Raw genomic sequence first — 56,444 nt, 5'->3', positions numbered from 1 at the left:
GACGGTTCGTTTCGGCGATGCCGGACACGAAGTAGACGACGAACGCCGGCAGCAGCGGCAGCCAGTTCCACGACAGGAAATTCACGCCGTGGCCGGCGAAGAAGCCGTGCTGTTGCGAGCCGACGATTTCCGACAGGTTCAGGCTGCCGGCCGTCATCAGCACGAGCACCAGCGCGAAGCCCATCGAGATTTCATACGACACCATCTGCGCAGCCGCGCGCATCGCGCCGAGGAACGCGTACTTCGAGTTCGACGCCCAGCCGGCGAGAATCACCGCGTACACGCCGATCGACGAGATCGCCATCGCATACAGCAGGCCGGCGTTCACGTTCGCGAGCACGGCTTCCGCCTGGAACGGAATCACCGCCCAGACGGCGAACGCCGGCACGACGGTCATGACCGGCGCGATCAGGTACAGCCAGCGGCTGGCGGCGCTCGGCTGAATGACTTCCTTCAGCAGCAGCTTCAGCACGTCGGCGATCGGCTGCAGCAGGCCGGCGGGGCCCACGCGGTTCGGGCCGAGACGCACGTGCATCCAGCCGATCAGCTTGCGTTCCCACAGAATCAGGTACGCGACGCACAGCAGGATCACGACGGCGACGACGAGGATGCGCACGATGGCCCACACCGTCGGCCATGCGATGCCGAGAAGCTGGGCTCCGCCCGCGTTGATCGTATCGAACAAGCTCATTTACGCCTTCTCCACCACCAGTTCACCGGACAGGCTGCCGAGCGCTGCGCCGGCAGGCGTCGCCGCCGACACGCGAACGACCGTCTCCGCAAGATTCGCGTCGCGCACGGCCGGCAACTGCACCGCGCGCTCGCCCTGGCGCACGCGCACCGCGTCGCCTTCCTTCAAGCCCAGCTTGTCGAACAGCGCGGCCGGCAGGGCTGCGGCGTTCGCCACCTTCGCGGCGGCCGTCAGGTGCAGCGCACCTGCGCGGCGCACGAGTGCGTCGGCGTGATAGATCGGCACATCGGCGAGACGCTCGAAACCGCCGTTCGCGGCAGTCGCCGCGACGCGTGCCGGCGCAACCGACGCCTGGTTCGACAGACGGCTCGCGACACCTGCGTCGCCGAGCGCCGCGACACGCACTTCTTCAGCGGTCTCGTATTCGAAGTTCGGCAGGCCGAGCAGGCTGCCGAGCACGCGCAGCACCTTCCACGCCGGACGCGTGTCGCCGAGCGGGCGCACGACGCCGTTGAAGCTCTGCACCGAGCCTTCCGCGTTCACGTACGTACCGGCCGTTTCCGTGAACGGCGCGATCGGCAGCAACACGTCGGCGTAATCGAGGCCGTGCTTGAACGGCGACATCACGACGACCATTTCGGCCTCGTTCAGCGCGGCAAGCGCCTGCGCCGGATCGGCGGTGTCGAATTCCGGTTCGACGTTCAGCAGCACGTAGCCCTTGCGCGGCTGCGCGAACGCTTCACGCGCGTTCAGGCCGCCTTCGCCCGGCAGCGCACCGACGACGTGCGCGCCGACCGTGTTCGCCGCTTCCGTCAGGAAGCCGAACGTGGCGCCGGTGTTGTCGGCGATCCACTGTGCGACGGCGTGCAACTGCGCGAATTGCGGATGACGGACGGCCACGTTGCCGAGCAGCACCGCACGGCGCTCGCCGTTCGCGAGCGACTGGGCGACCGCTTGAGCGGCCGGCGACGCAGTGACGCCCGCGAGCGTGTCCGGCAGCGCGACGCCGCGCAGTTGCGCGACGGCCGCGGCGACGCCGGCCAGTTCGTCGAGCCATGCCGACGGCGCGGCGACGATGCGCTTCGCGGTCGGGATCAGCGAGTCGTCGGCGGTTGCGTGCAGGAAGTGCAGCTTCGCGCCGTTCTTCGCGGCCTGACGCAGGCGTGCGGCGAACAGCGGGTGGTCGCGGCGCAGGAACGAACCGACGACGAACGCGGCATCCACGTTCGACAGGTCGGCGATCGGCATGCCGAGCCACGGTGCGCCCTGGACCGGCGCCGAGAAATCCTGCTGACGCAGACGGAAGTCGACGTTCGGCGTCTTCAGTTCGTTGGCGAGCTGCTTCACGAGGAACAGCTCTTCAGCGGTGCTGTGCGCGCTCGCGAGCATCGCCAGCGCGTTCGCGCCGTGATCCGCGGCGATGCCCTTCAGGCCCTTCGCGACATACTCGAGCGCGGTCTGCCAGTCGGTTTCGATCCACTGGCCGCCCTGCTTCAGCATCGGCTTCGTCAGGCGCTCTTCGCTGTTCAGGCCTTCGTACGAGAAACGATCCTTGTCCGAGATCCAGCATTCGTTGATCGCTTCGTTCTCGAACGGCAGCACGCGCATCACGCGGTTGTTCTTCACCTGCACGACGAGGTTCGCGCCGACGGAATCGTGCGGGCTCACCGACTTGCGGCGCGACAGTTCCCACGTACGGGCGCTGTAGCGGAACGGCTTGCTGGTCAGCGCGCCGACCGGGCACAGGTCGATCATGTTGCCCGACAGCTCGGAGTCGACCGTCTTGCCGACGAACGTCGTGATTTCCGAGTGCTCGCCGCGACCCAGCATGCCGAGTTCCATCACGCCGGCGATTTCCTGGCCGAAGCGGACGCAGCGCGTGCAGTGGATGCAGCGCGACATCTCTTCCATCGAGATCAGCGGGCCCACGTTCTTGTGGAACACCACGCGCTTTTCTTCCGAGTAGCGCGACGACGACTTGCCGTAGCCGACCGCCAGATCCTGCAGCTGGCATTCGCCGCCCTGATCGCAGATCGGGCAGTCGAGCGGGTGATTGATGAGGAGGAATTCCATCACCGACTGCTGCGCCTTCACAGCCTTGTCGGACTGCGTGCGCACGATCATGCCGGCCGACACGGGCGTCGCGCAGGCGGGCACGGCCTTCGGCATCTTCTCGACTTCGACGAGACACATCCGGCAGTTGGCCGCAACCGACAGTTTCTTGTGATAGCAGAAGTGAGGAATGTACGTATCCGCCTTGTGCGCAGCCTGGATCACCATGCTGCCTTCGGGCACCTCGACCTTCTTGCCGTCTATTTCAAGTTCAACCATGATGGTGAATGGTCCTTAACCTATTTCCGCCCGTTCGCGCCTTCGCCCGACCGTGCGCTCAAATTCCGCAACCGGTGCTTCGCTTCAGGCTGCCGCCGCGTGCGCGTGGCCGCCGACCATGCAGTGCTTGTGCTCGACGTGGTACGCGAATTCGTCCCAGTAATGCTTGAGCATCCCGCGCACCGGCATCGCCGCCGCATCGCCGAGCGCGCAGATCGTGCGGCCCATGATGTTCTCGGCAACCGAGTTCAGCAGGTCCAGATCTTCCTGGCGGCCTTCGCCGTGCTCGATACGATTCACGACGCGATACAGCCAGCCGGTGCCCTCACGGCACGGCGTGCACTGGCCGCACGATTCCTCGTAGTAGAAGTACGACAGGCGCAGCAGCGAACGCACCATGCAGCGCGTCTCGTCCATCACGATCACCGCGCCGGAGCCGAGCATCGAGCCCGCCTTCGCGATCGAGTCGTAATCGAGATCGGTCTGCATCATGATGTCGCCCGGGATCACCGGCGCCGACGAACCGCCCGGAATCACCGCCTTGATCTTGCGACCGCCGCGCATCCCGCCTGCGAGCTCCATCAGCGTCGCGAACGGCGTGCCGAGCGGCACTTCGTAGTTGCCCGGACGCTCGACGTCACCCGACACCGAGAAGATCTTCGTGCCGCCGTTGTTCGGCTTGCCAATCTCGAGGTAATTCTGCGGCCCGATCGACAGCAGGAACGGCACCGCGGCGAACGTCTCGGTGTTGTTGATCGTGGTCGGCTTGCCGTACACGCCGAAGCTCGCCGGGAACGGCGGCTTGAAGCGCGGCTGGCCCTTCTTGCCTTCGAGCGACTCGAGCAGCGCCGTTTCCTCGCCGCAGATGTACGCGCCGTAACCGTGGTGCGCGTGCAGCTGGAACGAGAATTCCGAGCCCATGATGTTGTCGCCGAGGAAACCCGCGGCACGCGCTTCATCGAGCGCGGCCTCGAAGCGTCGATACACTTCGAAGATTTCGCCGTGGATGTAGTTGTAGCCGACGGTGATGCCCATCGCGTACGCGCCGATGGCCATGCCTTCGATCAGCGCATGCGGGTTCCAGCGCAGGATGTCGCGATCCTTGAACGTGCCCGGCTCGCCTTCGTCCGAGTTGCAGACGAGGTACTTCTGCCCCGGGAACTGGCGCGGCATGAAGCTCCACTTCAGGCCGGTCGGGAAGCCCGCACCGCCACGGCCACGCAGGCCCGACGCCTTCACGTCGGCAATCACCTGCTCCGGCGGAATCTTTTCTTCGAGAATGCGGCGCAGCTGCTTGTAGCCGCCGCGCGCAACGTAATCTTCGAGATGCCAGTTCTCGCCGTTCAGACCAGCGAGGATCAGCGGTTTGATGTGACGGTCGTGAAGGGACGTCATTTCGAAAGCTCCTCAAGCAGCTGGTCGATCTTCTCGCGGCTCATGAAGCTGCACATTCTGTGATTGTTCACCAGCAGCACCGGCGCATCGCCGCACGAGCCCATGCATTCGCCTTCCTTCAGCGTGAACTTGCCGTCGGGCGTGGTCTCGCCGAAGCCGATGCCCAGCTTCTGTTTCAGGTAGTCGGCCGTCGCCTCGGCACCGCCGTGCGGACCAAGCTGGCACGGGAGGTTCGTGCAGAGCGTGATCTTGTGCTTGCCGACCGGGTTGAGCTCGTACATCGTGTAGAACGTCGCGACTTCCTGCACGGCGACGGCCGGCATGCCGAGATAGTCCGCGACGAACTGCATCAGTTCGGGCGACAGCCAGCCGTGCTCTTCCTGAGCAACGGCCAACGCCGACATCACGGCGGACTGTTTCTGATCGGCGGGATACTTCGTCAACGCTCGATCGATTTCCTTCAGGCCTTCAGCTGAGATCATTTTCAGACACGACTCTTTCAATTCCTACCGAACGAACAACCTGCCGCACTGCTGTGCATGGACGGCAGACCTGGCGCTCACTGTTGACAGCTTGCGAAGCCGCGCCGGCTCAGCGCGCATCATCGCGTGTGACTTACTGCTCGCCGCCCGCACGCGCAGGCGGCGCAACCATTAGCGATCGATTTCGCCGAACACGATGTCCTGCGTACCGATGATCGTGACGGCATCGGCAATCATGTGGCCGCGCGCCATTTCGTCGAGCGACGCGAGATGCGCGAAGCCCGGGGCGCGAATCTTGAGGCGATACGGCTTGTTGGCACCGTCCGACACGAGGTAGATGCCGAATTCGCCCTTCGGATGCTCGACTGCTGCGTACGCTTCGCCTTCCGGCACGTGAAAACCTTCGGTGAAGAGCTTGAAGTGGTGAATCAAGTCTTCCATGTTGGTCTTCATGCCGACGCGCGACGGCGGTGCAACCTTGTGATTGTCCGTCATCACCGGGCCCGGATTCTTGCGGAGCCACTCAATACACTGTTTCGCGATGCGGATCGATTGGCGCATTTCTTCGACGCGCACCAGATAGCGGTCGTAGCAATCGCCGTTCACGCCGACCGGCACGTCGAAATCCATGCGGTCGTACACTTCGTACGGCTGCTTCTTGCGCAGATCCCATGCGATACCGGAACCGCGCAGCATCGGGCCCGTGAGGCCCATCTGCAGCGCGCGTTCCGGGCTGACGACACCAATCCCGACCAGGCGCTGTTTCCAGATCCGGTTGTCGGTCAGCAGCGTTTCGTATTCGTCGACGCACTTCGGGAAGCGCGTGAAGAAGTCGTCGATGAAGTCGAGCACCGAGCCGCTGCGCGCTTCGTTCATCTTCGCGAGCGCCTTCTCGTTGCGGATCTTCGACGCCTTGTATTGCGGCATTGCGTCGGGCAGGTCGCGGTAGACACCGCCCGGACGGTAGTACGCCGCGTGCATCCGTGCGCCGGACACCGCTTCGTACACGTCCATCAGGTCTTCGCGCTCGCGGAATGCGTACAGGAACACCGCCATCGCGCCGACGTCGAGTGCGTGCGCGCCGATCCACATCAGGTGGTTCAGCACGCGCGTGATTTCGTCGAACAGCACGCGGATGTACTGCGCGCGCTCCGGCACGTCGATGCCGAGCAGACGCTCGATCGCGAGCACGTACCCGTGCTCGTTGACCATCATCGACACGTAGTCGAGACGGTCCATGTAAGGCACGGACTGGATGAAGGTCTTGCTTTCCGCGAGCTTTTCAGTCGCGCGATGCAGCAGGCCGATGTGCGGATCGGCGCGCTGGATGACTTCGCCGTCGAGCTCGAGCACCAGGCGCAGCACGCCGTGCGCTGCCGGGTGCTGCGGGCCGAAGTTGAGGGTGTAGTTCTTGATTTCTGCCATGACGCCCCCTTAATGTTTCAGACCGCCATAGCGATCCTCGCGGATCACGCGCGGCGTGATTTCGCGCGGCTCGATCGTCACCGGCTGGTAGACGACCCGCTTTTCTTCCGGGTCGTAACGCATTTCGACGTAGCCCGACACCGGGAAGTCCTTGCGGAACGGGTGGCCGATGAAGCCGTAGTCGGTGAGGATGCGGCGCAGGTCGGGGTGCCCCTCGAACACGAGGCCGTACAGATCGAACGCTTCGCGCTCGTACCAGTTTGCGGAGGCCCAGATGTCGACGAGCGACGCCACGATCGGCAGATCGTCGTCCGGCGCGAACACGCGCAGGCGCAGGCGCCAGTTGTTCGTGACCGACAGCAGCTGCGATACGGCCGCGAAACGCGGGCCGTCGTACGCACCGTCGCCGTAAGTCTGGTAGTCGACGCCGCAGAGGTCGATCAATTGCTCGAAACGGAGCTTCGGATCGTCGCGCAGCGTCTTTGCGACTTCGAGGTAATCGCTCGCCTTCACGACGAGCGTCAGTTCACCGATCGCTTCGGTGAGGCTCACCACGCGCGCGCCGAGCGCGGCTTCGAGGTTTGCCTTCAGGATCTCGATTTTGCTTGCCATATTGAGGGGACGCTCGGGGCCTTTATTGACGGGCGATGGTGTTGGTGCGGCGGATCTTCGCCTGAAGCTGGATCACGCCGTAGACCAGCGCCTCGGCCGTGGGCGGGCAGCCCGGCACGTAGACGTCGACCGGCACGATCCGGTCGCAGCCGCGGACCACCGAGTACGAGTAGTGGTAGTAGCCACCGCCGTTCGCGCACGACCCCATCGAGATCACCCAGCGCGGCTCGGCCATCTGGTCGTACACGCGGCGCAGTGCGGGCGCCATCTTGTTGCACAGCGTGCCGGCGACGATCATCACGTCCGACTGACGCGGGCTCGGACGGAACACGACTCCGAACCGGTCCAGATCGTAACGGGCCGCGCCCGCGTGCATCATCTCGACGGCGCAACAGGCGAGCCCGAACGTCATCGGCCACAGCGAGCCGGTACGCGTCCAGTTGATCAGCTTGTCAGCCGTCGTGGTGACAAACCCTTCCTTCAAGACCCCTTCGATACTCATTTGCTTTCCACTCCAGACGAGCGACCCAGCGTGGCCGCCCATGCAAACCGGCGATTAACCCCATCACTCCCAGTCGAGACCGCCTTTCTTCCAGATATAGACAAAGCCCAGCAGGAATTCGAGCAGAAAAATCATCATTGCGATGAAACCGGGCCAGCCGATGTCCCGCAGCGCGACGCCCCACGGAAACAGGAATGCGGTTTCGAGATCGAAGATGATGAACAGGATGGCGACGAGGTAGTACCGGACGTCGAATTTCATCCGGGCGTCTTCAAAGGCCTCGAAGCCGCACTCGTATGGTGCGTTCTTCTCGACGTCCGGCTTGTTGGGACCCAGGAGCTTGCCGATGCTGACCAGCGCTATACCTAAACCAGTGCCCACGAGGAGGAACAACAAGACGGGGTAATAGGCTGCGAGGTTCAAGGCAATCCTCTATCGGTTGGTTCTGAGCGTCCGGAGAATACCACTTCCGGCGGAAGGAATCATTTCGGAGTGCAGGCGATCACAAGACAATCGCAAGACATACCCCACAAATGAAAAATGCCAGCCACTAGAAGCGGCTGGCATTGAGTAACTTTGGTGCCGACGGCGAGACTCGAACTCGCACAGCTTTCGCCACTACCCCCTCAAGATAGCGTGTCTACCAATTTCACCACGTCGGCACTGCATGCAACTCGGGTTGTGCTGCTAGTTCCCGCGAATCGCTTCAAGAATTAAATTCTAACCCGAGTTCCAGATTTGTTCAACGCACAAACGCAAAAAAATCGACTTTTTATTTCGGGACATCCTGGCCCGGCGCGCTCGCGGCCGAAGCCGCGGCAGCGGACGCCGCGACGGCCGGCGCCGACGCTGCGGGCGCCGATGCCGGGGCCGTCGCTGCCGCGCCGAGCACGCCTGCCGACGGCGTCGACTTGTACGAGCCGAGGTACGTCAGCGCGAGCGTCGCGACAAAGAAGATCGTGGCCAGCACGCCCGTCGTGCGCGACAGGAAGTTCGCCGAGCCCGTCGCACCGAACAGGCTGCCCGACGCGCCGCTGCCGAATGCGGCGCCCATGTCGGCACCCTTGCCGTGCTGCAGCAGCACGAGCCCAATCACACCCAGTGCAGACAGCACCTGCACGACAATAATCAGCGTCTTGAATAACAGCATCACACCCACCCGATTGGATCAGGCGACCGGACCAACCGGCCGCCATCATGGTTCAATTCGACCCCGGACCGCTCAACGTGCGGCCCGGCAGATCGCCAGGAAATCTTCCGCCTTCAGCGACGCGCCGCCGATCAGGCCGCCGTCGATGTCCGGCTGCGCGAACAGCTCTTCCGCGTTGTCCGGCTTCACGCTGCCGCCATACAGCACCGACACGTCCGCCGCGCCCTTCGCCGCGAGACGCGCACGCAGGAACGCGTGCACATCCTGCGCCTGCGCCGACGTCGCGCTCTTGCCCGTACCGATCGCCCAGACCGGCTCGTACGCGACGACGATGCGGGCTGCTTCGTCAGCCGTCAGCACGGCCAGCACGGCGTCGAGCTGAGCACCGACCACCTGCTCGGTCGCGCCCGCTTCACGCTCGTCGAGCGTTTCGCCGACGCACACCACAGGCGTGAGGCCTGCCGCGAGCGCGCGCTGCGTCTTCGCCGCGACGGTCTCGTTGCGCTCGCCGTGATACGCGCGACGCTCCGAGTGACCGACGATCGCATAATGCGCACCGAACTCCGCCACCATCGCGGCAGCCACTTCGCCGGTGAACGCGCCCTGCTCGTGCGCGGACACGTCCTGCGCGCCGAACGCGACACGGCCAGCGCCGAGCTGCGCCTGAACCTGCGCGAGGTACGGGAACGGCACGCACACGCCGATCGACGTTTCAGCCGCCACCGCGCCCGCGCCTTGCACTACTTCATTCAGCAACGCCTGGTTGCCGGCCAGCCGGCCATGCATCTTCCAGTTGCCTATCACTCGCTTTGTTCGTTGTTTCGACATCGTGTCTGTCTCGTCACTATCGTGTCATTAACGTACCGGAAACCGGCCGTCAGGCTGGATCTGGCGAAGCAAACCCGCGATTTTACTGCGCGCGGCTTGAACCGGTCAAACCGCGCATGTCAAGTCCGGCGGCACGGACCGTCAGGCGGTCGTACCCCAATCGAGCACGATCTTGCCGATATGCTCGCCGCTCTCCATCAGCGCATGCGCCTGCGCGGCCTCGCCGGCTGGCAGCACACGGTAGATGACGGGCTTGATGCGGCCGTCCGCGAGCAGCGGCCAGACGCGCGCCTTCAGTTGTGCAGCGATGCGCGCCTTGAACTCGACCGGACGCGGACGCAGCGTCGAACCCGTCACCGTCAGCCGGCGACGCAGGATCTCGTTCAGGTTGACCTCGGCCTTCGCGCCGCCGAGCAGCGCGATCAGCACCAGGCGGCCGCCATCCGCGAGCGCGGACAGCTCGCGCGGCACATACGAACCGGCCACCATGTCGAGAATCACGTCGACGCCGCGATCGTGCGTCAGCGACTTCACGACTTCGACGAAGTCGTCGGTCTTGTAGTTGATCGCGCGTTCGGCGCCGAGCGCCTCGCACGCACGACACTTGTCGGCGTTGCCGGCCGTCGCGAACACGCGGAAGCCGAGCGCGTGCGCGATTTGGATCGCCGTCACGCCGATGCCGCTCGAGCCGCCCTGCACGAGCAGCGTTTCCTGCTCACCGCCTTCGCCCGCGCCCAGCAACGCACGGTCGAACACATTGCTCCACACGGTGAAGAACGTTTCGGGCAACGACGCGGCTTCGATGTCGGTCAGCCCGTCAGGCACCGGCAGACATTGCGGCAACGGCGCGAGCGCATATTCCGCGTAGCCGCCGCCCGCGAGCAGCGCGCAGACGCGGTCACCGAGCTTCAGGCCGAACGGGTTCAGCGCGGCATCCGACAGGTCGCCGCCGACGATCTCGCCCGCGACCTCGAGGCCCGGCAGATCAGAGGCGCCCGGCGGCGGCGCATACGCGCCCTTGCGCTGGAAGACATCCGGCCGATTCACGCCGGAAGCCGCCACCTTGATCAGCACTTCGCCGCGCTTCGGTTCGGGGCGCGGACGCTCCGCGAGCTTCAGCACGTCAGGGGCGCCGAATTCGGTGATTTCGATGGCTTTCATGGTGGTCGCTCCAGGATCGGAATCGGGGGCGCATCCGTGCGCGGCACGGGCGCCTCGCCGGCGCTGCTGCGCCGCGCAACGATGCTACAGAAAAAACGGCCGGCGCGCTTTCGCACGGCCGGCCGTTCTCACGCCCTTGCGCTTACTGCTGCGGCGGCGTATCCGACTGCGACGCCGCTGCTTCGTTCAGCAGCGCCTTCGCCGACAGACGCACGCGACCCTTCTCGTCCGTCTGGATCACCTTGACCTTCACCTGCTGGCCTTCCTTCAGGTAGTCGTTGATGTCCTTCACGCGCTCGTTGACGATTTCCGAGATGTGCAGCAGGCCATCCTTGCCCGGCAGCAGGTTCACGATCGCGCCGAAATCGAGCAGCTTGAGCACCGTGCCTTCGTACACCTGGCCGACTTCGATCTCGACCGTGATGTTCTCGATGCGCTTCTTCGCTTCGGCCATGCCTTCGCTGCTCGTGCTCGCGATCGTCACGACGCCGTCATCGGAGATGTCGATGGTCGTGCCCGTTTCTTCCGTCAGCGCGCGGATCACCGAACCGCCCTTGCCGATCACGTCGCGGATCTTTTCCGGGTTGATCTTGATCGTGATCATGCGCGGCGCGAATTCCGACAGCTGCGTGTTCGCACCCGAGACCGCCGACGTCATCTTGCCGAGGATGTGCATGCGGCCTTCCTTCGCCTGCGCGAGCGCGACCTGCATGATTTCCTTCGTGATGCCCTGGATCTTGATGTCCATCTGCAGCGCCGTCACGCCTTGCTCCGTGCCGGCCACCTTGAAGTCCATGTCGCCGAGGTGATCTTCGTCGCCGAGGATGTCGGTCAGCACCGCGAACTTGTTGCCTTCGAGGATCAGGCCCATCGCGATACCCGCGACGTGCGCCTTCATCGGCACGCCGGCGTCCATCAGCGCGAGGCAGCCGCCGCACACCGACGCCATCGACGACGAACCGTTCGACTCGGTGATTTCCGACACGACGCGGATCGAGTAGCCGAACTCGTCGGCGCTCGGCAGGCACTTGACCAGCGCGCGCTTCGCGAGACGGCCGTGGCCGATTTCGCGGCGCTTCGGCGAACCGACGCGGCCCGTTTCGCCGGTCGCGAACGGGGGCATGTTGTAGTGGAGCATGAAGCGCTCGCGGTATTCGCCTTCGAGCGCGTCGATGATCTGCTCGTCACCCTTCGTGCCGAGCGTCGCGACGACGAGCGCCTGCGTTTCGCCACGCGTGAACAGCGCCGAACCGTGGGTGCGCGGCAGCACGCCGGTGCGGATCTCGATCGGACGCACGGTGCGCGTGTCGCGACCGTCGATGCGCGGCTCGCCGTTCAGGATCTGCGAACGGACGATCTTCGCTTCGATGTCGAACAGGACGTTGCCGACGGTGGCCTTGTCGGCCGCGACCGTGCCGGCCGCCAGTGCGTCTGCCTCGAGCTTCGCCGAGGTCGCCGCGTAGACTTCCTTCAGCTTCGTCGAACGCGCTTGCTTGTCGCGCAGCTGGTAAGCGGCGAGCAGATCGCCGTGCGCCAGTTCCGTCACGCGCGCGATCAGCGCCTCGTTCTTCGGTGCCGGCTGCCAGTCCCACTCGGGCTTGCCGCCTTCGCGCACGAGTTCGTGGATCGCGTCGATCGCCGTCTGCATCTGCTCGTGGCCGAACACGACCGCACCCAGCATCACGTCTTCCGGCAGTTGATCGGCTTCCGATTCGACCATCAGCACCGCGCGCTCCGTACCGGCGACGACGAGGTCGAGGCTCGATGCCTTGAGCTGGTCACGCGTCGGGTTCAGCACGTATGCGTTGTCGATGTACGCCACGCGCGCGGCACCGACCGGACCGTTGAACGGCAGGCCCGACACGGCGAGCGCGGCCGACGCGCCGATCAGCGCGGGGATGTCCGCCGGTATTTCCGGGTTCACGGACAGCACGTGGATCACGACCTGCACTTCGTTGTAGAAGCCTTCCGGGAACAGCGGACGCAGCGGACGGTCGATCAGGCGCGACGTCAGCGTCTCGTGTTCCGACGGACGGCCTTCGCGACGGAAGAAGCCGCCCGGGATCTTGCCGGCCGAGTAGGTCTTTTCGAGGTAGTCGACGGTCAGCGGGAAGAAATCCTGGCCCGGCTTCGCCGACTTCGCGCCGACGACGGTTGCCAGCACGACGGTGTCTTCCACGTCGACGATCACGGCACCGCTCGCCTGGCGTGCGACTTCACCGGTTTCGAGGCGGACCTTGTGCTGGCCCCACTGGAATTCCTTCACGACCTTGTTGAACATGGACATGGTTGCTCCTTTGAATTCATTCATTTCATTCGCCGCACGGGCCATCCCGCGCGGCGGCGTCCCGACCGAATCACCCGGAGCAAGGTGTGTTTTTTATGCCATTCCAGCGCGACGCTCACTGAGCGACGCGCTGGAATGACACAAATCCCGACCCCGGTATCAGCCGTTCCGGCAGTCCGGCAAGCGCGTGCCGAACAACCTGCGGTGCGCGTGACGCTACGCACCGCGCAAAAACAAAATGCCTGCATCAGCGGACTGACACAGGCATCTTGCTGGCGGCAATCGCCTCGATTACTTACGCAGACCCAGCTTCTCGATCAGCGCGCGGTAACGGTCGGCATCCTTGCCCTTGAGGTAGTCGAGCAGCTTGCGGCGGCGGCTCACCATGCGCAGCAGGCCGCGACGGCTGTGGTGATCCTTCGCGTGGGTCTTGAAGTGACCCGTCAGTTCGACGATACGTGCGGTCAGCAGTGCGACCTGGACTTCGGGCGAACCCGTGTCGTTGGTACCACGGGCGAACTGAGCAACGACTTCCGACTTCTTGATATCTGCAACAGACATGTGATTTCCTTGGTTTCCTACTTGCTAACTGAACAGGCGGACACGGAAGAATGGCCGTGCCGTGACTTACAACCGGCGGGCATTGTAACACAACTGCACGCCGTTCCATCGCCTCCTGTCACGGGCGCCTCATCGAGCAGGTCGACGGCATCGGCGTACGCTGGGCGGGCACCGCGAGGACCGTCCGGAAGCCGTAGCCCGAGCCCTCGTTGTCGAAGCGCACGCCCGGCGTGCCGGCCTTGTCCATTTCCATCACATAAAGGGGCTGAATCAACTGGTGGTCCCGCGCGCGCATCATCGATGGGTGGAAGCCGTCGTCGAACGACAGTCCCTCCAGCGCGCGCGCCACCGCGACCGGGTCGGCCGAACCGGCGCGGGTCATCGCCGCCGCGAGCACTTCGATCATCAGGCTCATGCGCCGCACCGGATAGTCGTCCTGCGCCGCGGGGAAACGGGCCCGGAACGCGCGGTAGAACGCGTCCGACTTCGCGCCGCCGGCGTTCGGATGCCAGTCCGCGACGGCGATCACCCGCCCGACGCCGGCGTCGCCGAGCGCGGCCGGCGCGCCGAGGCTGTTGCCGTAGAACGTATAGAACTTCGCGTTCAGCCCCTGCTCGCGCGCCGCCTTCACCAGCAGCGTGAGATCGTTGCCCCAGTTGCCGGTCACGACGGCGTCCGCGCCGCTCGCCCGGATCTTCGCGATGTATGGCGAGAAATCCTTGATGCGGCCGATCGGATGGAATTCGTCGCCGGCGATCGTCACGTCGGGGCGCCGTTCGGCCAGCGCCTGCCGCGCGAGCGTGCTGACGTCATGGCCGAAGCTGTAGTCCTGGTTCAGCAGGTAGACCTTGCGCAGCGCGCGGTCGCGCGCCATCAGGTCCGCCAGCGCCGCCATCCGCATCCCCGCGTGCGCATCGAAACGGAAATGCCAGAAGCTGCAGCGTGCGCCGGTCAGCGCCGGATCGTCGGCCGAATAGTTCACGAACAGCATCCGGCTGTCCGGATTGCGCGCGTTCAGCTTGTCGAGCGACGCGACGAGCGCGGCCGCGACCGCCGAACTGTTGCCCTGCGCGACGAAGCCGATGTGCCGGTCCGCCGCCGCGCGCAACTGCACGAGCGCCTCTTCCGGGCTGCCCTTGCTGTCGAGCACGACGAGTTCGAGCGGATGCGCGCCATCGTGCAGCTTCACGCCGCCCGCCGCATTGACCTGCTCGACGCCGAAGCGCAGGTTGCGCTCGACCGCCGCGCCCGCATTCGCGAACGGGCCCGACATTCCTTCGATCAGCGCGATCCGCACCGGCTCGCCTGCCGCGAATGCGGACGACGCCAGCGTCCACCCCGCGCTCAATGCGAGCGCGCACCGTTTCCATCGCTGCATCAGCTACCTGCCCTTCAATCTGTCCGAGAAGCGCGGATCATAGGCCGCGGGCGCTGCCGCCGGCAAGCGCGGTGCGACACCGCGCCCCGACGGCACACCGCGTGCGATCCGCACCGATTTTTTCGGCACGACGCGCCGGCGCGCGCCGTCCGTGATACAACTGGACGGTCAGAGAGTTCTGGAGAATCCGATGCGCATTCGCATTCCCATGCGCCTGCCGGTACTGGTCGCCTGCGCGGCGGCACTGCTCGCCGGCTGCGCGCAACCGTGGCAGCAATACCAGGCCGGCCAGGACGAGTCGGCGATCGTGGCGCGCATGGGGCCGCCGCGCGAAATCTACGACCTGCCGGGCGGCGGCAAGCGCCTGATGTGGCCGACCCAGCCGATGGGCGAGATCACCGTCGCGGCCGATGTCGACGCGGCCCACCGCATCGTCAACGTGCGCCAGGTGCTGCAGCCGAGCGAATTCTATCGCGCGGAAATCGGCAAGTGGACCAAGACCGACGTGCTCGTGAATTTCGGCCGCCCGGTCGAGACGTCCTACTTCCCGTTGATGAAGCGCGAGGTGTGGACCTACCGCTATCTCGAAGACAACGTCTGGTACATGATGTACAGCTTCTACTTCGATCCGCAGGGCATCCTGCGCACGACGCAGAAAACGCCGGATCCGCTGCACGATCCCGACCGCCGCAATATGTTCTGACCGATTACGCATTTACCTGCAATTTTCGCAATGGCCATTCACGAATTATTGCGTGAATGGCCATTTCATTTTTTCCGTCATATTCGATTAATTCGCAATCGCGCACGGCAATCCTTTCCGATTGATGGCGCTCGGCAAGCGATCCCGCGAAACTCCGCTCCATACGGCCGCCGGCGGGAAACAGGCATATGGGATGCATCTCACGCGTCGCATTGGTGCATTTCGATGCACCTCGCCCGATCCAGTTGAAACAATTTGTATCAGTGGCACCCGGCGTTAGGGCATACCCCTAATATCAGTCGAAATTGAACCTTTCAGTTCAGAAAGGATCCTATTGCTCCGCTTCGTCCCGTATTTGTTTGCCATTTGTTTTTCCTTTACCGGAAAGGAGTCCTTATGAACCGCCCCAAGAGCATGCTGGTCGCCAACATCGCCTGGGCCCGCGAGACGCGTGAACACACGCCCGGCTTCTTCGACGCGCTCGCGCGCGGACAGAACCCGCGCGTGCTGTGGATCGGCTGCGCCGACAGCCGGGTGCCGGCCGAAACCATCACGCACAGCGTGCCCGGCGAGCTGTTCGTCCATCGCAACATCGCCAACCTGTTCCATCCCGACGACGACAATTCCGCCAGCGTGCTCGAATACGCCGTGCGCGTGCTCGAAGTCGACCACGTGATCGTGTGCGGCCACTACGGGTGCGGCGGCGTGCGCGCATCGTTGCTGCCGCCGCCCGCCGACCTGCCGCACGTCGCGCGCCGCATCGCGCCGCTTTGCGCGCTCGCGCGACGCCATCGCGACTCGCTCGACGGACTCGACGACACGACCGCCGCCGATCGCCTGGCCGAGCTGAACGTGCTCGAACAGGTGCGGCTGCTGCGCGCGTCGCCGATCGTGCACGGCCGGCAGCGGCCGCCGCTCGTGCACGGCTGGATCTTCTCGCTCGCCGATGGCCGCCTGAAGGAACTCGACTCCGGCTATGCGGCACCGCCGGCCGAAGCCGAACCGGAACATGTCGCCACGGCCGCCGCACTCGGCTGACCCGGGCACTCCCCCAACGCTACGAAATCGCCCAACCATGAAACTGAACGAGCGCCTGTCCACCCTGCCGCGCGACATCATCGCCGGCATCGTCGTTTTCCTCGTCGCGCTGCCGCTGTGTCTCGGCATCGCCAATGCGTCCGGTGTCGAGCCGTTTGCCGGGCTCGTGTCCGGCATCGTCGGCGGCATCGTCGTCGCGCTGCTGAGCGGCTCGTCGCTGTCGGTCAGCGGGCCTGCCGCCGGCCTCGTCGTGATCGTCGTCGAAGGGATCGCGCAACTCGGCAGCTTCTCCGCGTTCCTGCTCGCGGTGCTGCTGTCCGGCGTGCTGCAGTTCGGCTTCGGCATGCTGCGTGCCGGCCGCTTCGCCGCCTATGTGCCGTCGCCCGTCATCAAGGGCATGCTCGCGGCGATCGGCCTGCTGCTGATCCTGAAGCAGATTCCGTTCGCCTTCGGCCTTGGCGGCTCGGCCGCGCAATCGTTTGCATCATGGGCGGCCCTGCCGACCGCCTGGGCCGCCACGGCCATCGCGCTCGCGTCGCTCGGGTTGCTGATCGCCTGGGATACGCCGGCGCTCAAGCGCTTTGCCTGGGTGCGCTCGGTGCCCGCGCCGCTCGCGGTCGTCGTGTTCGGCATCGGCGCCACGCTGGTGCTCGGCGCCTTTATGCCGTCGGTCGCGCTGGGTGCCGCGCATCGCGTCACGTTGCCCGAGCTCGAATCGTTCGCGGCGCTCGCGGCATCGCTGAAGCACGCCGAGCTCGGCCCGAACTTCGCGCAGCTCGTCAATCCGGACGTATGGCGCGTCGCGATCACGCTCGCGGTCGTCGCGAGCCTCGAAACGCTGCTGAGCCTGGAGGCGGTCGAGCAGATCGATCCGAAGCGCCGGCCGACCCAGCCGGACCGCGAACTGAAGGCGCAGGGCGTCGGCAATCTCGTTGCGGGCGCGGTCGGCGGGCTGCCGATCACGTCGGTGATCGTGCGCAGCTCGGTCAACGTGAACGCGGGGGCGCAGAGCCGGATGTCGGCGATCGTGCACGGGATCCTGCTGCTCGCCAGCGTGTTCGCGCTCACCGGGCTGATCAACCTGATCCCGCTCGCGAGCCTCGCGGCCATCCTGATCCACACCGGCTTCAAGCTCGCGAAACCGGCGCTGTTCCGCTCGGTGCTGAAGCAGGGTCCGGCCGCGTTCGTGCCGTTCGCCGCGACGATCGCGGGCGTGCTGGCGGTCGACCTGCTGTTCGGCATCGCGCTCGGCCTCGCATGCAGCGTGCTGGCGGTCGCGGTGGCGAACCTGAAGAGCCCGGTCACGCTCGCGCAGCACGACGATCACTTCCTGCTGTCGTTCCGCAAGGACGTGTCGTTCCTCGGCAAGGTGCAGGTCAAGCATCACCTGCGGCACATTCCGGACCGCGCGGCCGTGATCATCGACGCGACGCGCGCCGACTACATCGACCACGACGTGCTCGAACTGCTCGATGCGTTCGTCGCCGATGCGCCGCGGCGCGGGATCATGGTGGAATTCCGCCGCCGCAGCCCGGCGGCCCGCCCGGCCGCGCGCCGCTGGCTGTTTCGCGCACCGGCCGCCGAATGAGCGGCGCATGAAAAAACGCCCCGGGCGGCACAGGGCCGCACGGGGCGTTTCGCGCGCTCCACGCGCAGCGCTTACGAGCGCTGCGGGTTGAGCTTGTCGTCCTTCGAGTGCAGCTTGTTCAGCGCGGCGATGTACGCCTTCGCGGAAGCCGCGACGATATCGGGGTCGGTGCCGACGCCGTTGACGATCCGCCCGCTCTTCGACAGCCGCACCGTCACTTCGCCCTGCGCCTGCGTACCGGTCGTGATCGCGTTCACCGAGTACAGCAGCAGTTCCGAACCGCTGCCGACTTCGCTCTCGATCGCGTTGAACGTCGCGTCGACGGGGCCGTTGCCACGTGCGTCGCCGGTCACTTCCCGGCCGTCGAGCGCGAACACGACCTTGGCCTGCGGCTGCTCGCCGGTTTCCGAGCGCTGCGACAGCGACACGAACTTGTAGTGCTCCTGCTCCTGCGCGAACGCCGACTCCTCGGAGACGATCGCGATGATGTCTTCGTCGAAAATCTCGGACTTGCGGTCGGCCAGATCCTTGAAGCGCATGAACGCCGCGTTCAGTTCGGTTTCGCTGTCGAGCGACACGCCGAGCTCCTGCAGGCGCTGCTTGAACGCATTGCGTCCCGACAGCTTGCCGAGCACGATCTTGTTCGCGGTCCAACCCACGTCTTCCGCGCGCATGATCTCGTACGTGTCGCGCGCCTTCAGCACGCCGTCCTGATGGATGCCCGACGCGTGCGCAAAGGCGTTCGCGCCAACCACGGCCTTGTTCGGCTGCACGACGAAACCGGTGATCTGCGACACGAGCTTCGACGTCGGGACGATCTGCGTGGTGTCGATGCCGACGTCGAGGCCGAAATAGTCCTTGCGGGTCTTCACGGCCATCACGATTTCCTCGAGCGACGTGTTGCCCGCGCGCTCGCCGAGACCGTTGATCGTGCACTCCACCTGCCGCGCTCCGCCGATCTTCACGCCGGCGAGCGAGTTCGCCACCGCCATCCCGAGGTCGTTGTGGCAATGCACGGAGAAGATCGCCTTGTCCGAGTTCGGAATGCGTTCGCGCAGCGTCTTCACGAGGTTGCCGTAGAGTTCCGGCACGCCGTAGCCGACCGTGTCGGCGATGTTGATCGTCGTCGCCCCTTCGGCGATCACGGCTTCCAGCACGCGGCACAGGAAGTCGAGATCCGAACGGCTGCCGTCTTCCGGCGAGAATTCGACGTTGTCGGTGAACTTGCGCGCGAAGCGCACGGCGAGGCGCGCCTGCTCGAACACCTGGTCCGGCGTCATCCGCAGCTTCTTCTCCATGTGCAGCGGCGACGTCGCGATGAACGTGTGGATCCGCGCACTATTGGCCGGCTTCAACGCGTCGGCCGCGCGCTGGATGTCCTTGTCGTTGGCGCGCGCCAGCGAGCAGATCGTGCTGTCCTTCACGAGACCGGCGATCGTGTGGATCGCGTCGAAGTCGCCGTTCGAGCTGGCCGCGAAGCCGGCCTCGATCACGTCGACCTTCATCCGCTCGAGATGCTTCGCGATGCGGATTTTCTCTTCCTTCGTCATCGACGCGCCGGGCGATTGTTCACCGTCACGCAACGTCGTATCGAAAATGATCAGCTTGTCTGTCATGGGGGGCTCCAGGGCTTTTTATACGGGAATCAAACGTAATGAGATCGCGCCACCGCTGGCGACGCTCAACAACAGACGAGGCTTGACGGGGGGGCGAGAACGGTCAGCGCGGCAGGCGCGCCAAAGCTAGCGCGCGTAGCGGCGCACCGGCTAGAAGGAGGGAGAGGCGGGAAAATGCAGTCATGCCAAAGACTATAGCGGCATTCCGCAAGGTGCGCAATCGGACGGCACCCGCGAGACCGGGCCGCGCGATGCGAGAAAGGGGCACATGAAAACGGCGGCCGCGAGGCCGCCGTTTCGGTTTCCGGGCAAGTTGCGCGTCAGTGATCGCGCTGCGACGAGCGTGCGGGATTCGCCCGCCCGCGGATGGCCATGTAGGCCCAGAACACATAGCCGGACAGCCCGTACAGCACGAACAGGCAGAACAGCATCAGCGGCGGATCGGACGACACGAGCACGAACGCGACGACGACCAGCAGGATCGCCGCGAACGGCACGCGGTGCCGCACGTCGAGCGCCTTGCCGCTGTAGAACGGCGCGTTCGATACCATCGTCACGCCCGCGTAGATCGTCAGCACGAACGCGACCCACGGCAGCCAGCCGAGCTTCATCGGCACGCGGTTGTCGGTCGCGAGCCAGACGAAGCCGGCGATCAGCGCGGCGGCGGCCGGGCTCGGCAATCCCTGGAAGAAGCGCTTGTCGACGACGCCGATGTTGGTGTTGAAGCGCGCGAGGCGCAGCGCGGCGCCCGAGCAGTAGACGAACGCGGCGAGCCAGCCCCAGCGGCCGAGATCCTTCAGCACCCATTCGTACATCACGAGCGCAGGCGCGACGCCGAACGACACCATGTCCGACAGGCTGTCGAACTGTTCGCCGAACGCGCTTTGCGTATGCGTCATCCGTGCGACGCGCCCGTCCATCCCGTCGAGCACCATCGCGACGAAGATCGCGATCGCGGCGATCTCGAAGCGCACGTTCATCGCCTGCACGACCGCGAAGAAACCGCAGAACAGCGCGGCGGTCGTGAACGCGTTCGGCAGCAGGTAGATGCCGCGCGTCTTCAGGAACCGCTGGCGCGCGGCGCGGCGGCTTTCCGGCACCGGATCGGGCGCCATTATCTTGTTGCGGCGGAACGGGCGTGGCGTCTGGCTGGAGCCGTTGCGCGGCCGGCGCGGTTTGAATGCGGCCATCGTGCGCTCCGCCGGTTACTGTTCGAGCTCGGCGAGGATCGTCGACGACGCGTAGACCTTCTCGCCGATCGACACCTTCGCGCGGCTGCCGAGCGGCAGGTACACGTCGACGCGCGAACCGAAGCGGATGAAACCGTAGCGCTGGCCCCGCGACAGCGGCTCGCCGGCGCGCACGTAGCAGAGGATCCGGCGCGCGACGAGGCCGGCGATCTGCACGGCGGTAACCGTCTTGCCGCTCGCCGTCTGGATCACGAGCGCATTGCGCTCGTTCTCGGTCGACGCCTTGTCGATTGCCGCGTTCAGGAACGCGCCCGGGAAGTACTCGACCTTGGTGACCGCGCCGTCGACCGGCGAACGCTGCGAATGGACATTGAAGACATTCATGAACACGCTGATCTTCAGCGCTTCGCGGTTCGCGTACGGATCCTGCGTGGTCTCGACCGCGACGATGCGGCCGTCCGCCGGACACAGCACCGCGTTCGGCTGCGCGGGAATCGGGCGCTGCGGATCGCGGAAGAACTGGACGACGAAGACGAGCAGCAGCCAGAACGGCCACGCGAAGCCGAAGCCCCCGACGGCGTGGATCAACAGCGCGATGACGGCTGCAATCGCGATGAACGGCCAGCCTTCGCGCGCGATGATCGGATGAGGATAGTTCATGGATTCGTTCTGTGTTCGGTGAATTGCAAAGCCCGTAGGATAGCAAAAGCCGCCCGGGGCACTACTGCCTTCGGGCGGCTTTTTGATGCCGACCCTCCACTCGAAGGGCCGGAACGGCACGCAATGCTTAGTTCTTCGTCTGGTCGACGAGCTTGTTCTTCGCGATCCACGGCATCATCGCACGCAGCTTCGCGCCGACCTGCTCGATCTGGTGCTCGGCCGTCAGGCGGCGACGCGACTGCAGCGTCGGGGCGCCTGCCTTGTTCTCGAGGATGAAGCTCTTCGCATACTCGCCCGTCTGGATGTCGGTCAGGCACTGCTTCATCGCCTTCTTGGTCTCTTCCGTGACGACGCGCGGGCCCGTCACGTACTCGCCGTACTCGGCGTTGTTCGAGATCGAGTAGTTCATGTTCGCGATGCCGCCTTCGTAGATCAGGTCGACGATCAGCTTCAGCTCGTGCAGGCACTCGAAGTACGCCATTTCCGGCGCGTAGCCGGCTTCGACCAGCGTCTCGAAACCTGCCTTGATCAGCTCGACGGTACCGCCGCACAGCACGGCCTGCTCGCCGAACAGGTCGGTTTCGGTCTCTTCGCGGAAGTTCGTCTCGATGATGCCGGCACGGCCGCCGCCGTTCGCTGCCGCGTACGACAGCGCGATGTCGCGTGCCGCGCCCGACTTGTTCTGCGCAACCGCGATCAGGTGCGGCACGCCGCCACCTTGCGAGTACGTGCCGCGCACGGTGTGGCCCGGCGCCTTCGGCGCGATCATGATCACGTCGAGGTCGGCACGCGGGATCACCTGGCCGTAGTGGACGTTGAAGCCGTGTGCGAATGCCAGCGCCGCGCCCTGCTTGATGTTCGCGTGCACTTCCTTCGCGTACACGTCGGCGATCTGCTCGTCCGGCAGCAGCATCATGACGACGTCCGCGCCCTTCACCGCTTCAGCGACTTCCTTGACTGACAGGCCTGCGTTTTCGGCCTTGCTCCACGACGCGCCGTCCTTGCGAAGGCCGACCGTCACGTTTACGCCGCTTTCCTTCAGGTTCAGTGCGTGCGCATGGCCTTGCGAGCCGTAGCCGATGATCGTGACTTGCTTGCCCTTGATGAGGGAGAGGTCGGCGTCTTTGTCGTAGAAAACGTTCATGATGGGTTCCTTCGCTAATTCAAAAATTCAACAATTCGTTCGGATTGGGTACTGCGGGCCGGGACATGACGGCGCACCCGGCGTGCCTCTTCGGCATTACACCTTCAGGATGCGCTCGCCGCGTCCGATGCCGGAGCTGCCGGTACGCACGGTCTCTAGGATCGCGCTGGCGTCCAGCCCCTGGATGAATGCGTCGAGCTTGTCGCTCGCGCCCGTCAATTCGATCGTGTAGGTCTTTTCGGTCACGTCGATGATGCGGCCGCGGAAAATGTCCGACATCCGCTTCATTTCTTCGCGCTCCTTGCCCACTGCACGTACCTTGATCAGCATCAGCTCGCGTTCGATGTGTGCACCGTCGGTCAGGTCCACCACTTTCACCACCTCGATCAGGCGGTTCAGATGCTTCGTGATCTGTTCGATCACGTCGTCCGAGCCAATGGAAACGATGGTCAGCCGCGACAGCGATTGGTCTTCGGTCGGCGCCACCGTCAAGGTTTCGATGTTGTAGCCGCGTGCGGAAAACAGACCGACCACGCGCGACAGCGCGCCCGGTTCGTTTTCCAGCAGGACGGAAATGATGTGTCTCATGTTCGCTTCTTCCAGAATGTGTCCGTGTCGATTCACTCGCGCCGCGCGCCGCCCGATGCCGCACCGCCCTTCGTGAAGGCGGCCGCCTCGGCCCCGGCGCGCGTCGCGCCGTTACAGATCTTCCGATCCGAGCAGCATCTCGGTGATGCCCTTGCCGGCCTGTACCATCGGCCAGACGTTTTCGGTCGGATCGGTCTGGAAATCGAGAAACACGGTGCGGTCCTTCAGGCGCAACGCTTCCTTCAGCGCCGGCTCCACATCCGAAGTCTTTTCGATCCGCATGCCGACATGGCCGTACGCTTCGGCGAGCTTCACGAAATCGGGCAGCGCATCCATGTACGAATGCGAATAGCGCTTGCTGTATTCGATCTGCTGCCACTGGCGGACCATGCCGAGATAGCGGTTGTTCAGCGAAATGATCTTCACGGGCGTGTCGTACTGCAGGCAGGTCGACAGTTCCTGGATGCACATCTGGATCGAGCCTTCGCCCGTGATGCACAGCACGTCGTCGTCCGGGTGCGCCATCTTGACGCCCATCGCTGCCGGCAGGCCGAAGCCCATCGTGCCGAGGCCGCCGGAGTTGATCCAGCGACGCGGCTTGTTGAAACGGTAGAACTGCGCGGCCCACATCTGGTGCTGGCCGACGTCCGAGCACACGAACGCGTTGCCGTCCGTCAGCTCCCACGCCTTCTCGACCACGTACTGCGGCTTGATGATCTCGCTTTCGCGGTCGTACTTCAGGCAGTCCTTCGCGCGCCAGCCCTCGATGTCCTTCCACCATTGCGCGAGCGCGTCGGTGTCGGGGCCATGCTCGGCCGTCTGCAACTGCTCGATCAGCTCCTTCAGCACTTCCTTCACGTCGCCGACGATCGGGATGTCGACCTTCACGCGCTTCGAGATCGACGACGGGTCGATGTCGATGTGGATGATCTTGCGCGGACGCGACGCGAAGTGCGCCGGGTCGCCGATCACGCGATCGTCGAAGCGGGCGCCGATCGCGATCAGCACGTCACAGTGCTGCATCGCCATGTTCGCTTCGTAGGTGCCGTGCATGCCGAGCATGCCGAGGAATTTCTTGTCCGACGCACGATAGCCGCCGAGGCCCATCAGCGTGTTCGTGACCGGGTAGCCGAGCAGGTCGGCGAACTGGTTCAGTTCGCGCGCCGCGTCGGCGAGGATGATGCCGCCGCCCGTGTAGATGTACGGACGCTTCGCCGACAGCAGCAACGACACGGCCTTGCGGATCTGACCCGAATGGCCTTTCGTGACGGGGTTGTACGAGCGCAGCGACACGCTCTTGACCGGCTCATACTGGCACGGCGTCTTGGAGATGTCTTTCGGGATGTCGATCAGCACCGGGCCCGGACGGCCGGTGCGCGCGATGTAGAACGCCTTCTTGACGGTTTCCGCGAGGTCGCGCACGTCCTTCACGAGGAAGTTGTGCTTCACGCAGGGACGCGTGATGCCGACGGTGTCGCATTCCTGGAACGCGTCCTGGCCGATCGCGGCGGTCGGCACCTGGCCGCTGATCACGACCATCGGGATCGAATCCATGTAGGCCGTCGCGATGCCGGTCACCGCATTGGTGACACCGGGGCCGGACGTCACGAGACAGACGCCGACGTTGCCGGTGGAACGCGCATACGCATCGGCTGCGTGCACGGCCGCCTGTTCGTGGCGCACCAGCACGTGCTGAATCTTGTCCTGCTTGTACAGCTCGTCGTAGATGTAGAGAACCGAGCCGCCGGGGTAGCCCCAGATGAATTCGACTTTTTCGTCGGCCAGTGCCTTCATGAGCACGGTACCGCCAATGGAGTCGCTATCGGGAGGGGAAAGGGGTTCCGACGTGGAGAATTCCGCGCTGGGCATGTTCATTTCGACCTTTCGAATTTTCGGCAAAAAATTGATCGGGTGCTCTCTGCCGGGCTTGTGGCTCGGGTTCAAGCGGCGCGTCCAGTTTGAAGGGCGGGCTTCTTGGGCCAGCCTCAAATGAGACCATCACTTCATGTTGCGAATCGTTGACGATAGCCGGTCATGATTGGGTCGTCAAGCAAAATATCCCGCAGCGCATCATGGCCGCCGCCCCGCGGCCCGCGGACGCGGCTCGCGCGCAACGTGGCGTGCCGTAAGCGGTGCCAAGTTGCGCGAAAATTTGTTAGCATCCGCGGGTTTTACGAAATTTTTCGACCTTTTCACACGCCGCAGTCCGCAGCGCATACCTTTACGGAATGGCATCAGACAAGGAACTCGCCGACTTTCTGGCGGGCGTCGAAAGGCGCGCGTTCAAGCAGGCTGCGTACGCCGTGCGTGACGACGATGCGTCGCTCGACATCGTGCAGGACGCGATGATCAAGCTGGCGGAGAAATACGGCGACCGGCCGGCGGCCGAGCTGCCGCTGCTGTTCCAGCGGATCCTGCAGAACACCATCCACGACTGGTTCCGCCGGCAGAAGGTCCGCAATACGTGGGTCACGCTCTTCTCGTCGCTCAACAATACGGACGACGACGACTTCGATCCGCTGGAAACGCTCGAATCCGCGGACGACAATGCGGGAGTCGAGAGCACCGAGCACCGCCTCGAGCGGGAACAGGTTCTGGCCCTGATCGACGAAGAAATCCAGAAACTTCCGACGCGTCAACGGGAAGCGTTCCTGATGCGTTATTGGGAAGATATGGATGTCGCCGAGACTGCCGCCGCAATGGGGTGCTCCGAAGGCAGCGTCAAGACGCACTGCTCGCGAGCCACTCATACCCTGGCACACGCGCTCAAGGCCAAAGGAATCACGCTATGAGCTCCGCTCCCGTAAATCGAGAATACGAATTCGCGCTGAAGGTCCGCCGCGCGCTGGACGAACGTGCCGCGGCGCTGCCTGCCGCGACTACCGACCGTCTGGCCGTCGCGCGCCGGGCCGCGCTCGCGCGCAAGAAGCCGGAACCCGCGAACGCGCCGGTGTTCGTGCCCGCCTTCGCCGGCGCGGCCGGCGCATACGGCATGCCGCCCGCGAGCCACCCGCAGGCCGGCCGCCCGTCCGCGTCGCTCGCGCGCCGACTGCTGCGTGCGTGGCCGCTCGCGCTGCTGCTGGCGGGGCTCGTCGGCATCGCGTACTGGGAAGACATGCAGCGCACCGCCGAGCTCGCCGACATCGACGCGGCGATGCTCAGCGACGACCTGCCGCTCAACGCGTATCTCGATCACGGGTTCAACGCGTATCTTTCGCGCGCACGCTAACAGACAATAACGAGGGGATCGCACGGGTGAATCAGAAACGCGGCCTGGCCGTATTTTTCGGATGCGTGATCGCGATCGCCGTTTCCTACGTCGCCACCTACTCCCGATTCAACCCGCCCCCCGCGACGGCATCCGCCACGGCCAGCAGCGCGCCCGCGCCGACCTCGGCCGCCGCCGCGCTGTCCACCGAACTCGCCCCGCTGCCCCTGCCGCTGCCGGCCGCCAACGGCCCGCTGTCGTGGGCGCGGCTGACACCCGCGCAACGCGCGGCACTCGCGCCGTTCGCCGATCAGTGGGACGGCTTCAGCGATGCGCGTAAGCGCAAATGGCTGAAGATCGCGTCGCGTTTCGCGAAATTGACGCCTGATGAACAAAAACACCTGCAGGACAGAATGTCCGAATGGGCGCGGATGACGCCCGAGCAGCGTCGCGTCGCACGCGAGAATTACCAGAGCGCGAAGGAGCTGTCCGCGCAGGCGCGCGAGCGCGCGTGGAAGGCCTACCAGCAATTGCCCGAAGAACAGAAGCAACGCCTCGCCGCGACCGAGCGCCGCCGCCGGCCGAGCGTGGTCAGCGCGCCGCCGACCGTCGCCGACCGCGATGTGCGCCGCCTCGTCAATTCGCACGAGCATCCGGCGAGCAACGTCGCGGCGGCGCCGGCGCCCGCATCGGCCGGTGCCGGCGTGCCGCCCGCCGCGTCATCCACGTCCGGTATCCCGCCTGCAACCGCACCGGCCGTCGTCACGCCGGTGTCGCCGGCCGACGCGCCGTCGATGTTCAAGGGTTCCTGAACGGCGGTGGCGAGCGCCCCCGCACCCCAGGCCCCGGCCGTCGCCGCGCCGTCCGTGCGGCGGCGCGTCGCGGCGATGCTGTACGAGGCCGTGCTGCTGTTCGGCGTCGTGTTCTTCGCGGGCCTCGCATTCAGCCTCGCGACGCAGCAGCGCAACGGCCTCGTCCATCACGACCTCCTCGCCGCGTGGATCGCGCTCGTCGTCGGCGCGTATTTCGTCTGGTTCTGGACTCACGGCGGCCAGACGCTGCCGATGAAGACCTGGCGGCTGCGGCTCGAATCGTCGAGCGGCCGGCCACTGAGCGCCGTGCATGCGCTCGTCCGCTATGCGCTCGGCTGGCTGTGGTTCCTGCCGCCGCTCGCGCTGCATCCGCTGCTCGGCCTGTCGGTGCCCGTCACGCTCGCGCTCGCCGCCGCGTGGATCGTCGCGTGGGCCAGCGCCGCCCGCCTGCACACCGATCGCCAGTTCCCGCATGACCGCCTCGCGCGCACGCGCGTCGTCGCGATTCCGCGCTGACGCGCTGACGCGCCGCGCGGTTCGCGCATCCATCAGACGAAACCCGTCGAAACCGCCCGCAGGGCCGCCCCGTGCGGCTTGCCCGATAACGTCAGGCCCGTCGGTTCGGCACGCTACACAACTCTGCTCCATTCACTGCTAAACGCGCCGCGACGACAGTAATAAGAACGTCTCGTGACTGTCACGGTAGGGTCACGCCCACATGGCGCAATGCCGGTAATGTCAATCGGCGCGAGTCATGCATGGGCCAGAAAACGTCCGCGACCTCCCTGTTCCGTCAACCGCTCGGCGCCCGCGCCGTCACCGCCTTCGTGTCCGGCGCGGCCGCAACCGATGCCCTTTCGACGCATGAGCCGCCGGCCGCGCACGCGACGCAGCATGACGACCCCGAACCGTCCGCGCATCGCTATCGCACGATCTGGCTGTCCGACATCCATCTCGGCTCCAGCGGCTGCCAGGCGCCGTACCTGCTCGACTTCCTGCGCCACAACGATTCGGAGTACCTGTATCTCGTCGGCGACATCATCGACGGCTGGCAGCTGAAGAAGGGCTGGTACTGGCCGCAGGCGCACAACGACGTGGTGCAGAAGGTTCTGCGCAAGGCGCGCAAGGGCACGCAGGTGGTCTACATCCCGGGCAACCACGACGAAGGCGCGCGGCAGTTCTGCGATCTCGCGTTCGGCGACATCCAGGTGCGCGGCGAGGCGTTCCACACGACGCTCGCGGGCAAGCGTCTGTGGATCGTGCACGGTGACCTGTTCGACGGCGTGATCCAGCATGCGAAATGGCTCGCGTATCTCGGCGACACGCTCTACACGCTGATCCTCGTGCTCAACCGCTGGTTCAACCGGATCCGCAGCCGGCTCGGCTTCCAGTACTGGTCGCTGTCGCAGTACCTGAAGCACCAGGTGAAGAACGCGGTGAACTTCATCTCGCAGTTCGAGACCGTGATGACCGACGAAGCGCGCCGCCGCGGCTGCGACGGTGTCGTGTGCGGGCACATCCATAAGGCGGAGATCCGCGACATCGACGGCGTGCTGTACTGCAACGACGGCGACTGGGTCGAGAGCCTGTCCGCCCTCGTCGAAACGATGGAAGGCGAACTGAAGATCGTCTACTGGACGGCGATGCGCACCGCGCCGTCCGCAGCCCCGTCGCGCAAGGCCAAGGCCACCGCCTGACACAACTCCACTTACAGGACACAGCCGCGATGAAGATCATGATCGTCACCGATGCATGGGAACCGCAGGTCAATGGCGTCGTGCGCACGCTGAAGAGCACCACCCGCGAACTCACCGCGCTCGGCCACCGGGTCGAAATGCTGACGCCGCTGGAATTCCGCACGGTGCCGTGCCCGACCTACCCCGAGATCCGCCTGTCGATCCTGCCGTACCGCAAGCTGCGCGCCCGCATCGATGCGTTCGCGCCCGACGCGCTGCACATCGCGACCGAAGGCCCGCTGGGCCTCGCCGCGCGACGCTATGCACGCTCGCGCAAGCTGCCGTACACGACCGCGTATCACACGCGCTTTCCGGAATACGTGCAGGCGCGCTTCGGCATCCCGCTGTCGGCGACCTACAAGTTCCTGCACTGGTTCCACGGGCCGTCGCTCGCGGTGATGGCGCCGACCCCGGTCGTGAAGCAGGATCTCGAGAAGTTCGGATTCACGAACGTCGTGCTGTGGACGCGCGGCGTCGATCTGGACATCTTCCGGCCGATGGAGTCGAAGGTGCTCAACACCGCGCGGCCGATCTTCCTGTACGTGGGCCGCGTCGCGATCGAGAAGAACGTCGAGGCGTTCCTGCGTCTCGACCTGCCCGGCTCGAAGTGGGTCGCAGGCGAAGGCCCGGCGCTCGCCGAGCTGAAATCGCGTTATCCGGAAGCGAACTATCTCGGCGTACTGTCGCAAGCCGAACTCGCCAAGGTGTATGCTGCGGCCGACGTGTTCGTGTTCCCGAGTCGCACCGACACGTTCGGCCTCGTGCTGCTGGAGGCGCTCGCGTGCGGCACGCCGGTCGCCGCTTACCCGGTGACGGGCCCGATCGACGTGCTCGGCGGGGGCGCTGCCGGCGCGATGCACGAAGACCTGCAGGAAGCCTGCCTCGAGGCGCTGAAGATCGAACGCGAGACTGCCCGCGCATGGGCCGAGCGCTTCTCGTGGCGCGCGGCGTCCGAGCAGTTCGCGTCGCATCTGAAGCCGCTGCCGAAGACCGCGTACTCGCCCGCCGAAGGTGCCGCCGTTTGAAACGAGACCTGAACGACAAGACCCCCGCCGCTGCCGCGACAGCGCAACTGCATCATCCGTTCGACGAAGAAGAGCCGCACGCCGACGCGGATGTGCACACGCACGAACCGCTCGGCCCCGACGATCGTCTGGCGCCGCTGCCGCCGAACCCGTACAAGCGCCACCGCGGCATCACGCGCGCGTGGTACGCGCTCAAGCATTCGCTGAACGGGTTTCGCGTCGCGATCCGCGAGGAAAGCGCATTTCGCCAGGAGCTCACGCTCGCCGCGCTGATGCTGCCGATCGGTGCGTTCTCACCGGTCCCGGCCGCATCGCGCGCGCTGCTGATCGCGTCGGTGCTGCTCGTGCTGATCGTCGAGCTGCTGAACTCGAGCGTCGAGGCCGCGATCGATCGCATCTCGCTGGAGCGCCACGAACTGTCGAAGCGCGCGAAGGACCTCGGCAGCGCGGCGGTCACGGTCGCGCTGTTCGCGTGCGTGACGACGTGGGGCTTCGTGCTCGGCCCGGTCGTCGCGCGCTGGCTGGGCTTCTAGCGGCATCCGCGGCAGCGCCGCCGTGCGGCGGTGCACCATGCGCCGGCAACGCGCCGCGATCACGAAATGCGCCCGTTGTCAGGAAACAGCGGTTTATAATCGTCCGCCAGACATAGAACAGCAACCCGCGCCGGACGAATCTCGCAGCATCGATTGCAGCGCCCGCCAGTCCGGCACACACAGGGCCGGACGACATGGAAGCGAAACCTCCCCGCCGCACCCGCGAACGGATTCTCGAGTTGTCGTTGAAACTCTTCAACGAGATCGGCGAGCCGAACGTCACGACCACGACGATCGCCGAGGAAATGGAAATCAGTCCAGGCAACCTGTACTACCATTTCCGCAACAAGGACGACATCATCAACAGCATCTTCGCGCAGTTCGAGCAGCAGATCGAACGGCGGCTGCGCTTCCCCGAAGATCACCGTCCGACGATCGACGAGACCTGGTCGTACCTGCAGTACATGGCTGACTTCATGTGGACCTACCGGTTCCTGTATCGCGACCTCAACGACCTGCTCGCGCGCAACCGCACGCTCGAGACGCACTTCAAGCAGATCATCAGCCACAAGGTGCGCTTCGCGCACGACATGTGCGAACTGCTCGTGTCCGACGCCGAAATGGTCGCGACGCCGGCCGAGATCGAAGTCATCGCCACCAACATGGCCGTGATCTCGACGTACTGGCTGTCGTATCAGTACGTGATGCATCCGCGCAAGTACAACGATCAGGACGCGATCCGAGAAGAGCTGCACCAGGTGAGCATGCACGTGATCTCGGTGATGGCGCCGTACCTGCGCGGCCGTTCGCGCCAACTGTTCGACGATCTCGTCTCCGGCAAGCTGCCCAAGCGCCAGTTCACCGACTACCTGCCGCCGCGCGACGGTTCGCCCCGCCCCGCCGGCAGCCCGGTCACCACCCGGCCCGCCGCGAAGGATACGAAACAATGAAGGCAGTGTGTGTTTACTGCGGCTCGTCGTCCGGCGTGCGGCCCGTCTATGCGGACGCCGCGCGTGCGTTCGGCCGCGCTCTTGTCGATGCGGACCTGACGCTCGTCTACGGCGGCGGCCGTGTCGGACTGATGGGCGTGATCGCCGATGAAGTGATGGCGGCCGGCGGCCGTGCGGTCGGCGTGATCCCGGAGCTGCTCGTCGACAAGGAAGTCGGTCATACCGGGCTGTCCGAACTGCACGTCGTGCCCGACATGCACCACCGCAAGAAGATGATGGCCGACCTCGCCGACGCGTTCGTCGCGATGCCCGGCGGCGCCGGCACGCTCGAGGAACTGTTCGAGGTCTATACGTGGGCGCAGCTCGGCTATCACCGCAAGCCCGTCGCGCTGTACAACATCGATTCGTTCTACGATCCGTTAATCGCACTGCTGCGCCACACGGTCGACGAAGGCTTCATGCGCCCGACCTACTTCGATGCGCTGTGCATCGACGCCGAACCGCTCGCGCTGATCGAGCAGTTGCGCCGCTACCAGCCGCCCGTGCGCGACAAGTGGGCGTCCGACGCGGCCAAGTAACGCTTACGGAGAGCCACGCACGATGCCCGCACCGTCCGATCGCAAGGTCGTCCTGATCACCGGCGCGAGCCGCGGCATCGGCCGCGCGAGCGCCGTGCTCGCGGCCAAGCGCGGCTGGGACGTCGGCATCAACTACGCGCGCGACGCGGCGGCCGCCGAACTGACCGCGCAAGCCGTTCGCGACGCCGGCGCACGCGCGTGCGTCGTCGCCGGCGACGTCGCGAACGAAGCGGACGTCATCGCGATGTTCGACGCAGTCACGGCGGCGTTCGGCCGCCTCGACGCGCTCGTCAACAATGCGGGGATCGTCGCGGCGTCGATGCCGCTCGCCGACATGCCGGTCGACCGGCTGCGGCGGATGTTCGACACCAACGTGCTAGGCGCTTACCTGTGTGCGCGCGAAGCCGCGCGCCGGCTGTCCACCGACCGCGGCGGGCGCGGCGGCGCGATCGTCAACGTGTCGTCGATCGCGTCCCGGCTCGGTTCGCCGAACGAATACGTCGACTACGCGGGCTCGAAGGGCGCGATCGATTCGCTGACGATCGGCCTGGCGAAGGAGCTCGGCCCGCACGGCGTGCGCGTGAACGCGGTGCGCCCCGGGCTGATCGAGACCGAAATCCATGCAAGCGGCGGCCAGCCGGGCCGCGCGGCGCGTCTCGGCGCGCAGACACCGCTCGGCCGTGCGGGCGAAGCGCAGGAGATCGCCGAGGCGATCGTCTGGCTGCTCGGCGACGCGGCGTCATACACGACGGGCGCCCTGCTCGACGTCGGCGGCGGACGATAATCGACCGCGCAGGCGCCCCGACGCGCCGACTGAAACATTCCTCTGCTCACGACACCACAAATCTCCACAATATCGTGACCCTTTCAGTAAACATTCGTAACACTTCCATGCTCTACTAGCGCCAAGCCTGAAACGGTCGGTCATCCGGCTGCCTTTCTCGCCTTGATGTGCCCCTTATTGGTTCCGGCCCATGTCGCCGGACCGGCTTGACCCGACCGAGATCTTTTCCATGCCCGGAACCGCAGCACCCGGCCGGCGACGCACGTCCTCCGTGCCCGCCTCGGCCACGCCCGCCCAATCGCCCGCCGATCCCGCCCCCCACGCGACGCTCAATGCCGCCGGCACGTCCGCCGTGGCCGGCGCGAGCGCGACGAACGGCGCCGACGATCGCGTGCTGCGGCTCGGCTGGCGCGTCTGGCTGCTGGTCGCCGCGCTGGTCTGCGCGTATACGCTGCCGGGCGTGCTCGGCCACGATCCGTGGAAGCAGGACGAAACCTATACGTTCGGCATCATCCAGCATATGCTCGAGACGGGCGATTTCGTCGTGCCGACCAACGCCGGCCTCCCCTTCATGGAAAAGCCGCCGCTCTACGCGTGGGTCGCGACGAGCCTCGCGTGGCTGCTGCAGCGCGTGATGCCGCTGCACGACGCGGCACGGCTCGCGAGCGCGCTGTTCGCCGCGCTTGCGTTCGGCTTCATCGCACGCGCGGCACGCAGCGCCAGCCGCGCCCACGGCTGGCTCGACCTGCGCGTGGTCGGCCCCGTCGTGCTGAGCGCGGGCACGCTCGTCGTCATCAAGCACGTGCACGACATGATGACGGACGTCGCGCTGTTCGCCGGCACGGCAATGGCCTTCTGCGGCCTGCTCGAGCTCGTGATGCAGCACGTCGCGCGCGCGCAGCAGATGCGGCATGCGCTGCCGATGCAGCCGTCGGGCCGCTGGGCCGCGCCGATGTTCGGCGCGGGGGTCGGCATCGCGCTGATGGCGAAGGGGCTGTTCGTGCCGCTCGTGTTCGCGGCCACGCTCATGGGCACGCTGGTGCTCTACCCCGCCTGCCGTACGCGCGCGTTCGCGCGCTCGCTCGGGGTCGCCGCGCTCGTGTTCGCACCGTTCGCGCTGATCTGGCCGACCGCGCTGTTCCTGCGCTCCGAGACGCTGTTCATGACGTGGTTCTGGGACAACAACGTCGGCCGCTTCTTCGGCTTCTCGGTGCCGGAACTCGGCGCGGAAAACGACAAGCCGTTCTTCATCCTGCGTGCGTTCCTGCTCGTCGGCTTCCCGGTCGCGCCGCTCGCCATCGTCGCGCTGGCGCGCGGCGCATGGCGTGACTGGCGCGCGCCGCGCGTCGCGCTGCCCGTGCTGTTCCCCGGCATCGGCCTCGCGGTGCTGCAAGTGTCCGCGACCTCGCGCCAGCTCTACATCCTGCCGTTCTTCGCGCCGCTCGCGCTGGTCGCCGCGCAGGCGATCGAACGCCTGCCGCGCGGGCTGCATCTCGCGTGGGATTACCTGAGCCGCCTGCTGTTCGGTAGCGCTGTCGCGCTCGCGTGGGTGATCTGGGCGGTGATGGCCGATCCGCGCGCATCGCGAACGAGCCTCGCCCCGCTCGGTCGCTGGCTGCCGCTCGACTGGACGATGCCGATCGTGCCCGGGTTCGTGATCGGCGCGCTGGTGCTGACCGTCGGCTGGCTGTGGCTGCTGCCGAAGCTGCGCACGACCGGGCTGTGGCGCGGCGCGCTGTCGTGGGGCGCGGGCGCGCTGGTGGCGTGGGGCCTCGTGTATACGCTGCTGCTGCCGTGGCTCGACGTCGCGAAGAGCTACCGGTCGGTATTCGACGACCTGAACGCCCATCTCGCGCTCGAATGGAGCGACGGCGACTGCATGGCGAGCCTGCACGGGCTCGGCGAATCGGAAGCGCCGATGCTGTACTACTTCTCCGGGATCCAGCACACGCCGATCGACGACGCGAAGACGACGCGCTGCACGTGGATGATCGTCCAGGGCGTGCGGGCCGTCGATCCGGCGCCGGGCAGCGAATGGAAACTGTTCTGGACCGGCGCGCGCCCGGGCGACAACGAGGAACTGCTGCGCGTCTACGTGCGCACGCCGGAAAAACAGGCAGCGCCGTGATGCAACGCGGCGCCGCGCAACGGCGCCGTCGTGATCTCCGGCCCGGCGCCCGAGCGCGGCGTCACGCCCGGCGCGCCACCGCCGCGCACGTCAAAACGACGAACCGGGCTCGCGCAGGAATGCCGCCTCTTCGTCGGTCGACGCGCGACCGAGAATCGCGTTCCGGTGCGGGAACCGGCCGAAGCGCTCGACCACGGCCGCATGGCGCAACGCGAAGTCGTGATAGCTCTCGCACCCGGCCTCGCCGCGAATGCCCGCGCACAGCCGCACGGCCTCGTGCTGGCTCTCACGCGACTCGTCATGTTCGAACGGCAGGTACGCAAACGCGCGGTGATGGCCGCTCGGCAGTTGCGCGTCCCATCCGGCCGCGACGACGCGCCGTGCGAGCGCCAATGCCTTCGGATCGGCGGCGAATGCGCGCGGCGTGCCACGATGAATGTTGCGCGAGAACTGGTCGAGGACCACGATCAGCGCGAGCGCACCAAGCGGCGTGGCGGCCCACCGATCGCACGCGCCGTCGCATGCGGCGTCGAGCAACGCGCCGTAGCGCGTGCGCAGCACGTCGTCGAACGCCGCGCCGCCGTTGAACCACACCTTGCGCGCGTGGCCGAACTCGGCCGAACCCGGCTCGCCGAACCAGAAATCGAGAATCTCGCGCGCTTGCGGATCGAGCGCCGCGGCGTTGTGCGTCAGGTTGTCGATCGTCATGCAAACTCCAGTACGACGCGCCGTGTCCGCGCGCTCTTCTTTTCAAGTTTGGCGACCCGCAGGTCGCCGATTTCCGACGTATTGCGCACGTGCGTGCCGCCGCACGGCTGCAGGTCGACGCCGGCGATGCGCAGCAGCCGCACGCGGCCCAGCCCCATCGGCGGCTTCACGCTCATCGTGCGCACGAGCTCGGGCCGCTCGGTCATCTCCGCGTCGGTGATCCATTCGGTCGTGACCGCATGCGCGCCGCGCACCAGTTCCGCGAGACGGCGCTCGACGTCGGCGCGGTCGATCGCGTCGGACGTCGCGAAATCCAGCCGTACGTAGTCGGCCGTCACGCTGCAACCGTCGACCGGGTACGGCAGCACCGCGCACATCAAGTGCGCGGCCGTATGCAGCCGCATGTGCCGGTAGCGGCGCTGCCAGTCGATGCCCGCGACCACGCGCGCGCCGGGCGCGAGCGCCGCGACGCGTGCTTCCTGGCCGGGCGCGGGCACGTGCACGGCGTCGTCGGGCGTTGCGCCGTCGAACTTCGCCTTGCGCGTGTCGGCGATCGCGATCGTGCCGCCGTCGGGCAGCGTCAGCATGCCGCTATCGCCGGCCTGCCCGCCGCCGAGCGGATAGAACACGGTGCGATCGAGCCGGATGCCGTCATCGCCGACCGCCGCGACGACGGCGTCGCATTGCGTCAGATAGGCATCTTCGCGAAACAGGGCCGGGGTCGTCATCGGGGGAACCTCGTATCGATCGGGGAAACAGTCAGTGTCGCGCCGCACCGGACCGGCGCCCAGACGCAGATCGTCGGGTGTCCGGACAGCGGCGTACCGGTCGATCAACCGGGCCGGTTGCGCATCCAGTCGGCCGTGTCGTAGAACGAATGCATGAGCCGCTCGCGCAGCGGCTCGGGCAAGCCGGTGTCCTCCATCGCCCACGCCATGCAGCGCAGCCACTGGTCGCGCTCGACCGACGCGATCGGGAACGGCAGGTGCCGTGCGCGCAAGCGCGGGTGGCCGAACCGGCTGATGTAGTGGTCGGGGCCGCCGAGCCAACCGCACAGGAACCAGAACAGCTTGTCGCGCGAGCCGTCGAGCGACGCCGGATGCAACGCGCGAATCTCGGCGAACTCGGGCTCGAGGTCCATCAGGTCGTAGAAACGGTCCACCATCTCGCGCACGCGGGCTTCGCCGCCCACGAGCTCGAACGCCGTCGGCTGCGACGGCGCATCATCATTCACATCGGTCATTACGGATAATCGGAAACGGGATATTCGGGGCCGCCGGCGACGCTCAGGCGTCGCGCAGCGACTGCAGCGCGGGGCGCCGCAACACATTATGCAGGCTGAGCCACCCGGCCGCACCGGCGCATGCGACGCCGGCCGCGATGCCGGCCGGCACGAGCCACGGATCGACGGCGAGCTGGAAGTCGAACACGCGCGATGCGAGCACCCAGCCGACCGCGATCGCGCCGGCCGACGCCAGCGCGCCGGCGAGCGCGCCCACCACGATGAATTCCGCGCGCTGCACCGCGTTGACCTGCCCGCGCGACGCGCCGAGCGCGCGCAGCAGCGCGGCCTCGTGCACACGCTCGTCGCGCGAGCCGGCGAGCGCCGTGTACAGCACGAGCACGCCGGCCGCGAGCGTGAACGCAAACAGGAACTGCACCGCGCCGACCACCTGCAGCATCATCCGCTGCAACTGCGCGAGGATCGGCGCGACGTCGATCGCGGTGAGGTTCGGGTAGCGCGCGATCAGCGGATCGAGCAGCGCCGCGTGCTCGGCCGGCAGGTGGAAGCTCGTCAGGTAGACGGCCGGGAAATCCTTCAGCACGGGCGGCGGCATCAGCACGAAGAAATTGACGCGGAACGAGCCCCAGTCGAGCTTGCGCACGCTGGTGATCGGCGCATCGACCGTCAGCCCCGTCACGTCGAAGCGCAATGTATCGCCCGGCTTCACGTTCAGTATCTTCGCGAGCCCGTCCTCGATCGAGATCTCCGGCCTGGACGAGCGGCCGAACCAGTCGCCCGCGACGATCCGGTTGTCGGACGGGAGCTCGGTCGTATACGACAGGTTGAATTCGCGGTCGACGAGCCGGCGCGCCTCGTCCGACGGATACGCGTCCGGGTTCACCGGCTTGCCGTTGATCGCGACGAGCCGGCCGCGCACCATCGGCGCGGGCACCGCGTCGCGCACGCCGTGCGCGGCGAGCCACGCGGCGACGTCGTCGCGCTGGTCGGGCTGGATGTCGATCAGGAACTGGTTCGGTGCATCGGGCGGCGTCGACTGCCGCCAGCCGGCGACGAGGTCGTTGCGCGTGATCGCGATCAAGAGCAGGCACATCAGGCCCAGCGCGAGCGCGGTGATCTGCAGCGCACTCGCCGTGCCGCGTCGGTGCAGCGACGCGAGCGCGTAGCGCCAGCCGATGCCCGCGGCCACTCGCCCATTGCGCACCGCGCGCGCCGCCGCGTACAGCACGAGCCGCGCGATCAGCGAGAAACCGACCAGGGCGCCGGCGAACCCGCCCGCGACGATCAGCCCGAGCTTCAGGTTGCCCGCCGCGACGATCAGCAACCCCGCGAACAGCACGACGCCGATCGCATACGCGGCCCACGCGATACGCGACGCGTCGCCCCAGTCGCGCCGCAGCACGCGCACCGGCGGCACGCGCGTGAGCGGCGCGAGCGGCGGCAGCGCGAAGCCGAGCAGCAGCACGAGCGCGGCGCCGACGCCGACCAGCGCGGGCCAGAGGGTCGGCGGCGGCAGCGCAACCTCGATCAGGCCGCCGAGCGCAGCCAGCAGCGCCCAGTGGCCGCCGTAGCCGAGCACCGCGCCCGCGATGCCCGAGACGATGCCAATGCCGGCGAATTCGAGCGCGAACAGCGCGCCGAGCGTGCGGCGGCTCACGCCGAGGCAGCGCATCGTCGCGCAGCCGTCCAGATGACGCCGCATGTAGCGCTGCGCGGCCATCGCGATCGCGACCGCGGCGAGCAGCGCGGTCAGCAGCGCGACGAGCGTCAGGAAATGGCGCGCGCGATCGAGCGTCTGGCGCACCTGCGGCTGACCTTCCTGCAGCGACTCGAGGCCGACGCCGCGCAGCTTGCCGCCGTCGACGCGCCCGTGCGCGTAGGCCTCGAAGCGCGCGACGGCCGGCGCGTCGCCGGCAATCAGCAGCCGGTACGTGACGCGGCTGCCGTAGCCCGTGAGCCCGGTCGCGGCGAGTTCGTCCGCGCGCATCATCAGCCGCGGCGAGAAATTGACGAACGAGAAGCCGCGATCGAGCTCGCGGGAGATCGACGCGGCGACCGTGAACGTGCGCAGCCCGACGCGCACGGTGTCGCCCGGCTTCAGATGCAACGCATCGAGCAGCGCGGGATCGGCCCAAACGGTGCCGGGCGCGGGAATCGCGCTCGCCTTGTGCGCGGCGCTCGCGCCGGCGGGCACGATCTCGACCGCGCCGCGCAGCGGATAGCCGGGCGACACGGCCTTCACGGCCGCGAGGCGCGCGGGTGCCGCGCCGCTCGCCGGCCCGCCGGCGGCCGACGCGATCATGCTCGGGAAGATGGCCGTCGTCGCGGTGCGCAGCCCGAGTGCGCGCGCCTCGCGATCGAACGACGGATCGACGGGATGGTCGGCACGCACGACGAAATCGGCGCCGAGCATCTGGCGCGCGTCGCGCTCGAGCCCCTGGCGCAGCCGGTCGGCGAAAAACCCGACGCTCGTGAGCGCCGCGACCGCGAGCACCAGCGCGAGCACGAGCAGCGTCAGCTCGCCGGCACGCCAGTCGCGTGCGGTCATCCGCGCGGCCTGATGGATCAGGTCGTGCCAGCCGAAGCGGCCGGCATGGCCGGGCCGCCCGGCCGGCGAAGGGTCAGCGTGCTGTCGCTCGGCGGGTGACGGCGCCTTCAATCGCGCTTGCCCCCGATCGAGTTGAGCCGCGTCACCATGTGGTTCGCCATCCCGCGGAACCCGCCGGACACGCCGCGCCACAAACGCGGCAGCGCCCACGCCGACGCCGCGATGAACGCCGCGAGCAGCACGAGGAACGCGAGCGGAACGAAAAACGCGAGCGCGAGGCCGCCGAACACGAGCCCGTCCTCGGTAGACGACGCGACCCAGTTGGAGATCGGTTCCGGAGACAAGTTGATCAGCGCGCGCGTGCCGGCCTTCGCGACGTGCGCGGCGCCGGCGAGCGAACCGCCGGCCAGCCCGGCGACCGCGAGCATGGTCGGGTCGGCATGGCCGAGCGCGCCGGCGGCCAGCACCGCGCCGGCCGGAATGCGGATGAACGTATGCACGGCGTCCCACAGCGAATCGAACGCGGGAATCTTGTCGGCAAGGAATTCGGTGACGGCGAGCACGGCGGCGGCGCCGATGACCCACGGCGAGGTGAGGACGGCCAGCGTATCGGGCAGATGAAGCCAGCCGACCCGCGCGAGCACGCCGGCGATCAGAACCGTCAGGTAAAGGCGCAGCCCGCTCGCCCACGCGAGCCCCGCGCCGAGCGAAATGGCTTCGATCATGGCCCTCTCCTTGCACGTGCCGTGCGATTTGCCGATTGATCGGATCGAGTCGATATGACCGGACGCGCGGCGCGTGGCGACCGGCTCCGCCTGCCGCGAACGGCGCAACGGCATTCAGGCCCGAATGCGTTCCATTATAGACAGGCTATCAGGCAGGCCGCCGCAATTCCGCGGTGCGTCACGGCCGGGCGCGGGCGCGGGCGCCGGCCGGCGCCCGGCATGTCGGCATCAGGCAGCCGACGACAGTTTCAGGCCGACCAGCCCGAGCACAATCAGCGACGCGCTCGCGACACGGGCGACGGTCAACGCCTCGCCCATCATCACGATCCCGAATATGAACGCGCCGACCGCGCCGATACCCGTCCACACCGCATACGCGGTGCCGAGCGGCAGTTGGCGCATCGCGACCGCGAGCAGCCCGAAGCTCGCGAGCGCCGTCATGATCGTAAACACCGACGGCCCGAGTTTCGTGAAACCCTCGGACGATTTCATGCCTGCCGCCCACGCCACTTCCAGCAAACCGGCGATCAACAACAATATCCACGCCATCTCGACCTGCTCCGTATCGGATGGGGCCGTCCCCGTTGAAGCGAATGACCCGGGGTCGTCCCCGGGCGGCGCCGAGTATAACAAGCGGCTTACAGGTATGCAGGATGCCCATATTGAGAATCGGGCCGGAGCATGGTCCGGCCGCGGCGGCCGCGGCGGCCGCGCCGCGCTCAGTTCGACACGCGCTTGGCGCCGACACCGCCGACGCAGCGATCGTCGCGGTATAGCGCCCATTCGTCGCACACGCGGCCGTCCTTGAACACGCACATCCCGACCTGACCGCTCGGCAGGTTGCGGATCATGTGGCGGCCGCCGAGCTTCACGCAGTTGACCGACGCGGGATTGGCAAGCGCCGCTTGCGGCGCCGAAGGCTGCTGCCCGGGCGGCAGCGGCTGCGAGAACGCGCCGGACGCGGCAAGCGCCAGCGCACCCATGACGACCAGACGGACGGACATTGCACGCTCCTCGGTTTCGTTCGCGCAACGGTCAGCATAGCGGGGAATGCCTGGCGGGTGTGCGCGGCCGGCGCATGCAGAGGCGATGTCGCGCCGATGCAACTTCACCGGCGGTCGGCCTTGCATTCCGGCCGCATCGCGCGGCGGGCATCACACCGCGATCATGCAGCGATCACACGGCGCCGACGAGCCGATAGCCGACGCCCGTCTCGGTGACGATGTGCTCGGGCTGTGCGGGATCGCGCTCCAGTTTCTGGCGCAGGTGCGCCATGTAGATGCGCAGATAGTGGTGGCTCTCGACATGCGACGGGCCCCACACGTCGCGCAGCAGCTGGCGATGCGTGAGCACGCGTCCTGCGTGCCGCACGAGCGTCGCGAGCAGCCGGTACTCGAGCGGCGTCAGATGCACGATCTCGCCGTCGCGCCACACCTGGCGCATCGCGAGATCGACGCTCACGGCGCCGAAGCTGACCTTCGGCGATTCGTTCGCACCGCCCTGGTTGCGCCGGCGCAGTTGCGCGCGGATCCGCGCGCGCAGTTCGGACACGCCGAACGGCTTGGTCAGGTAGTCGTCGGCGCCCGCGTCGAGCGCGGCGACCTTCTCGTCTTCCTGCGTGCGCGCGGACAGCACGATCACCGGCACTTCCGACCAGCCGCGCAGCTCGCGGATCACGTCGAGGCCATCGGTATCGGGCAGGCCGAGGTCGACGATCACGAGATCGGGCTTGCGGGTCGCCGCGTCGATCAGCCCCTGCTTGCCCGTCTCCGCCTCGAACACGGCGATGTCCTCCTCTTCGAGCGCGGCGCGCACGAAACGGCGGATCTGTTTTTCGTCCTCGATCAGGACGACGGTCAGGCTCGGTTCACTCATGGTCTGGCAAGGGCTCGGAGGGTGACGATGCGCCGGGCACGTCGAGGTCGTCGTCGGGTACGGCAGGCACGGCCGGCGGCGTGTCGACCGGCAGCGTGAACCAGAAGCGCGCGCCCGTCACGCGGCCGTCGGGCCCGGTCCGGTTGAGCGCGCCGATTCTACCGCCGTGCGCCTCGACGATCGCGCGGCAGATCGCGAGGCCGAGCCCGATGCCCGGCGTCGCCGATTCCTTCTCGCCGCGCGTGAACTTGTCGAAGATGCGCGTTTCCATCCCGCTCGGCAAGCCCGGGCCGTGATCGTCGACGTGCACGCGCACGAACGGGCGCCCGTCGTCGGTCACACGCTGCGCGCCGATGTCGATCGGCGTGTCGGCCGGCGTGTACTTCGCCGCGTTCTCGAACAGGTTCGTGAACAGCCGCTCCATCAGCACCGCGTCCATCTGCAGGAGCGGCAGGTCGGCCGGCAGCGACACGCGCGCGGGATGCTGCGCGAGCACGCGCTTGCACGCGGCGAGCGCGGCGCCGACGGTTTCCTCGAGCAGCGACCACTCGCGCTTGAGCTGCACGCTGCCGGCCTGCAGCCGCGCCATGTCGAGCAGGTTCGTGACGATGCCCGTCATCCGCAGCGCCTCGTCGTGGATCGCGTCGACGAGTTCGCCTTCGCGCTGCGCGGAGCGTTCGGCCGCCGGCGTGTGCGGCGCGGCCGCGCGCGCGTTCGCGAGCATCGACGAAAAACCGACGATCGTCGTGAGCGGCGTGCGCAGGTCGTGCGAGATCGCCGACAGCAGCGAGTTGCGCAGCCGCTCGGATTCCATGTTGACGAGCGCATCGCGCGCGATCTCGACGTAGTGCACGCGTTCGAGCGCGAGCGCGATCTGCGCGGCGAACGCATCGAGCATGCGCAACTGCTCGGGCACCTCGAGCTCGCGCGGATCGCGCGACGCCACCGCGAGCACGCCGCGCGTGCGCATCGGCGCCTTCAACGGCAGGTACAGCGCGGTGGTCGCGGGCAGCGTGTCGGTGCCGCGCCCGGCCGGCTTCTGCTGGTCGTACACCCACTGGCCGACGTCGCTGTCGAGATCCGCGCCCGTCAGCGTGACGACCGCGTCGGGTTCCTCGATCTTCTGCCGCACCTGGTCCGCGCTGTCGGGCAGCAGGAACGCGACACGCGCGCGGAACACCTCGCCCACGTGGCGGCTGCCGATTTCGACGATCTGCTCGGTCGTCAGCGCCGCGCCGAGTTCGCGCGCCATCGCGTAGATCGCGCCGGTCCGGCGCTCGCGGTGCTGCGCGACGCTCGCCTGGCGCGTCAGCGTCGACGTCAGGTGGCTGATCACGAGCGACGTGAGCAGCATCCCGAAGAAGGTCAGCAGGTATTGCGTGTCGCTGACCGAGAACGACATGCGCGGCGGCACGAAGAAGAAGTCGAACGCCGCGACCGACAGGAACGACTGCAGCACGCCCGGGCCGCGCCCGAGCCGCACGGCCGAGAACACGACGCCGAGCAGGTACAGCATCACGAGGTTCGTCAGGTCGAGCCGTGCGGACACGACGCTCGCGACACCGGTGATCGCCGCGCAGATCGCGGCGGCGTACAGATAGTGTTGCAGCGGCGAACGCCGCGTGCCGAGGTGCGCAAACGCATCGCGCCAGTCGCGTGCGCTCGCGTCGAGCGGCACCGCGCGCACTTCGTCGCTCGCCGACGCACGGATCAGCATCAGGTCGACGTCGCCCGCGCGTTCGGCGAGCTGTTCGCCGAACGGCCGCGCGAAGCGGCGCGCGAGCCCGACCTTCGACGAGCCGCCCGCGACGATCTTCGACACGTTGCGCACCTTCGCATAGCCGATCAGCGCGGCGACCGCGTCGTCGCCGGCGAGCGTGGCCGTCTCCGCGCCGAGCTCGGCCGCGAGCTTCAGCGCATCGAGCGTGCGCTGCCGCCGCGCGGCGGGCAGCCGCTGCAGCCGCGGCGTCTCGACGTACACGGCGATCCAGTCGGCCTTCACGCTCGCGGCGAGCCGCGCGGCCGCGCGCACCAGCGTCGGCGCCTCGGGGCCGGGCCCGACGCACACGAGCAACCGCTCGCGCGCCTGCCAGATGCGCTGGATCGAACGGTCGGCGCGGTACTCGCGCATCTGCGCGTCGACGCGATCGGCCGTGCGCCGCAGCGCCAGTTCGCGCAGCGCGATCAGGTTGCCTTTGCGGAAGAAGTTGCGCACCGCGCGCTCGGCCTGCTGCGCGAGATACACCTTGCCGTCGCGCATCCGCTCGAGCAGCTCCTCGGCCGGCAGGTCGACCAGCGTGACCTCGTCGGCCGCGTCGAACACGCGGTCGGGCACGGTCTCCCACACGCGAATGCCGGTGATCGCGCCGACCACGTCGTTCAGGCTTTCGAGGTGCTGGACGTTGACGGTGGTGTACACGTCGATGCCCGCATCGAGCAGTTCGTAGACGTCCTGCCAGCGCTTCAGGTGACGCGCGCCCGGCACGTTCGAATGCGCGAGCTCGTCGACGAGGATCAGTTGCGGCGCGCGCGCGAGCGCGCCGTCGAGATCGAATTCGGCGAGCGTGCGGCCGCGATGGTCGATGCGCGCGAGCGGCAGCACGTCGAGGCCGTCGAGCAGCGCGGCGGTTTCGCCGCGGCCGTGGGTCTCGACGATGCCGACCACGACGTCGACGCCGTCCTGCAGCCGCTGGCGCGCGGCCTGCAGCATCGCGTAGGTCTTGCCGACGCCCGCGGACGCGCCGAAGAAGATCTTGAGCTGGCCGCGCCGCTGCTTTTCTTCGTCGCGCTGCAGCTTGTCGAGGAGTTGATCGGGATCGGGGCGGTTCATGCGTGACGAAGGCGAAGCGCCGGATTGCGCGCGAGTATCGGCATTGTGGTTCCAAATCGCCGCAAAAGGCAAAGACGGCGCAGGCGCCGCCGGAAAAGTCGGACCCGGCGCGCCGCAAGCCGCGCCGGGAAGCCCGCATCCGCGTTCAGTGCGCGGCCTGCGCCGCGTCGAGCGCGAGGTTCAGCTTCAGCACGTTCACGCGCGGCTCGCCGAGCACGCCGAACTGGCGGCCCGCCGTGTTCGCGGCGACGAGCTGCGCAACCGCGTCGGCCGTCAGGTTGCGCGCCTTCGCGACGCGCTCGACCTGGTACGCGGCGGCGGCCGGCGTGATCTCCGGATCGAGGCCGCTCGCCGAGGCCGTCACGAGGTCGACCGGCACGGGCTGCGACAGGTCGGTGCCCGCGTCGCGCAGCGCGGCGATACGCGCCTTCACCTGGTCGGCGAGCGACGGATTCAGCGGGCCGAGGTTCGAGCCGCCGGAGCCGCTCGCGTTGTACGGCATCGGCGACGTGGCCGACAGCCGGCCCCAGAAGTACTTCGGCGCATCGAACGGCTGGCCGATCAGCGCGGAGCCGACCGCACGGCCGTCCTGCTCGATCAGGCTGCCGTTCGCCTGCGACGGGAATACGGCCTGGCCGAACACGGTCATCACGGCCGGGTAAGCGAGCCCCGTCACGACGGTCAGTACGACAAAGATCACGACGAGCGGGCGAATCAACGTTTTCATGATGGTTCCTTCAGGTACGGCGCATCAGGCCCAGCCGAGTGCGGCGAGCGTCATGTCGATCAGCTTGATGAACGGGAACGGCAGCAGCAGGCCGCCGAGGCCGTACACCAGCAGGTTGCGGCGCAGCAGCGACGCGGCGCCGAGCGGCCGGTAGGGGACGCCCTTCAGCGCGAGCGGAATCAGCGCGACGATGATCAGCGCGTTGAAGATCACGGCCGACAGGATCGCGGATGCCGGCGAGCTCAGGTGCATGATGTCGAGCACGCGCAGCTGCGGGTACGTCGTCACGAACGCGGCCGGGATGATCGCGAAGTACTTCGCGATGTCGTTCGCGATCGAGAACGTGGTCAGCGAGCCGCGCGTCATCAGCATCTGCTTGCCGATCTCGACGATCTCGATCAGCTTCGTCGGGTTCGAATCGAGGTCGACCATGTTGCCGGCCTCCTTCGCCGCCTGCGTGCCGGTGTTCATCGCCACGGCCACGTCGGCCTGCGCGAGCGCCGGCGCGTCGTTGGTGCCGTCGCCCGTCATCGCGACGAGCCGGCCGGCCGCCTGATGCTCGCGGATCGTCGCGAGCTTGGTTTCCGGCGTCGCTTCGGCGAGGAAATCGTCGACGCCCGCCTCCGCCGCGATCGCCGCTGCCGTCAACCGGTTGTCGCCCGTCACCATCACGGTCTTGATGCCCATCTTGCGCAGTTCCGCGAAGCGCTCCTTGATGCCGCCCTTCACGATGTCCTTCAGCTCGATCACGCCGAGCACGCGCGCCACGCCGTCATGCAGGTCGGCCACGACGAGCGGCGTGCTGCCGCGGCGCGCGACGTCGTCGACCGCGCGGCGCACTTCTTCCGGGAAGCGGCTCCCGTGCGTCTCGACGTAGCGGCGAATCGCGTCGGCCGCGCCCTTGCGGATCTCGCGACCGGGCGCCCCGGCGGAAGTCCCCGCGGGGAACAGATCGACGCCGCTCATGCGCGTCTGCGCGGAAAAGCCGAGGAACGTCGCGTGCAGTTGCGCCATGTCGCGCTGGCGGATGTTGAAGCGTTCCTTGGCCAGCACGACGATGCTGCGCCCTTCCGGCGTTTCGTCGGCGAGCGACGACAGCTGCGCGGCGTCGGCCAGCGCTTCCTCGGTCACGCCCGGCGCGGGCACGAACGTCGACGCCTGGCGATTGCCCAGCGTGATCGTGCCGGTCTTGTCGAGCAGCAGCACGTCGACGTCGCCGGCCGCTTCCACCGCGCGGCCCGACGTCGCGATCACGTTCGCCTGCATCATCCGGCTCATCCCCGCCACGCCGATCGCGGACAGCAGGCCACCGATCGTCGTCGGGATCAGGCACACCAGCAGCGCGACGAGCGCGGTGATCGTCACCATGTGACCGGCCTTCATCGCTTCGACCGAGAACATCGAGAACGGCAGCAGCGTCGCGGTCGCGAGCAGCATCACGATCGTCAGCGCGACGAGCAGGATCGTCAGCGCGACCTCGTTCGGCGTCTTCTTGCGCTTCGCGCCTTCGACCATCGCGATCATCCGGTCGAGGAACGCCTCGCCGGGGTTCGCGGTGACCTTCACGACGATCCAGTCGGACAGCACGCGCGTGCCGCCCGTCACCGACGAGAAGTCGCCGCCCGACTCGCGGATCACCGGTGCGGATTCGCCGGTGATCGCCGATTCGTCGACCGACGCGACGCCGTCGATCACCTCGCCGTCGGCTGGGATCACGTCGCCGGCCTCGACCAGCACGACGTCGCCACGGCGCAGCTCGGACGCTGTCGTGATGCGGATCGGCGACTTCGGATGCGGCTCGTTCAGCTTCTTCGCCATCACATCCTTCTTCGCGCTGCGCAGCGACGCGGCCTGCGCCTTCGAACGCCCTTCGGCGAGCGCTTCGGCGAAGTTCGCGAACAGCACGGTGAACCACAGCCACAGCGCGATCGCGAGGATGAAGCCGGCCGGCGCCTCGGCCTGGCCGGCGAGTGCCGCGATCCACAGAATCGTGGTCAGGATGCTGCCGACGTACACGCAGAACATCACCGGGTTGCGGAACTGCGTGCGCGGCGTGAGTTTCTTGAACGAGTCCACGATCGCCGGACGCAGCAGCGCCGGATCGAACATGGACCGTGTTGCGGAATGTTGAGTCATTGCGATCTCTTCAATCTCTTCAGTCGTTTCAACGTGTCGCGAGGCGGGCGCGCGTTACGCGCCCAGCCACATCATCAGATGTTCGACGCCCGGGCCCAGCGCGAGCGCCGGCACGTAGGTCAGCGCACCCACCAGCAGCACGGTGCCGAGCAGCAGCACGACGAACAGCGGACCGTGCGTCGGCAGCGTGCCGCTCGTCACCGCGATGCGCTTCTTCGCGGCGAGCGAGCCGGCGATCGCCAGCACCGGCACGATCGTGCCGAAACGGCCGAACCACATCGCGATCGCGGTCATCCAGTTGTAGAACGGCGTGCCGACCGTCAGGCCCGCGAACGCGCTGCCGTTGTTGTTCGCGGCCGAGCTGAACGCGTACAGGATTTCCGAGAAGCCGTGCGGGCCGGGGTTCGCGATGCCGGCCTTGCCTGCGTCGGCCAGCACCGCGATCGACGTGCCGACCAGCACGAGCAGCGGCGTGAGCAGCACGACGATCGACACCATCTTCATCTCGTACGACTCGATCTTCTTGCCGACGTATTCGGGTGTGCGGCCGATCATCAGGCCGGCGACGAACACCGCGAGCAGCGCGAACACGAGCATCCCGTAGAGGCCCGAACCGACACCGCCGAAGACCACCTCGCCGAGCTGCATCAGCAGCATCGGCACGAGGCCGCCGAGCGGCGTCAGCGAATCGTGCATCGCGTCGACCGCGCCGCACGACGCGGCCGTCGTCGCGACCGTGAAGATGGCGGTCTGCGCGATCCCGAAGCGCGTTTCCTTGCCCTCCATGTTGCCGCCCGGCTGCATCGCGCCGGCCGACTGGTCGACGCGAAGCGCGGCGAGCGTCGGGTTGCCGGCCTGCTCGGCGCTCACCTCGACGCCGATCGCGACCGCCAACGCGACCGTCATCGCCGCGAGCACCGCGATGCCCTGCCGGCGGTCGCCGATCATGCGGCCGAACACCAGGCACAGCGCGGCCGGGATGATCAGGATCGAGAAGATCTGCAGGAAGTTCGCGAACGGCGTCGGGTTCTCGTACGGATGCGCGGAGTTCGCGTTGAAGAAGCCGCCGCCGTTGGTGCCGAGCATCTTGATCGCTTCCTGCGACGCAACCGGGCCCATCGCGAGCGTCTGCTTGACGAGCGGGGTCGGCACCGTCACCGGGTTGCCCTTGTCGTCCTTCAGCGGGCTGCCCTGCGCGTCGAGCTTCGGCGCCGCGTAAGTGCTCGCCTGCAGCACCGGCACATCCTGGTACGCCTTCATGTTCTGGATCACGCCCTGGCTCATCAGCAGCGCGGCGACGAGCGCGGCCATCGGCACGAGCACGTACAGCGTCACGCGCGTGAGGTCGACCCAGAAGTTGCCGATCGTCTGCGCGCTGTGGCGCGCGAAGCCGCGGATCAGCGCGATCACGACGACGATGCCGGTCGCCGCCGACAGGAAGTTCTGCACGGTCAGCCCGAGCATCTGCGACAGGTAGCTGACCGTCTGCTCGGGCGTGTAGTCCTGCCAGTTCGTGTTGGCGACGAAGCTGACGGCCGTGTTGAACGCACCGTCGGGAGTCATCGCGCCGAACTGCTGCGGGTTGGCGGGCAGAAAGCCCTGCAGGCGCAGCAGCCCGTAAAGGAACAGCACGCCGAGCGCGTTGAACGCGATCGTCGCGATCGCGTATTGCTTCCAGTTCATTTCGGTGCCGGCGTCGACGCCGGCAATGCGGTACAGCGCGCGCTCGAGCGGCCCGAACACGCGCACGACGCGCGAGCTGCCGTCCATCACGCCGCTCAGGTAGCGCGCGACCGGCACGGCCGCCGCGAGCAGCACGGCGATGAACAGCAGCGTCTGCAACAGGTTGTTCGCGTTCATTCGATGTCCTCCGCGCGCAGCAGCGCAAAGACGAGATACGCGAACAGCAGGGCCGTCGAGGCGCCCGCCAGCCAAAGCATCCAGGTCATGCGCGCCCCCCGCGACCGTATTGCACGAGCTTCTCGCAACCGGCGAGCAAACCGAGGATCAGCGCGGTGAACAGCACCAGTGCACCGATGAAAACCCCATCCATTTTTGTGTTCTCCGTCGTCGAAATCTGACGACTCGAACCTTATGGGAACGCGCGTAAAGGACGGGTCAAAGGTGATCGGGCGGGTATAAAAAACGCGTAAACGCGTGCAGCGGAGGACGGCGGGCGGGGGGGGACAGGCGCCGGGACGGGCGCCGGGACGGGCGGCGGGAGGGGCGGCGGGCGACGGGCGGCGCCGCCCGCAAGGGCAAGTGCCGGCGGGGTGCCGGCACGACGGCAGCGTCAGGGAATGAGGATCGTCGAGCCGGTCGTCTTACGCGATTCGAGGTCGGCATGCGCGCGGCCGACTTCCGCGAGCGGATAGCGCTGGTTGATGCTCGTCTTCACCTTGCCCGACAGGATCACGTCGAACAGCTCGGCGGCCGCGGCTTCGAGATCGGCGCGCTTCGCGATGTACGAGAACAGCGTCGGCCGCGTGAAGAACAGCGAGCCGCGCGACGAGAACTCCTTCGAGTCGATCGCCGGCAGCGGGCCCGATGCATTACCGAAGCTGACGAAGTAGCCGAGCGGCGCGAGGCAGTCGAGCGAACCGATGTAGGTGTCCTTGCCGATCGAATCGTAGACGACCGGCACGCCCGCGCCGTTCGTGATCTCCTTCACGCGCTGCGTGAAGTTCTCGCGCGTGTAGACGATCGGATGATCGCAGCCGTGCGCCTTGGCAAGCGCGGCCTTCTCGTCGGAACCCACCGTCCCGATCACGGTCGCGCCGAGCGCCTTCGCCCACTGGCACACGAGCAGGCCGACGCCGCCGGCCGCCGCATGGATCAGGATCGTGTCGCCGGCCTTCACCGGGTACGTGCGGCGCAGCAGGTAGTGCGCGGTCAGCCCTTGCAGCATCACCGAGGCCGCGTCGTCATCGCTGATGCCGTCCGGCAGCTTCACGAGCCGCTCGGCCGGCATCACGCGCTCCTGCGCATACGCGCCCGGCGGCTGCCCGACGTACGCGACGCGATCGCCCGCCTTGAAGGCGGTCACGCCGTCGCCGACGGCCGTCACCTCGCCCGCCGCCTCCATCCCGAGGCCGCCGGGCAGCGGCTGCGGATAGAGGCCCGTACGGAAATACACGTCGATGTAATTGAGCCCGACCGCGTGCTGCCGGATCCGGACTTCGCCCGCCTTCGGCGCGCCGACCTCGACATCGACCCACTTCATCACGTCCGGGCCGCCTGGCTGGTCGTATCGGATTGCTTTCGGCATCGTTTCGCTCCTCGGTTGTCTGGAAATCGAATCTGGCAAACTCGTCAATGTCGCCCGATAGGCGATGCATGCAGACGCAGGGCTCAGCGCGTGATTCTCGCGCGTCGTATGCAGCGCGTCGCCGAAATCCCTTCACGTCCGTAGGGTTTTCGCGGAAGACGGATGGCGCGACGTCCAGCCGGTCATGCGCAATACTTTGTCACCGTCAAGTCACGACTTGCAGGGTGGATGAAATGGACGCCAGGTACGCGACGGCAAAGCGCCGCCGCCCGGCGGCCCCGTGTGCCGTGCCCTGCAGTGGAGCGTCGAAGGAAGCGGAGGGGAAGACGGCCGTGCTATTTTGCTTTTCGCCGAAGCCACGAGCCCCCATGCCATGAACGTCTTTGTCATCCGAAGTGTGTTTGTTTTCGCGTCGCTGTCGGCAAGCATCGGCATCGCACACGGCGCAGCGGTACCGCGTGTCGACGGCACCCGACTACTCGACGGCATGAGCCGCACCGACAACACGCCGTACGCCGACGCCGAACGTCACGCCATGACCGGTTATCTGGCCGGCGTGGCCGATACCTCCGAAGGCAAGGACTGGTGCGACAACGGGCGCGTCAAACCGGGAGAAATCAATTCCGAAGTACTCGGCGATCTCCGGAAACTGCCGAACGTTGCGTTGCGGGCAAACGCAGCAGGACTGGTCACCCGCATCCTGCAACAAAAATATCCTTGCCGTTGATCGGAGAACATTTGTTTGAGACCGCACTTTTCTTTGCTGAGCAGCCACTACCCGAGCAACAGAACCGTTTCGCGGGAAGCGCTTTACGAAGCGTTGGGCTGGCAGGACCTGATCTCCAATCCGTCGTATGCGAATACCTGCGCCATCCGGGTCAGCCTGGCACTCGTCAGGAGCGGCATGACATTGCGCGGCGGGCTCGTGATTCAAAAAGGTCCGCACCGGGGGCGGCGCATTGGAGCCGGACAAGCCAGACTGGCCAGAATGCTGGCAGAGCCGGCGTATTTCGGCAAAGCCGAAGTGTTTCGGCGGGACGAAGCGACAGCCCGCATTGCCGGCAGAAAAGGCGTGGTGGCTTTCTGGAATATCCCAGGCTACATGAACGGCCGTGGCGGCCATATCGACCTGATCGACGGTGCACGCGCCCTCTGCAGCTCGGATTGCTACTGGACGGCATCGACCGTGTGGTTCTGGCCGCTACGATGATCGCCGGTCCCCGATCTCGCCCGTCGCAACCGGCACCCATGTCGACACACCGCCGACACACCCTTAACGCTCGGCGTCGTCTGCCGCATCCTCCACGCGACCGATGACGCCGACCGAGCGCGCTCATCCGTCCCCGCCCTAGCACACATCCTGCATGTTCCGCGTCAGATCGTCGAGCAGCATCCGCGCCGTGGCAACATTGGTCGCGACCGGCACGTCGCATGCGCGCACCAGCGCGGTGATGTCCGGATCGTGCGGCTGCGCGGTCATCGGGTCGCGCAGGAACACGACGATGTCGACGCGGCCGTCGGCCAGCTCCGCACCGATCTGCAGATCGCCGCCGAGCGGCCCCGACAGCTTGCGCTCGACCTCGAGCCCGTGCGCGGCGGCGATGCGGCCGCCCGTCGTGCCCGTCGCGACCAGCCGGCATTGCGCGAGCGTCTCGCGGTACTGGCCCGCGAGCGCGACGATCTCGTCCTTCTTCGCGTCGTGCGCAATCAATGCGATGCGGGGTTTGCTCATCTCCGGTTCCTTCGTGGTTCGATGGTTGTCGTCTTCGTGAATGGCGCGGTGCGTGCGTCAGAACGTGCCCGGATACGCGCCGCCGTCGAGCAGCCAGTTCTGCCCGGTGATATAGCCGGCATGCACACTGCAGAGGAATGCGCACGCGGCGCCGAATTCGGCGCGCGTGCCGAGGCGCCCGGCCGGGATCTCCTTCGCGCGCCGCGCGCGCAGTTCGTCGACCGTCACGCCCTGCGCCTTCGCCGACGCGGCAAGGGTCGTCGCGATCCGGTCGGTGTCGAACAGCCCCGGCAGCAGGTTGTTGATGGTGACGCCCTGGCCGGCGACCTTGCGCGACAGCCCCGCGACGAAGCCGGTCAGCCCCGAGCGCGCGCCGTTCGACAGTGCGAGCACGTCGATCGGCGCCTTCACGGCCGAACTCGTGATATTGACGATCCGGCCGAAGCCGCGCCCGATCATCCCGTCGATGGTCGCGCGGATCAGCTCGATCGGCGTCAGCATGTTCGACTCGAGCGCGCGGATCCAGTCGTCGTGCGAGAAGTCGCGGAAGTCGCCGGGCGGCGGGCCGCCCGCATTGTTCACGAGAATGTCCGGTTGCGGGCAGGCGGCGAGCGCGGCCGCGCGCCCGTCGGGCGTCGTGATGTCGCACGCGACGGCGGTAACCGACACGTTCGCCCCGGCGCGGATCTCCTCGGCGGTTTCCTCCAGCGTGTCGCGCGTGCGCGCGACGATCACGAGATTCACACCCTCGGCGGCCAGCGCTTCCGCGCAGCCGCGCCCGAGGCCCTTGCTCGCCGCGCACACGAGTGCGGTCTTTCCTGCGATGCCGAGATCCATCGTCGATTCCTTTATGGCGACGCGCGCCGGCGCGGCCCCGCCGGGCCGCATCGCCGGACGGGCGAACGGTCGCGAACGGGCTGACACGACGCGCGGATTATCGTGAGACGTCGATAATATCCGGATCGCGCGGCGCCCTTGGTAAAATTGCGGCCATCAGCGGCAGCCGGCTTGCGCCCGCCGCCGCCCCCGATCCCCTTTTGCCGTCAAGGCGCCCGTCATGAAACAGGACAGCCGTTTCCCGAATCTCTTCATCACCGATCACCCGCTGATCCAGCACAAGCTCACGCACATGCGCGACAAGGACACGTCGACGCGCACGTTCCGCGAGTTGCTGCGCGAAATCACGCTGCTGATGGGCTACGAGATCACCCGCAACCTGCCGATCACGACCAAGCGGGTCGAAACGCCGCTCGTCGCGGTCGACGCACCGGTGATCGCGGGCAAGAAGCTGGCGATCGTGCCCGTGCTGCGCGCGGGCATCGGGATGTCGGACGGCCTGCTCGACCTGGTCCCGTCCGCGCGGGTCGGCCACATCGGCGTGTACCGCGCGGAAGATCACCGCCCGGTCGAATACCTGGTGCGCCTGCCGGACCTCGAAGACCGCATCTTCATCCTGTGCGACCCGATGGTCGCGACCGGCTACTCGGCCGTGCACGCGGTCGACGTGCTCAAGCGCCGCAACGTGCCGGCCGCGAACATCATGTTCGTCGCGCTGGTCGCCGCGCCCGAAGGCGTGCAGGTGTTCCAGGACGCGCACCCGGACGTGAAGCTGTTCGTCGCGTCGCTCGACTCGCACCTGAACGAGCACGCGTACATCGTGCCGGGCCTGGGCGACGCGGGCGACCGCCTGTTCGGCACCAAGAACTGACGCGCCGCCCCCGGGTCGAGCGGCCGGTGCGCGGCGACGGCCCGCACCGGCCGTTCGGCCATGCGCGGCGGCCCCGAAGCGACGGTCGCCGCGTGATAAAATCACGTTCTACTCGACACGCGCGGCCCCGCGGCATCACGCCCGCCGACACGGCCGCCGATTCAACGACACATTGGCACAATCGCCCGCGCAGCGCGCCCGGGCACGGAGAAAGGTATGGCTGGTCATTCGAAATGGGCCAACATCAAGCATAAGAAGGCAGCGGCCGACGCGAAGCGCGGCAAGATCTGGACCCGCCTGATCAAGGAAATCCAGGTCGCGGCCCGTCTCGGCGGCGGCGACGCGAACTCGAACCCGCGTCTGCGTCTCGCGGTCGACAAGGCGGCCGACGCCAACATGCCGAAGGACAACGTCAAGCGCGCGATCGACCGCGGTGTCGGCGGCGCGGACGGCGCGAACTACGAAGAAATCCGTTACGAAGGCTACGGCATCAGCGGCGCGGCCATCATCGTCGACACGCTGACCGACAACCGCACCCGCACGGTCGCGGAAGTCCGCCACGCATTCTCGAAGTTCGGCGGCAACATGGGCACCGACGGTTCGGTCGCGTTCATGTTCGATCACGTCGGCCAGTTCCTGTTCGCGCCCGGCACGTCGGAAGACGCGCTGATGGAAGCGGCGCTCGAAGCCGGCGCGGACGACGTCAGCACGAACGACGACGGCTCGATCGAGGTGCTGTGCGACTGGCAGGCGTTCTCGGCGGTGAAGGACGCGCTCGAAGCCGCGGGCTTCAAGGCCGAACTCGCCGAAGTGACGATGAAGCCGCAGAACGAAGTCGAATTCACCGGCGACGATGCGGCGAAGATGCAGAAGCTCCTGGACGCGCTCGAGAACCTCGACGACGTGCAGGAGGTGTATACGAACGCCGTCATCGTCGAGGAATGAGATGCCGGCCGCCGTGCACCCAGTCACGGCGGCGGCCCGACCGATTTCGCGGCCGGCGCGCCTGAGCGTGCCGGCCGCCCTGTTTTCTAGTCTGCGGGGAATCCCATGAAACTACTCGTCGTCGGTTCCGGCGGCCGCGAACATGCGCTCGCGTGGAAGCTCGCGCAATCGCCGCGCGTCCAGATGGTCTACGTCGCGCCCGGCAATGGCGGCACGGCGCAGGACGAGCGTCTGAAAAACGTCGACATCACGTCGCTCGACGCGCTGGCCGATTTCGCGGAAAGCGAAGGTGTCGCGTTCACGCTCGTCGGGCCGGAAGCGCCGCTCGCGGCCGGCATCGTCAACCTGTTCCGCGCCCGCGGCCTGAAGGTGTTCGGCCCGACCCGCGAAGCCGCGCAGCTCGAAAGCTCGAAGGATTTCGCGAAGGCGTTCATGAAGCGTCACGGCATTCCGACCGCCGACTACGAAACCTTCTCCGACGCCGCCGCCGCGCATGCGTACATCGACGCGAAGGGTGCGCCGATCGTCGTGAAGGCCGACGGCCTCGCGGCCGGCAAGGGTGTCGTCGTCGCGATGACGCTGGAAGAAGCGCACGCCGCCGTCGACATGATGCTGTCGGGCAACAAGCTGGGGGACGCCGGCGCGCGCGTCGTGATCGAGGAATTCCTCGATGGCGAGGAAGCGAGCTTCATCGTGATGGTCGACGGCAAGCACGCGCTGGCCCTGGCATCGAGCCAGGACCACAAGCGCCTGCTCGACGAGGACCGCGGCCCGAACACGGGCGGCATGGGCGCCTATTCGCCCGCGCCGATCGTCACGCCGCAGATGCACGCACGCGTGATGCGCGAAATCATCATGCCGACGGTACGCGGAATGGAGAAGGACGGCATCCGCTTCACGGGCTTCCTGTATGCG

55 protein-coding genes and 1 tRNA gene (2 of these 56 only partly in view) are annotated in these 56,444 nt (G+C 67.0%); 19 read left to right on the top strand and 37 right to left on the bottom strand.

Annotated elements, in window-relative coordinates; translation table 11 throughout:
• From nuoH to SB786_RS13625, 15 genes are all read right to left on the bottom strand, one after another.
• On the bottom strand, positions 1-691 hold the 5' portion of the coding sequence (nuoH, locus tag SB786_RS13695; RefSeq protein WP_006750463.1) for an NADH-quinone oxidoreductase subunit NuoH. It extends 377 nt beyond the left edge of the window; 691 of the gene's 1,068 nt are visible here — the first part of the coding sequence; it begins with the start codon at positions 689-691; its stop codon lies off the left edge, out of view.
• Complete coding sequence (nuoG, locus tag SB786_RS13690; RefSeq protein ID WP_410727917.1) at positions 692-3,022, bottom strand: NADH-quinone oxidoreductase subunit NuoG; 2,331 nt, start codon at positions 3,020-3,022, stop codon at positions 692-694.
• Positions 3,023-3,106: 84 nt separating this feature from the next.
• A complete protein-coding gene (nuoF, locus tag SB786_RS13685) occupies positions 3,107-4,417 on the bottom strand; it encodes an NADH-quinone oxidoreductase subunit NuoF (protein WP_006756904.1) in 1,311 nt (436 codons plus the stop codon).
• A complete protein-coding gene (nuoE, locus tag SB786_RS13680) occupies positions 4,414-4,899 on the bottom strand; it encodes an NADH-quinone oxidoreductase subunit NuoE (protein ID WP_006756903.1) in 486 nt (161 codons plus the stop codon). The genes nuoF and nuoE overlap by 4 nt, the downstream gene beginning before the upstream one ends.
• Before the next feature lie 171 nt (positions 4,900-5,070).
• A complete protein-coding gene (locus tag SB786_RS13675; RefSeq protein WP_006750459.1) occupies positions 5,071-6,324 on the bottom strand; it encodes an NADH-quinone oxidoreductase subunit D in 1,254 nt (417 codons plus the stop codon).
• Positions 6,325-6,333: 9 nt separating this feature from the next.
• The gene (locus SB786_RS13670) at positions 6,334-6,936 is read right to left on the bottom strand and encodes an NADH-quinone oxidoreductase subunit C (RefSeq protein WP_006756902.1); all 603 of its coding nucleotides are present in this window, start codon (positions 6,934-6,936) and stop codon (positions 6,334-6,336) included.
• Positions 6,937-6,958: 22 nt separating this feature from the next.
• Positions 6,959-7,438 carry a NuoB/complex I 20 kDa subunit family protein gene (locus tag SB786_RS13665; RefSeq protein ID WP_006398799.1) on the bottom strand — a complete coding sequence of 160 codons (480 nt, stop codon included), beginning with the start codon at positions 7,436-7,438 and terminating at the stop codon, positions 6,959-6,961.
• Positions 7,439-7,501: 63 nt separating this feature from the next.
• Complete coding sequence (locus tag SB786_RS13660; protein ID WP_217056326.1) at positions 7,502-7,861, bottom strand: NADH-quinone oxidoreductase subunit A; 360 nt, start codon at positions 7,859-7,861, stop codon at positions 7,502-7,504.
• Between the two features lie 154 nt (positions 7,862-8,015).
• A tRNA-Leu gene (locus SB786_RS13655) sits at positions 8,016-8,100 on the bottom strand.
• 110 nt (positions 8,101-8,210) lie between these two features.
• Positions 8,211-8,588 carry a preprotein translocase subunit SecG gene (gene secG, locus SB786_RS13650; RefSeq protein WP_006750457.1) on the bottom strand — a complete coding sequence of 126 codons (378 nt, stop codon included), beginning with the start codon at positions 8,586-8,588 and terminating at the stop codon, positions 8,211-8,213.
• Positions 8,589-8,660: 72 nt separating this feature from the next.
• On the bottom strand, positions 8,661-9,416 hold the full coding sequence (gene tpiA / locus SB786_RS13645; protein WP_228904997.1) for a triose-phosphate isomerase: 756 nt from the start codon (positions 9,414-9,416) through the stop codon (positions 8,661-8,663).
• A gap of 141 nt (positions 9,417-9,557) precedes the next feature.
• Positions 9,558-10,577, bottom strand: a complete 1,020-nt coding sequence (locus tag SB786_RS13640) for an NAD(P)H-quinone oxidoreductase (RefSeq protein WP_410727916.1) — start codon at positions 10,575-10,577, stop codon at positions 9,558-9,560.
• 142 nt (positions 10,578-10,719) lie between these two features.
• Positions 10,720-12,864 carry a polyribonucleotide nucleotidyltransferase gene (pnp, locus tag SB786_RS13635; RefSeq protein ID WP_006756898.1) on the bottom strand — a complete coding sequence of 715 codons (2,145 nt, stop codon included), beginning with the start codon at positions 12,862-12,864 and terminating at the stop codon, positions 10,720-10,722.
• Between the two features lie 291 nt (positions 12,865-13,155).
• Positions 13,156-13,425 (bottom strand): 30S ribosomal protein S15, encoded by a 270-nt coding sequence (gene rpsO, locus SB786_RS13630; protein ID WP_006398792.1) that lies wholly within the window; start codon positions 13,423-13,425, stop codon positions 13,156-13,158.
• 118 nt (positions 13,426-13,543) lie between these two features.
• Positions 13,544-14,803 (bottom strand): branched-chain amino acid ABC transporter substrate-binding protein, encoded by a 1,260-nt coding sequence (locus SB786_RS13625; protein ID WP_410727915.1) that lies wholly within the window; start codon positions 14,801-14,803, stop codon positions 13,544-13,546.
• 190 nt (positions 14,804-14,993) lie between these two features.
• Between SB786_RS13625 and SB786_RS13620 the strand changes: the two genes are divergently transcribed.
• The 3 genes from SB786_RS13620 to SB786_RS13610 all read left to right on the top strand — a co-directional run bounded on the left by SB786_RS13620 (position 14,994) and on the right by SB786_RS13610 (position 18,132).
• A complete protein-coding gene (locus SB786_RS13620) occupies positions 14,994-15,506 on the top strand; it encodes a hypothetical protein (RefSeq protein WP_410727914.1) in 513 nt (170 codons plus the stop codon).
• A 396-nt stretch (positions 15,507-15,902) separates the two neighbouring features.
• Positions 15,903-16,544, top strand: coding sequence for a carbonic anhydrase (locus SB786_RS13615; protein ID WP_410727913.1), 642 nt, complete (start codon positions 15,903-15,905; stop codon positions 16,542-16,544).
• Positions 16,545-16,581: 37 nt separating this feature from the next.
• A complete protein-coding gene (locus SB786_RS13610) occupies positions 16,582-18,132 on the top strand; it encodes a SulP family inorganic anion transporter (protein ID WP_410727912.1) in 1,551 nt (516 codons plus the stop codon).
• 71 nt (positions 18,133-18,203) lie between these two features.
• On the opposite strand, the gene SB786_RS13605 is transcribed toward SB786_RS13610, so the two are convergent.
• The 6 genes from SB786_RS13605 to SB786_RS13580 form a co-directional block, all read right to left on the bottom strand.
• Entirely contained in the window at positions 18,204-19,748 is a 1,545-nt protein-coding gene (locus tag SB786_RS13605; RefSeq protein ID WP_410727911.1) for a 2-isopropylmalate synthase, read from the bottom strand.
• 320 nt (positions 19,749-20,068) lie between these two features.
• Positions 20,069-20,938, bottom strand: coding sequence for a CDP-diacylglycerol--serine O-phosphatidyltransferase (pssA, locus tag SB786_RS13600; protein ID WP_006750448.1), 870 nt, complete (start codon positions 20,936-20,938; stop codon positions 20,069-20,071).
• A 15-nt stretch (positions 20,939-20,953) separates the two neighbouring features.
• Entirely contained in the window at positions 20,954-21,598 is a 645-nt protein-coding gene (locus SB786_RS13595) for a phosphatidylserine decarboxylase (RefSeq protein WP_006750447.1), read from the bottom strand.
• Positions 21,599-21,725: 127 nt separating this feature from the next.
• Positions 21,726-22,742 (bottom strand): ketol-acid reductoisomerase, encoded by a 1,017-nt coding sequence (ilvC, locus tag SB786_RS13590; RefSeq protein ID WP_034190794.1) that lies wholly within the window; start codon positions 22,740-22,742, stop codon positions 21,726-21,728.
• Positions 22,743-22,838: 96 nt separating this feature from the next.
• Positions 22,839-23,330 carry an acetolactate synthase small subunit gene (ilvN, locus tag SB786_RS13585; RefSeq protein ID WP_006750445.1) on the bottom strand — a complete coding sequence of 164 codons (492 nt, stop codon included), beginning with the start codon at positions 23,328-23,330 and terminating at the stop codon, positions 22,839-22,841.
• Positions 23,331-23,441: 111 nt separating this feature from the next.
• Positions 23,442-25,205 (bottom strand): acetolactate synthase 3 catalytic subunit, encoded by a 1,764-nt coding sequence (locus SB786_RS13580; protein WP_410727910.1) that lies wholly within the window; start codon positions 25,203-25,205, stop codon positions 23,442-23,444.
• Positions 25,206-25,558: 353 nt separating this feature from the next.
• Between SB786_RS13580 and SB786_RS13575 the strand changes: the two genes are divergently transcribed.
• The 11 genes from SB786_RS13575 (at position 25,559) to SB786_RS13525 (ending at position 35,084) form a co-directional block, all read left to right on the top strand.
• Positions 25,559-26,122: an RNA polymerase sigma factor gene (locus SB786_RS13575; protein ID WP_410727909.1), complete on the top strand. Its 564-nt coding sequence runs from the start codon at positions 25,559-25,561 to the stop codon at positions 26,120-26,122.
• The gene (locus tag SB786_RS13570; RefSeq protein ID WP_006756888.1) at positions 26,119-26,559 is read left to right on the top strand and encodes a DUF3619 family protein; all 441 of its coding nucleotides are present in this window, start codon (positions 26,119-26,121) and stop codon (positions 26,557-26,559) included. Before SB786_RS13575 ends, SB786_RS13570 begins: the two co-directional genes overlap by 4 nt.
• 26 nt (positions 26,560-26,585) lie before the next feature.
• Entirely contained in the window at positions 26,586-27,350 is a 765-nt protein-coding gene (locus tag SB786_RS13565) for a DUF3106 domain-containing protein (RefSeq protein ID WP_410727908.1), read from the top strand.
• A 6-nt stretch (positions 27,351-27,356) separates the two neighbouring features.
• Positions 27,357-27,866, top strand: a complete 510-nt coding sequence (locus SB786_RS13560) for an RDD family protein (protein ID WP_410727907.1) — start codon at positions 27,357-27,359, stop codon at positions 27,864-27,866.
• 242 nt (positions 27,867-28,108) lie between these two features.
• Positions 28,109-29,047, top strand: coding sequence for a UDP-2,3-diacylglucosamine diphosphatase (locus SB786_RS13555; protein ID WP_410727906.1), 939 nt, complete (start codon positions 28,109-28,111; stop codon positions 29,045-29,047).
• Positions 29,048-29,076: 29 nt separating this feature from the next.
• Entirely contained in the window at positions 29,077-30,111 is a 1,035-nt protein-coding gene (locus SB786_RS13550) for a glycosyltransferase family 4 protein (RefSeq protein WP_410727905.1), read from the top strand.
• Positions 30,108-30,644, top strand: coding sequence for a diacylglycerol kinase (locus tag SB786_RS13545; protein ID WP_410727904.1), 537 nt, complete (start codon positions 30,108-30,110; stop codon positions 30,642-30,644). The genes SB786_RS13550 and SB786_RS13545 overlap by 4 nt, the downstream gene beginning before the upstream one ends.
• Positions 30,645-30,838: 194 nt before the next feature.
• Complete coding sequence (locus tag SB786_RS13540) at positions 30,839-31,594, top strand: TetR/AcrR family transcriptional regulator (RefSeq protein ID WP_006761186.1); 756 nt, start codon at positions 30,839-30,841, stop codon at positions 31,592-31,594.
• The gene (locus SB786_RS13535; protein ID WP_410727903.1) at positions 31,591-32,172 is read left to right on the top strand and encodes a TIGR00730 family Rossman fold protein; all 582 of its coding nucleotides are present in this window, start codon (positions 31,591-31,593) and stop codon (positions 32,170-32,172) included. Before SB786_RS13540 ends, SB786_RS13535 begins: the two co-directional genes overlap by 4 nt.
• A 22-nt stretch (positions 32,173-32,194) precedes the next feature.
• Positions 32,195-32,956, top strand: a complete 762-nt coding sequence (locus SB786_RS13530) for an SDR family oxidoreductase (protein WP_410727902.1) — start codon at positions 32,195-32,197, stop codon at positions 32,954-32,956.
• A gap of 229 nt (positions 32,957-33,185) precedes the next feature.
• Positions 33,186-35,084: a glycosyl transferase gene (locus SB786_RS13525; RefSeq protein WP_410727901.1), complete on the top strand. Its 1,899-nt coding sequence runs from the start codon at positions 33,186-33,188 to the stop codon at positions 35,082-35,084.
• Between the two features lie 90 nt (positions 35,085-35,174).
• Here the strand turns inward: SB786_RS13525 and SB786_RS13520 are convergent, their stop codons facing one another.
• From SB786_RS13520 to SB786_RS13455, 14 genes are all read right to left on the bottom strand, one after another.
• Entirely contained in the window at positions 35,175-35,792 is a 618-nt protein-coding gene (locus SB786_RS13520; RefSeq protein WP_410727900.1) for a DUF924 family protein, read from the bottom strand.
• Positions 35,789-36,520 carry an alanyl-tRNA editing protein gene (locus tag SB786_RS13515; protein ID WP_006761181.1) on the bottom strand — a complete coding sequence of 244 codons (732 nt, stop codon included), beginning with the start codon at positions 36,518-36,520 and terminating at the stop codon, positions 35,789-35,791. The genes SB786_RS13520 and SB786_RS13515 overlap by 4 nt, the downstream gene beginning before the upstream one ends.
• Before the next feature lie 104 nt (positions 36,521-36,624).
• Positions 36,625-37,035, bottom strand: coding sequence for a group II truncated hemoglobin (locus tag SB786_RS13510; protein ID WP_006754237.1), 411 nt, complete (start codon positions 37,033-37,035; stop codon positions 36,625-36,627).
• 43 nt (positions 37,036-37,078) lie between these two features.
• On the bottom strand, positions 37,079-39,583 hold the full coding sequence (locus tag SB786_RS13505; RefSeq protein ID WP_410727939.1) for an ABC transporter permease: 2,505 nt from the start codon (positions 39,581-39,583) through the stop codon (positions 37,079-37,081).
• Between the two features lie 107 nt (positions 39,584-39,690).
• Positions 39,691-40,308, bottom strand: coding sequence for a DUF4126 domain-containing protein (locus SB786_RS13500; RefSeq protein WP_006759837.1), 618 nt, complete (start codon positions 40,306-40,308; stop codon positions 39,691-39,693).
• Positions 40,309-40,536: 228 nt separating this feature from the next.
• Positions 40,537-40,857: a quaternary ammonium compound efflux SMR transporter SugE gene (sugE, locus tag SB786_RS13495; RefSeq protein WP_410727899.1), complete on the bottom strand. Its 321-nt coding sequence runs from the start codon at positions 40,855-40,857 to the stop codon at positions 40,537-40,539.
• A 170-nt stretch (positions 40,858-41,027) separates the two neighbouring features.
• On the bottom strand, positions 41,028-41,312 hold the full coding sequence (locus SB786_RS13490; RefSeq protein WP_410727898.1) for a DUF333 domain-containing protein: 285 nt from the start codon (positions 41,310-41,312) through the stop codon (positions 41,028-41,030).
• 172 nt (positions 41,313-41,484) lie between these two features.
• Positions 41,485-42,183, bottom strand: coding sequence for a two-component system response regulator KdpE (gene kdpE / locus SB786_RS13485; RefSeq protein ID WP_410727897.1), 699 nt, complete (start codon positions 42,181-42,183; stop codon positions 41,485-41,487).
• Positions 42,176-45,013 carry a DUF4118 domain-containing protein gene (locus SB786_RS13480; RefSeq protein ID WP_410727896.1) on the bottom strand — a complete coding sequence of 946 codons (2,838 nt, stop codon included), beginning with the start codon at positions 45,011-45,013 and terminating at the stop codon, positions 42,176-42,178. Before SB786_RS13480 ends, kdpE begins: the two co-directional genes overlap by 8 nt.
• 145 nt (positions 45,014-45,158) lie before the next feature.
• Complete coding sequence (gene kdpC, locus SB786_RS13475) at positions 45,159-45,740, bottom strand: potassium-transporting ATPase subunit KdpC (RefSeq protein ID WP_410727895.1); 582 nt, start codon at positions 45,738-45,740, stop codon at positions 45,159-45,161.
• Between the two features lie 24 nt (positions 45,741-45,764).
• Complete coding sequence (gene kdpB, locus SB786_RS13470) at positions 45,765-47,876, bottom strand: potassium-transporting ATPase subunit KdpB (RefSeq protein ID WP_410727894.1); 2,112 nt, start codon at positions 47,874-47,876, stop codon at positions 45,765-45,767.
• A gap of 54 nt (positions 47,877-47,930) precedes the next feature.
• Positions 47,931-49,736, bottom strand: coding sequence for a potassium-transporting ATPase subunit KdpA (gene kdpA, locus SB786_RS13465; RefSeq protein WP_410727893.1), 1,806 nt, complete (start codon positions 49,734-49,736; stop codon positions 47,931-47,933).
• Entirely contained in the window at positions 49,733-49,825 is a 93-nt protein-coding gene (gene kdpF, locus SB786_RS13460) for a K(+)-transporting ATPase subunit F (protein WP_006752209.1), read from the bottom strand. Before kdpF ends, kdpA begins: the two co-directional genes overlap by 4 nt.
• A gap of 344 nt (positions 49,826-50,169) precedes the next feature.
• Positions 50,170-51,144, bottom strand: coding sequence for a quinone oxidoreductase family protein (locus tag SB786_RS13455; RefSeq protein ID WP_410727892.1), 975 nt, complete (start codon positions 51,142-51,144; stop codon positions 50,170-50,172).
• Between the two features lie 373 nt (positions 51,145-51,517).
• Here SB786_RS13455 and SB786_RS13450 point away from each other — a divergent pair, with 373 nt between their 5' ends.
• Together SB786_RS13450 and SB786_RS13445 are read left to right on the top strand one after the other, a co-directional pair.
• Positions 51,518-51,871: a Rap1a/Tai family immunity protein gene (locus SB786_RS13450; RefSeq protein ID WP_410727891.1), complete on the top strand. Its 354-nt coding sequence runs from the start codon at positions 51,518-51,520 to the stop codon at positions 51,869-51,871.
• A 15-nt stretch (positions 51,872-51,886) separates the two neighbouring features.
• Positions 51,887-52,354, top strand: a complete 468-nt coding sequence (locus tag SB786_RS13445; RefSeq protein WP_410727890.1) for a T6SS effector amidase Tae4 family protein — start codon at positions 51,887-51,889, stop codon at positions 52,352-52,354.
• Between the two features lie 138 nt (positions 52,355-52,492).
• Here SB786_RS13445 and SB786_RS13440 read toward each other — a convergent pair whose 3' ends face one another.
• Positions 52,493-52,876: a methylglyoxal synthase gene (locus SB786_RS13440; protein ID WP_410727889.1), complete on the bottom strand. Its 384-nt coding sequence runs from the start codon at positions 52,874-52,876 to the stop codon at positions 52,493-52,495.
• Between the two features lie 57 nt (positions 52,877-52,933).
• A complete protein-coding gene (locus tag SB786_RS13435) occupies positions 52,934-53,713 on the bottom strand; it encodes an SDR family oxidoreductase (protein WP_410727888.1) in 780 nt (259 codons plus the stop codon).
• A 220-nt stretch (positions 53,714-53,933) separates the two neighbouring features.
• Between SB786_RS13435 and upp the strand changes: the two genes are divergently transcribed.
• The 3 genes from upp to purD all read left to right on the top strand — a co-directional run.
• Positions 53,934-54,584 carry a uracil phosphoribosyltransferase gene (gene upp / locus SB786_RS13430; RefSeq protein WP_006478229.1) on the top strand — a complete coding sequence of 217 codons (651 nt, stop codon included), beginning with the start codon at positions 53,934-53,936 and terminating at the stop codon, positions 54,582-54,584.
• Between the two features lie 216 nt (positions 54,585-54,800).
• Entirely contained in the window at positions 54,801-55,529 is a 729-nt protein-coding gene (locus tag SB786_RS13425) for a YebC/PmpR family DNA-binding transcriptional regulator (protein ID WP_006752214.1), read from the top strand.
• 105 nt (positions 55,530-55,634) lie between these two features.
• Positions 55,635-56,444: the 5' portion of a phosphoribosylamine--glycine ligase gene (purD, locus tag SB786_RS13420; RefSeq protein WP_006752215.1), read on the top strand. It continues 471 nt past the right edge of the window; 810 of the gene's 1,281 nt are visible here — the first part of the coding sequence; its start codon is at positions 55,635-55,637; its stop codon lies off the right edge, out of view.

The sequence above is a fragment of the Burkholderia sp. SIMBA_062 genome (genome assembly GCF_046534765.1).
GTDB classification, from domain to species: Bacteria; Pseudomonadota; Gammaproteobacteria; order Burkholderiales; family Burkholderiaceae; genus Burkholderia; species Burkholderia ambifaria.
This window is presented reverse-complemented; position numbering and strand designations above follow the sequence as displayed.

Excerpts from the sequence above, each read along its gene's own strand:
- nuoG (WP_410727917.1), bottom strand. The coding sequence starts at position 3,022 with ATGGTTGAACTTGAAATAGACGGCAAGAAGGTCGAGGTGCCCGAAGGC.
- nuoF (WP_006756904.1), bottom strand. The coding sequence starts at position 4,417 with ATGACGTCCCTTCACGACCGTCACATCAAACCGCTGATCCTCGCTGGT.
- nuoE (WP_006756903.1), bottom strand. The coding sequence starts at position 4,899 with ATGATCTCAGCTGAAGGCCTGAAGGAAATCGATCGAGCGTTGACGAAG.
- SB786_RS13675 (WP_006750459.1), bottom strand. The coding sequence starts at position 6,324 with ATGGCAGAAATCAAGAACTACACCCTCAACTTCGGCCCGCAGCACCCG.
- SB786_RS13670 (WP_006756902.1), bottom strand. The coding sequence starts at position 6,936 with ATGGCAAGCAAAATCGAGATCCTGAAGGCAAACCTCGAAGCCGCGCTC.
- SB786_RS13665 (WP_006398799.1), bottom strand. The coding sequence starts at position 7,438 with ATGAGTATCGAAGGGGTCTTGAAGGAAGGGTTTGTCACCACGACGGCT.
- secG (WP_006750457.1), bottom strand. The coding sequence starts at position 8,588 with ATGCTGTTATTCAAGACGCTGATTATTGTCGTGCAGGTGCTGTCTGCA.
- tpiA (WP_228904997.1), bottom strand. The coding sequence starts at position 9,416 with ATGTCGAAACAACGAACAAAGCGAGTGATAGGCAACTGGAAGATGCAT.
- SB786_RS13640 (WP_410727916.1), bottom strand. The coding sequence starts at position 10,577 with ATGAAAGCCATCGAAATCACCGAATTCGGCGCCCCTGACGTGCTGAAG.
- pnp (WP_006756898.1), bottom strand. The coding sequence starts at position 12,864 with ATGTCCATGTTCAACAAGGTCGTGAAGGAATTCCAGTGGGGCCAGCAC.
- rpsO (WP_006398792.1), bottom strand. The coding sequence starts at position 13,425 with ATGTCTGTTGCAGATATCAAGAAGTCGGAAGTCGTTGCTCAGTTCGCC.
- SB786_RS13625 (WP_410727915.1), bottom strand. The coding sequence starts at position 14,803 with ATGCAGCGATGGAAACGGTGCGCGCTCGCATTGAGCGCGGGGTGGACG.
- SB786_RS13620 (WP_410727914.1), top strand. The coding sequence starts at position 14,994 with ATGCGCATTCGCATTCCCATGCGCCTGCCGGTACTGGTCGCCTGCGCG.
- SB786_RS13615 (WP_410727913.1), top strand. The coding sequence starts at position 15,903 with ATGAACCGCCCCAAGAGCATGCTGGTCGCCAACATCGCCTGGGCCCGC.
- SB786_RS13610 (WP_410727912.1), top strand. The coding sequence starts at position 16,582 with ATGAAACTGAACGAGCGCCTGTCCACCCTGCCGCGCGACATCATCGCC.
- SB786_RS13605 (WP_410727911.1), bottom strand. The coding sequence starts at position 19,748 with ATGACAGACAAGCTGATCATTTTCGATACGACGTTGCGTGACGGTGAA.
- pssA (WP_006750448.1), bottom strand. The coding sequence starts at position 20,938 with ATGGCCGCATTCAAACCGCGCCGGCCGCGCAACGGCTCCAGCCAGACG.
- SB786_RS13595 (WP_006750447.1), bottom strand. The coding sequence starts at position 21,598 with ATGAACTATCCTCATCCGATCATCGCGCGCGAAGGCTGGCCGTTCATC.
- ilvC (WP_034190794.1), bottom strand. The coding sequence starts at position 22,742 with ATGAACGTTTTCTACGACAAAGACGCCGACCTCTCCCTCATCAAGGGC.
- ilvN (WP_006750445.1), bottom strand. The coding sequence starts at position 23,330 with ATGAGACACATCATTTCCGTCCTGCTGGAAAACGAACCGGGCGCGCTG.
- SB786_RS13580 (WP_410727910.1), bottom strand. The coding sequence starts at position 25,205 with ATGAACATGCCCAGCGCGGAATTCTCCACGTCGGAACCCCTTTCCCCT.
- SB786_RS13575 (WP_410727909.1), top strand. The coding sequence starts at position 25,559 with ATGGCATCAGACAAGGAACTCGCCGACTTTCTGGCGGGCGTCGAAAGG.
- SB786_RS13570 (WP_006756888.1), top strand. The coding sequence starts at position 26,119 with ATGAGCTCCGCTCCCGTAAATCGAGAATACGAATTCGCGCTGAAGGTC.
- SB786_RS13555 (WP_410727906.1), top strand. The coding sequence starts at position 28,109 with ATGGGCCAGAAAACGTCCGCGACCTCCCTGTTCCGTCAACCGCTCGGC.
- SB786_RS13550 (WP_410727905.1), top strand. The coding sequence starts at position 29,077 with ATGAAGATCATGATCGTCACCGATGCATGGGAACCGCAGGTCAATGGC.
- SB786_RS13540 (WP_006761186.1), top strand. The coding sequence starts at position 30,839 with ATGGAAGCGAAACCTCCCCGCCGCACCCGCGAACGGATTCTCGAGTTG.
- SB786_RS13535 (WP_410727903.1), top strand. The coding sequence starts at position 31,591 with ATGAAGGCAGTGTGTGTTTACTGCGGCTCGTCGTCCGGCGTGCGGCCC.
- SB786_RS13530 (WP_410727902.1), top strand. The coding sequence starts at position 32,195 with ATGCCCGCACCGTCCGATCGCAAGGTCGTCCTGATCACCGGCGCGAGC.
- SB786_RS13525 (WP_410727901.1), top strand. The coding sequence starts at position 33,186 with ATGCCCGGAACCGCAGCACCCGGCCGGCGACGCACGTCCTCCGTGCCC.
- SB786_RS13520 (WP_410727900.1), bottom strand. The coding sequence starts at position 35,792 with ATGACGATCGACAACCTGACGCACAACGCCGCGGCGCTCGATCCGCAA.
- SB786_RS13515 (WP_006761181.1), bottom strand. The coding sequence starts at position 36,520 with ATGACGACCCCGGCCCTGTTTCGCGAAGATGCCTATCTGACGCAATGC.
- SB786_RS13510 (WP_006754237.1), bottom strand. The coding sequence starts at position 37,035 with ATGACCGATGTGAATGATGATGCGCCGTCGCAGCCGACGGCGTTCGAG.
- SB786_RS13505 (WP_410727939.1), bottom strand. The coding sequence starts at position 39,583 with ATGACCGCACGCGACTGGCGTGCCGGCGAGCTGACGCTGCTCGTGCTC.
- SB786_RS13500 (WP_006759837.1), bottom strand. The coding sequence starts at position 40,308 with ATGATCGAAGCCATTTCGCTCGGCGCGGGGCTCGCGTGGGCGAGCGGG.
- sugE (WP_410727899.1), bottom strand. The coding sequence starts at position 40,857 with ATGGCGTGGATATTGTTGTTGATCGCCGGTTTGCTGGAAGTGGCGTGG.
- SB786_RS13490 (WP_410727898.1), bottom strand. The coding sequence starts at position 41,312 with ATGTCCGTCCGTCTGGTCGTCATGGGTGCGCTGGCGCTTGCCGCGTCC.
- kdpE (WP_410727897.1), bottom strand. The coding sequence starts at position 42,183 with ATGAGTGAACCGAGCCTGACCGTCGTCCTGATCGAGGACGAAAAACAG.
- SB786_RS13480 (WP_410727896.1), bottom strand. The coding sequence starts at position 45,013 with ATGAACCGCCCCGATCCCGATCAACTCCTCGACAAGCTGCAGCGCGAC.
- kdpC (WP_410727895.1), bottom strand. The coding sequence starts at position 45,740 with ATGAAAACGTTGATTCGCCCGCTCGTCGTGATCTTTGTCGTACTGACC.
- kdpB (WP_410727894.1), bottom strand. The coding sequence starts at position 47,876 with ATGACTCAACATTCCGCAACACGGTCCATGTTCGATCCGGCGCTGCTG.
- kdpA (WP_410727893.1), bottom strand. The coding sequence starts at position 49,736 with ATGAACGCGAACAACCTGTTGCAGACGCTGCTGTTCATCGCCGTGCTG.
- kdpF (WP_006752209.1), bottom strand. The coding sequence starts at position 49,825 with ATGACCTGGATGCTTTGGCTGGCGGGCGCCTCGACGGCCCTGCTGTTC.
- SB786_RS13455 (WP_410727892.1), bottom strand. The coding sequence starts at position 51,144 with ATGCCGAAAGCAATCCGATACGACCAGCCAGGCGGCCCGGACGTGATG.
- SB786_RS13450 (WP_410727891.1), top strand. The coding sequence starts at position 51,518 with ATGAACGTCTTTGTCATCCGAAGTGTGTTTGTTTTCGCGTCGCTGTCG.
- SB786_RS13440 (WP_410727889.1), bottom strand. The coding sequence starts at position 52,876 with ATGAGCAAACCCCGCATCGCATTGATTGCGCACGACGCGAAGAAGGAC.
- SB786_RS13435 (WP_410727888.1), bottom strand. The coding sequence starts at position 53,713 with ATGGATCTCGGCATCGCAGGAAAGACCGCACTCGTGTGCGCGGCGAGC.
- upp (WP_006478229.1), top strand. The coding sequence starts at position 53,934 with ATGAAACAGGACAGCCGTTTCCCGAATCTCTTCATCACCGATCACCCG.
- SB786_RS13425 (WP_006752214.1), top strand. The coding sequence starts at position 54,801 with ATGGCTGGTCATTCGAAATGGGCCAACATCAAGCATAAGAAGGCAGCG.